This is a genomic window from Actinomadura sp. RB99 (genome assembly GCF_014706005.1).
In the GTDB taxonomy this organism is placed as follows: Bacteria; Actinomycetota; Actinomycetes; order Streptosporangiales; family Streptosporangiaceae; genus Spirillospora.
This window is the reverse complement of the sequence record NZ_JABMCA010000006.1, coordinates 1-55962: the sequence shown is the minus strand read 5'-3', so window position 1 is coordinate 55962 and position 55962 is coordinate 1. Positions and strand designations below refer to the sequence as shown.

At 74.3% G+C, this 55962-nt stretch carries 53 protein-coding genes and 1 tRNA gene (1 of these 54 only partly in view); 26 read left to right on the top strand and 28 right to left on the bottom strand.

What is annotated here, in order from left to right; all coding sequences use genetic code 11:
• The 5 genes from amrb99_RS07930 to amrb99_RS07910 form a co-directional block, all read left to right on the top strand.
• Positions 1-325, top strand: the 3' portion of a protein-coding gene (locus amrb99_RS07930) for a hypothetical protein (protein WP_190854104.1). 704 nt of this gene lie to the left of the window's left edge; only the last 325 of its 1029 coding nucleotides appear in the window; its start codon lies beyond the left edge, outside the window; it ends in the stop codon at positions 323-325.
• Positions 326-422: 97 nt separating this feature from the next.
• Positions 423-493: transfer RNA gene (locus tag amrb99_RS07925), tRNA-Asn, on the top strand.
• Between the two features lie 24 nt (positions 494-517).
• Complete coding sequence (locus amrb99_RS07920; protein ID WP_190854101.1) at positions 518-958, top strand: HNH endonuclease; 441 nt, start codon at positions 518-520, stop codon at positions 956-958.
• Between the two features lie 189 nt (positions 959-1147).
• On the top strand, positions 1148-2167 hold the full coding sequence (locus amrb99_RS07915; RefSeq protein WP_347256585.1) for a hypothetical protein: 1020 nt from the start codon (positions 1148-1150) through the stop codon (positions 2165-2167).
• A gap of 12 nt (positions 2168-2179) precedes the next feature.
• Positions 2180-3016, top strand: coding sequence for an endonuclease/exonuclease/phosphatase family protein (locus amrb99_RS07910; RefSeq protein ID WP_190854099.1), 837 nt, complete (start codon positions 2180-2182; stop codon positions 3014-3016).
• A 7-nt stretch (positions 3017-3023) separates the two neighbouring features.
• Here the strand turns inward: amrb99_RS07910 and amrb99_RS07905 are convergent, their stop codons facing one another.
• Entirely contained in the window at positions 3024-4079 is a 1056-nt protein-coding gene (locus amrb99_RS07905; RefSeq protein ID WP_190854097.1) for a Gfo/Idh/MocA family oxidoreductase, read from the bottom strand.
• A 125-nt stretch (positions 4080-4204) separates the two neighbouring features.
• On the opposite strand from amrb99_RS07905, the gene amrb99_RS52255 reads away from it, so the two are divergent.
• Positions 4205-5851 (top strand): FAD-dependent oxidoreductase, encoded by a 1647-nt coding sequence (locus tag amrb99_RS52255; protein WP_277819864.1) that lies wholly within the window; start codon positions 4205-4207, stop codon positions 5849-5851.
• A gap of 73 nt (positions 5852-5924) precedes the next feature.
• Positions 5925-7346 carry an ATP-binding protein gene (locus tag amrb99_RS07895; protein WP_190854092.1) on the top strand — a complete coding sequence of 474 codons (1422 nt, stop codon included), beginning with the start codon at positions 5925-5927 and terminating at the stop codon, positions 7344-7346.
• A 236-nt stretch (positions 7347-7582) separates the two neighbouring features.
• Here the strand turns inward: amrb99_RS07895 and amrb99_RS07890 are convergent, their stop codons facing one another.
• Positions 7583-7984, bottom strand: coding sequence for a VOC family protein (locus amrb99_RS07890; protein ID WP_190854091.1), 402 nt, complete (start codon positions 7982-7984; stop codon positions 7583-7585).
• Between the two features lie 56 nt (positions 7985-8040).
• Between amrb99_RS07890 and amrb99_RS07885 the strand changes: the two genes are divergently transcribed.
• The gene (locus amrb99_RS07885; RefSeq protein ID WP_190854089.1) at positions 8041-8499 is read left to right on the top strand and encodes a MarR family transcriptional regulator; all 459 of its coding nucleotides are present in this window, start codon (positions 8041-8043) and stop codon (positions 8497-8499) included.
• Positions 8500-8541: 42 nt separating this feature from the next.
• Here the strand turns inward: amrb99_RS07885 and amrb99_RS07880 are convergent, their stop codons facing one another.
• Positions 8542-9540: a zinc-dependent alcohol dehydrogenase family protein gene (locus amrb99_RS07880; RefSeq protein ID WP_190854087.1), complete on the bottom strand. Its 999-nt coding sequence runs from the start codon at positions 9538-9540 to the stop codon at positions 8542-8544.
• A gap of 134 nt (positions 9541-9674) precedes the next feature.
• On the opposite strand from amrb99_RS07880, the gene amrb99_RS07875 reads away from it, so the two are divergent.
• On the top strand, positions 9675-10610 hold the full coding sequence (locus amrb99_RS07875; protein ID WP_190854085.1) for an AraC family transcriptional regulator: 936 nt from the start codon (positions 9675-9677) through the stop codon (positions 10608-10610).
• Positions 10611-10631: 21 nt separating this feature from the next.
• On the opposite strand, the gene amrb99_RS07870 is transcribed toward amrb99_RS07875, so the two are convergent.
• Positions 10632-11594 carry a helix-turn-helix domain-containing protein gene (locus tag amrb99_RS07870; RefSeq protein ID WP_190854083.1) on the bottom strand — a complete coding sequence of 321 codons (963 nt, stop codon included), beginning with the start codon at positions 11592-11594 and terminating at the stop codon, positions 10632-10634.
• Between the two features lie 37 nt (positions 11595-11631).
• Here amrb99_RS07870 and amrb99_RS07865 point away from each other — a divergent pair, with 37 nt between their 5' ends.
• Positions 11632-12576 (top strand): NmrA family NAD(P)-binding protein, encoded by a 945-nt coding sequence (locus amrb99_RS07865; RefSeq protein WP_241755361.1) that lies wholly within the window; start codon positions 11632-11634, stop codon positions 12574-12576.
• A 17-nt stretch (positions 12577-12593) separates the two neighbouring features.
• On the opposite strand, the gene amrb99_RS07860 is transcribed toward amrb99_RS07865, so the two are convergent.
• Entirely contained in the window at positions 12594-13388 is a 795-nt protein-coding gene (locus amrb99_RS07860; RefSeq protein ID WP_190854081.1) for a class II aldolase/adducin family protein, read from the bottom strand.
• Positions 13389-13533: 145 nt separating this feature from the next.
• Here amrb99_RS07860 and amrb99_RS07855 point away from each other — a divergent pair, with 145 nt between their 5' ends.
• The 3 genes from amrb99_RS07855 (at position 13534) to amrb99_RS07845 (ending at position 16059) form a co-directional block, all read left to right on the top strand.
• A complete protein-coding gene (locus amrb99_RS07855; RefSeq protein ID WP_190854079.1) occupies positions 13534-14673 on the top strand; it encodes a helix-turn-helix domain-containing protein in 1140 nt (379 codons plus the stop codon).
• A gap of 76 nt (positions 14674-14749) precedes the next feature.
• Positions 14750-15610, top strand: coding sequence for an LLM class flavin-dependent oxidoreductase (locus amrb99_RS07850; protein WP_347256584.1), 861 nt, complete (start codon positions 14750-14752; stop codon positions 15608-15610).
• A gap of 119 nt (positions 15611-15729) precedes the next feature.
• Positions 15730-16059 carry a multidrug efflux SMR transporter gene (locus amrb99_RS07845; protein ID WP_190854075.1) on the top strand — a complete coding sequence of 110 codons (330 nt, stop codon included), beginning with the start codon at positions 15730-15732 and terminating at the stop codon, positions 16057-16059.
• On the opposite strand, the gene amrb99_RS07840 is transcribed toward amrb99_RS07845, so the two are convergent.
• The 4 genes from amrb99_RS07840 to amrb99_RS07825 form a co-directional block, all read right to left on the bottom strand.
• Positions 16004-16471: a DUF1232 domain-containing protein gene (locus tag amrb99_RS07840; RefSeq protein ID WP_190854073.1), complete on the bottom strand. Its 468-nt coding sequence runs from the start codon at positions 16469-16471 to the stop codon at positions 16004-16006. The two genes, amrb99_RS07845 and amrb99_RS07840, sit on opposite strands and share 56 nt — an antisense overlap.
• A 76-nt stretch (positions 16472-16547) precedes the next feature.
• Entirely contained in the window at positions 16548-17399 is an 852-nt protein-coding gene (locus tag amrb99_RS07835) for an AraC family transcriptional regulator (protein WP_190854071.1), read from the bottom strand.
• Between the two features lie 154 nt (positions 17400-17553).
• A complete protein-coding gene (locus tag amrb99_RS07830) occupies positions 17554-18303 on the bottom strand; it encodes a hypothetical protein (RefSeq protein WP_190854069.1) in 750 nt (249 codons plus the stop codon).
• A 235-nt stretch (positions 18304-18538) separates the two neighbouring features.
• Positions 18539-19948, bottom strand: coding sequence for an aldehyde dehydrogenase family protein (locus amrb99_RS07825; RefSeq protein ID WP_347256583.1), 1410 nt, complete (start codon positions 19946-19948; stop codon positions 18539-18541).
• A 114-nt stretch (positions 19949-20062) separates the two neighbouring features.
• Between amrb99_RS07825 and amrb99_RS07820 the strand changes: the two genes are divergently transcribed.
• A complete protein-coding gene (locus tag amrb99_RS07820; protein ID WP_190854067.1) occupies positions 20063-21493 on the top strand; it encodes an alpha/beta fold hydrolase in 1431 nt (476 codons plus the stop codon).
• Between the two features lie 85 nt (positions 21494-21578).
• Here amrb99_RS07820 and amrb99_RS07815 read toward each other — a convergent pair whose 3' ends face one another.
• The 3 genes from amrb99_RS07815 to amrb99_RS07805 form a co-directional block, all read right to left on the bottom strand.
• Complete coding sequence (locus amrb99_RS07815; RefSeq protein WP_190854059.1) at positions 21579-22148, bottom strand: hypothetical protein; 570 nt, start codon at positions 22146-22148, stop codon at positions 21579-21581.
• Between the two features lie 6 nt (positions 22149-22154).
• Positions 22155-22877, bottom strand: a complete 723-nt coding sequence (locus amrb99_RS07810) for a hypothetical protein (protein WP_206699862.1) — start codon at positions 22875-22877, stop codon at positions 22155-22157.
• Positions 22878-22963: 86 nt separating this feature from the next.
• Complete coding sequence (locus amrb99_RS07805) at positions 22964-25165, bottom strand: DUF6077 domain-containing protein (RefSeq protein WP_190854057.1); 2202 nt, start codon at positions 25163-25165, stop codon at positions 22964-22966.
• A gap of 287 nt (positions 25166-25452) precedes the next feature.
• Between amrb99_RS07805 and amrb99_RS07800 the strand changes: the two genes are divergently transcribed.
• Positions 25453-25926, top strand: coding sequence for a hypothetical protein (locus tag amrb99_RS07800; RefSeq protein WP_190854054.1), 474 nt, complete (start codon positions 25453-25455; stop codon positions 25924-25926).
• A gap of 112 nt (positions 25927-26038) precedes the next feature.
• Here the strand turns inward: amrb99_RS07800 and amrb99_RS07795 are convergent, their stop codons facing one another.
• From amrb99_RS07795 to amrb99_RS07785, 3 genes are read right to left on the bottom strand one after another with little or no spacing between them, the layout of a single operon-like run.
• Positions 26039-27091: an ABC transporter substrate-binding protein gene (locus amrb99_RS07795; protein WP_190854051.1), complete on the bottom strand. Its 1053-nt coding sequence runs from the start codon at positions 27089-27091 to the stop codon at positions 26039-26041.
• A 42-nt stretch (positions 27092-27133) separates the two neighbouring features.
• The gene (locus tag amrb99_RS07790) at positions 27134-28069 is read right to left on the bottom strand and encodes an ABC transporter permease (protein ID WP_241755360.1); all 936 of its coding nucleotides are present in this window, start codon (positions 28067-28069) and stop codon (positions 27134-27136) included.
• A complete protein-coding gene (locus amrb99_RS07785; RefSeq protein ID WP_190854045.1) occupies positions 28059-28916 on the bottom strand; it encodes an ABC transporter ATP-binding protein in 858 nt (285 codons plus the stop codon). Before amrb99_RS07785 ends, amrb99_RS07790 begins: the two co-directional genes overlap by 11 nt.
• A gap of 158 nt (positions 28917-29074) precedes the next feature.
• Here amrb99_RS07785 and amrb99_RS07780 point away from each other — a divergent pair, with 158 nt between their 5' ends.
• Positions 29075-30694: a sensor histidine kinase gene (locus amrb99_RS07780; protein ID WP_190854044.1), complete on the top strand. Its 1620-nt coding sequence runs from the start codon at positions 29075-29077 to the stop codon at positions 30692-30694.
• Positions 30691-31446 carry a response regulator gene (locus tag amrb99_RS07775; RefSeq protein WP_347256582.1) on the top strand — a complete coding sequence of 252 codons (756 nt, stop codon included), beginning with the start codon at positions 30691-30693 and terminating at the stop codon, positions 31444-31446. Before amrb99_RS07780 ends, amrb99_RS07775 begins: the two co-directional genes overlap by 4 nt.
• Here the strand turns inward: amrb99_RS07775 and amrb99_RS07770 are convergent.
• The 5 genes from amrb99_RS07770 to aceA form a co-directional block, all read right to left on the bottom strand.
• Positions 31395-32417 carry an ATP-binding cassette domain-containing protein gene (locus amrb99_RS07770; protein ID WP_190854043.1) on the bottom strand — a complete coding sequence of 341 codons (1023 nt, stop codon included), beginning with the start codon at positions 32415-32417 and terminating at the stop codon, positions 31395-31397. The genes amrb99_RS07775 and amrb99_RS07770 overlap by 52 nt on opposite strands.
• A gap of 5 nt (positions 32418-32422) precedes the next feature.
• Positions 32423-33208: an ABC-2 family transporter protein gene (locus amrb99_RS07765; RefSeq protein ID WP_190854430.1), complete on the bottom strand. Its 786-nt coding sequence runs from the start codon at positions 33206-33208 to the stop codon at positions 32423-32425.
• 22 nt (positions 33209-33230) lie between these two features.
• Entirely contained in the window at positions 33231-34019 is a 789-nt protein-coding gene (locus amrb99_RS07760) for an ABC-2 family transporter protein (protein ID WP_190854042.1), read from the bottom strand.
• A 112-nt stretch (positions 34020-34131) separates the two neighbouring features.
• Positions 34132-35640 (bottom strand): M1 family metallopeptidase, encoded by a 1509-nt coding sequence (locus amrb99_RS07755; protein WP_190854035.1) that lies wholly within the window; start codon positions 35638-35640, stop codon positions 34132-34134.
• A gap of 290 nt (positions 35641-35930) precedes the next feature.
• Entirely contained in the window at positions 35931-37214 is a 1284-nt protein-coding gene (gene aceA, locus amrb99_RS07750; RefSeq protein WP_190854032.1) for an isocitrate lyase, read from the bottom strand.
• A gap of 150 nt (positions 37215-37364) precedes the next feature.
• Here aceA and amrb99_RS07745 point away from each other — a divergent pair, with 150 nt between their 5' ends.
• The 3 genes from amrb99_RS07745 (at position 37365) to amrb99_RS07735 (ending at position 41272) form a co-directional block, all read left to right on the top strand.
• On the top strand, positions 37365-38801 hold the full coding sequence (locus tag amrb99_RS07745) for a helix-turn-helix domain-containing protein (RefSeq protein WP_190854029.1): 1437 nt from the start codon (positions 37365-37367) through the stop codon (positions 38799-38801).
• A gap of 136 nt (positions 38802-38937) precedes the next feature.
• Positions 38938-39921, top strand: a complete 984-nt coding sequence (locus amrb99_RS07740; RefSeq protein ID WP_190854026.1) for a glucosyl-3-phosphoglycerate synthase — start codon at positions 38938-38940, stop codon at positions 39919-39921.
• A 121-nt stretch (positions 39922-40042) separates the two neighbouring features.
• Positions 40043-41272, top strand: a complete 1230-nt coding sequence (locus tag amrb99_RS07735) for an acyl-CoA dehydrogenase family protein (RefSeq protein WP_190854024.1) — start codon at positions 40043-40045, stop codon at positions 41270-41272.
• Positions 41273-41314: 42 nt separating this feature from the next.
• On the opposite strand, the gene amrb99_RS07730 is transcribed toward amrb99_RS07735, so the two are convergent.
• Positions 41315-42682, bottom strand: a complete 1368-nt coding sequence (locus amrb99_RS07730) for a hypothetical protein (protein ID WP_206699861.1) — start codon at positions 42680-42682, stop codon at positions 41315-41317.
• 209 nt (positions 42683-42891) lie between these two features.
• On the opposite strand from amrb99_RS07730, the gene amrb99_RS07725 reads away from it, so the two are divergent.
• Positions 42892-43554, top strand: a complete 663-nt coding sequence (locus tag amrb99_RS07725; protein ID WP_190854021.1) for a TetR family transcriptional regulator — start codon at positions 42892-42894, stop codon at positions 43552-43554.
• The gene (locus amrb99_RS07720; RefSeq protein WP_347256581.1) at positions 43551-43994 is read left to right on the top strand and encodes a phosphomannose isomerase type II C-terminal cupin domain; all 444 of its coding nucleotides are present in this window, start codon (positions 43551-43553) and stop codon (positions 43992-43994) included. The genes amrb99_RS07725 and amrb99_RS07720 overlap by 4 nt, the downstream gene beginning before the upstream one ends.
• Before the next feature lie 16 nt (positions 43995-44010).
• On the opposite strand, the gene amrb99_RS07715 is transcribed toward amrb99_RS07720, so the two are convergent.
• From amrb99_RS07715 to amrb99_RS07705, 3 genes are all read right to left on the bottom strand, one after another.
• Positions 44011-44490 carry a hypothetical protein gene (locus amrb99_RS07715; RefSeq protein WP_190854019.1) on the bottom strand — a complete coding sequence of 160 codons (480 nt, stop codon included), beginning with the start codon at positions 44488-44490 and terminating at the stop codon, positions 44011-44013.
• Between the two features lie 237 nt (positions 44491-44727).
• Complete coding sequence (locus amrb99_RS07710) at positions 44728-46338, bottom strand: sodium:solute symporter (RefSeq protein ID WP_190854016.1); 1611 nt, start codon at positions 46336-46338, stop codon at positions 44728-44730.
• 3 nt (positions 46339-46341) lie between these two features.
• Positions 46342-46566, bottom strand: coding sequence for a DUF3311 domain-containing protein (locus amrb99_RS07705; RefSeq protein WP_190854014.1), 225 nt, complete (start codon positions 46564-46566; stop codon positions 46342-46344).
• A 447-nt stretch (positions 46567-47013) separates the two neighbouring features.
• Between amrb99_RS07705 and amrb99_RS07700 the strand changes: the two genes are divergently transcribed.
• From amrb99_RS07700 to amrb99_RS07690, 3 genes are all read left to right on the top strand, one after another.
• Positions 47014-49152 (top strand): anthranilate synthase component I, encoded by a 2139-nt coding sequence (locus amrb99_RS07700; RefSeq protein WP_347256601.1) that lies wholly within the window; start codon positions 47014-47016, stop codon positions 49150-49152.
• A 330-nt stretch (positions 49153-49482) separates the two neighbouring features.
• Positions 49483-49629 (top strand): GPGG-motif small membrane protein, encoded by a 147-nt coding sequence (locus amrb99_RS07695; RefSeq protein ID WP_190854010.1) that lies wholly within the window; start codon positions 49483-49485, stop codon positions 49627-49629.
• Positions 49630-49704: 75 nt separating this feature from the next.
• Positions 49705-50610: an SDR family oxidoreductase gene (locus tag amrb99_RS07690; protein WP_190854008.1), complete on the top strand. Its 906-nt coding sequence runs from the start codon at positions 49705-49707 to the stop codon at positions 50608-50610.
• Positions 50611-50670: 60 nt separating this feature from the next.
• On the opposite strand, the gene amrb99_RS07685 is transcribed toward amrb99_RS07690, so the two are convergent.
• From amrb99_RS07685 to amrb99_RS07675, 3 genes are all read right to left on the bottom strand, one after another.
• On the bottom strand, positions 50671-51150 hold the full coding sequence (locus amrb99_RS07685) for a MarR family winged helix-turn-helix transcriptional regulator (protein WP_190854006.1): 480 nt from the start codon (positions 51148-51150) through the stop codon (positions 50671-50673).
• A gap of 9 nt (positions 51151-51159) precedes the next feature.
• Positions 51160-52653, bottom strand: coding sequence for an MFS transporter (locus amrb99_RS07680; protein WP_206699860.1), 1494 nt, complete (start codon positions 52651-52653; stop codon positions 51160-51162).
• Between the two features lie 194 nt (positions 52654-52847).
• Positions 52848-53813: a YafY family protein gene (locus amrb99_RS07675; protein ID WP_190854004.1), complete on the bottom strand. Its 966-nt coding sequence runs from the start codon at positions 53811-53813 to the stop codon at positions 52848-52850.
• Positions 53814-53923: 110 nt separating this feature from the next.
• Between amrb99_RS07675 and add the strand changes: the two genes are divergently transcribed.
• The gene (add, locus tag amrb99_RS07670; protein WP_347256580.1) at positions 53924-54955 is read left to right on the top strand and encodes an adenosine deaminase; all 1032 of its coding nucleotides are present in this window, start codon (positions 53924-53926) and stop codon (positions 54953-54955) included.
• Between the two features lie 13 nt (positions 54956-54968).
• On the opposite strand, the gene amrb99_RS07665 is transcribed toward add, so the two are convergent.
• The coding region (locus tag amrb99_RS07665; protein WP_190854002.1) for a DUF1266 domain-containing protein at positions 54969-55962 on the bottom strand (994 nt) is incomplete at its 5' end.

Here is a 55962-nt window from a genome sequence, read left to right as displayed (position 1 = left end):
CGCCGACGTGCTGCGCTTCTGGGGCGCCGGGCCGCCCCGCCGCGCTCGCGGCGGCGCGGAGTCCGTCGCCGTCCGCCTCGGCTGGACCGGCACCGACTGCCCCGACTGCGCCGCCGCCATCGAGGCCGTCCCGCCCGTCCGCGTGCCGTCCGGCCTGCCGGTCTCCGGTGCGTCCGGCCCGGTCCGGTGCGCGTCGCCCCCGCACGCCGGCCCCGCCGAGGACGCATGGTGGCGCGCGGCGGCGGAGGCGATGCCGAAGATCGCCCGAGCCGCCCCCGCCCCGTCCGGCCGGCCCCGCGCCCTCCGGCACCGGCGGGCGGCCTGAAGCGGGCGGGAAAAACCGTTGCCTTTGCGGGGCGTGCGTCGGCATTCTGATGGAGGCTTCCGGGAAATGCCCGGAAACCGGAGAATTTCCGGAACATTGTCTCGTAGTTCAACGGCAGAACGCCGCACTGTTAATGCGGATATCCAGGTTCGAATCCTGGCGGGACAGCGGCCCGGGGTGGGAGGTGACCCGGTGAACGTGCTCGTCCTGAACGCGTCGTACGAGCCTTTACAAAAGGTCGACCTGCGGCACGCCATCCGCATGCTGGTCCGCGAGGTGGCGGTCGTCGAGGAGGCGGAGGAGGGCCGGACCATCGGCCGCTTCCCGGTGCCGCGGGTGCTGAGGCTCGTCCGGTACGTCGCGATGCGGTGGCGGTACGGCCGCCGGCCGCCGTGGAGCAAGCGCGGCGTCTACCTGCGCGATCGGGGCCGGTGCGGCTACTGCGGGCAGCGCGGCAACACGATCGACCACGTCCACCCGCAGTCGCGCGGCGGCGGGAACACCTGGGAGAACACCGTCCTGGCCTGCGGCCGCTGCAACAACCGCAAGGCGGACCGGACGCCCCGCGAGGCCGGGCTGCGGCTGCGCTGGGAGCCGCGGGCCCCGCGCTGGGAGGACCTCGTCGGGACCTGAGGGGAGGCCGCCGGACCCCGTCCGGCGGCACGGGGGAGGGGCCGGATCGCCTGCGGGCGGTCCGGCCCTCTTCGCCGTTGTCCGTGGTGTCCGCGTCACCCAGTGTGCTTGCCCGAATGTCGGAGGGTTTGTGGTGATTGTGGTAGCGTGCCCGCCAATCTCCGACCCTCTGTTATCCGGGAGTGATCTGTGGCGGCCTTCGGTCCCTTCGGCAGGACGGCGCGCCCGGCCGGCGGGCGCCGGGCGGCGCGGCGGCTCGCGGTGGTCGTCCTCGCGGCCGGGATGTCGGCGGCGCTCCCCCCGGCCGCCGGCGGCGCCGCCCGCGTGCCCGCCGAGCCGAAGAAGGACCTCGCGAAGGAGTACGCGAAGCTCAAGAAGCGCGCGGACACGCTGTCCAAGCAGTACCGCGGCGAGCTGGTCTCCCTCGAGGAGGCGAAGAAGGCCGCCGAGCGGGCGGGCGCCGACGCCGCCCGGGCCGACCGGGAGTACGGCGCGGCGAGGCTCTCCGTCGCCCGCATCGCCTCCACCAGCTACATGACCGGACGGCTCGACGTCATCCCGATCGTCACCTCCGGGGACCCGTCGTCGGCGCTGCGCGACGCGTCGGTGGTCGAGCACATCAGCCAGGACAACGGGCGCCGCGTCGAGAGCCTCGAGCAGCTGAACGCCAAGGCGTCGCAGTCGCACCGGGCGGCGCAGGCGAAGCTGGACGAGGTGCGCAAGGAGATCGACGACCTGGAGGGCCAGCGCGCCCGCGTCAAGAAGCTGCTCGCCAAGTACAAGCCCGAGACGCCGAAGGCCCCGGCGGGCGGCGGGAAGCCCGACGGCGTCTCCGGGAGCAAGTCGCCGATCGTGGGCAACTCCATGACCGCGCGGATGCGGACCGCCCTGCTGGCGATCGACGGGAAGTTCGGGCCGTTCCCCACCATCGGCTGCTCGCGCCCCGGCGACCCGCAGGACCACGGCTCCGGCACCGCCTGCGACTTCATGGAGAGCACCGGCGGGAAGATGCCGAGCGCGTCCGCCCAGGCGCACGGCGACCGCGTCGCCCAGTACGTGATCGACAACGCGTCCCGGCTCGGCATCAAGTACGTGATCTGGCGGCAGCGCATCTACGACATGCGCGGCAGCGGCGGATGGCGCCAGATGGAGGACCGCGGCAGCGTCACCCAGAACCACTACGACCACGTCCACGTGTCCGTGCTGTGACACGCTCACCGCATGGGCTATGACGTCGAGGAGCCGTACGGGCCGCTGATCGAGACGACGATCCGGGTCGCGACCTGGAACGTCTGGGACCGCTACGGCCCCTACCGGGAGCGCGAGGCGGCGATCGTCGCGGCCCTCCGCGAAGCGGCGCCCGACGTGCTCGTCCTCGTCGAGGCGTGGGAGGACGGGGACGACTCGCTCGCGGCGCGCCTCGGCGAGCCGCTCGGCCTCCCGCACGCGGTCTTCGGCGGATCCGGCTCCGGGGCCGTGCCGGGCGCCCGCTCGGGGGTCGCGGTCCTGTCGCGCTGGCCGCAGGAGCGGACGGGCGAGCGCCCGCTCGGCGACCCGGGCGGCACCGACGGCGGCCTCACCGTCTCGGCCGAGGTCCGGGGCCCGCGCGGTCCCGTCCACGTGTTCGGCGTCGCGCTGGGCTACAAGCTCGGGCACAGCGGGCAGCGGCAGGAGCAGGTCCGCGACCTCGCCGCGTACGTGCGCGAGACGGCGGGACGCGACGCGCCGGCGGTGGTCGCGGGCGACTTCAACGCCGACCCCGGCTCGGACGAGATCCGCATGCTCACCGGCCGCGCCGCCGTGGGCGCGCCCGGCGTCGTCTTCTACGACGCGTGGGAGACGGCGGGCGACGGAACGCCCGGCCACACCTGGAGCAACGCCAACCCCTGGACGCGGCCCGTCCTGTGGCCGGACCGCCGCATCGACCACATCTTCTCGGCGTGGCCCCGCGCGGGCGGCGCGGGCCATCCGGTGCACTGCGCGCTGCTGGGCGTCGAACCGGTGGACGGCGTCGTCGCGTCCGACCACTACGGCGTGCTGGCCGACCTCCGCTACTGACCGGCCGTCACTCCGGGCGGGTGCCGACGACGGCGCCCTCGTCGGCCGACCGGAGGGCGGCCTCGATGACCTCCAGCCCCGTGATCGCGTCGGCGAGGGTGACCGGCGGGGGCGCCTCGCCGCGCAGCGTGCGCGCCACCGCCGCGTAGAACTCGTGGTAGGCGCCGGGGGCGGTCGGCTCCGGGCGCTCGTCGCCGGGCGTGCCGACCAGGCCGTACGACTCGGGCGGCGCGATGCCGTAGCCGGGGTCCTTCGGCGTGAGGCCGGCGCGCAGCGCCTCCTCCTGCCCGTCCATCCCGCTCACCGTGTACGCGGCGCGGTCGCCGAGGACGCGGAACCGCGGCCCGAGCTGCGCGGCGGTCGCGCTCATCCAGAGGTGGGAGCGGGTCCCGCCGCGGTGCTCCAGCGCCACGAACACGTCGTCGGGCGCCGCGGCGCCGCGCCGCCGCGTGTCGATCTCGGCGTAGACCCGGTCGGGGCGGCCGAACAGCGCGACCGCCTGGTCGATCAGGTGGGAGCCGAGGTCGTAGAGGATGCCGCCGGCGTCGCGCGGGTCCGCGCTCTCCTTCCAGCCGGACCTCACCTCGGGCCGCCACCGCTCGAACCGGGACTCGAACCGCAGCAGCCCGCCGAGCGCGCCGGAGCCGGCCAGCCGCAGCACGGTCCGGTAGTCGCCGTCCCAGCGCCGGTTGTGGAACGGGATCACCGGCAGCCCCCGGACGGCGCTCAGCGCGGCGAGGGACCGGGCGTCCGCCGCCGTCGCCGCGACCGGCTTGTCCACGACGACCGGGAGCCCCGAGGTCAGCGCGGTGCGGGCGAGCGGGACGTGCTGCCGGTTCGGGGCGGCGACCACCACCAGGTCGTAGCCGCCGGCCGCCTCCCACAGCCGGTCCGGGCTGGCGAGGACGGTCGTCTCCGGGTAGCGCTCGGCGACGGCCCGCTGCCGCTCCGGGTTCCCCGTGACGACCGCGGCGAGCCGCATCCCCGGCACCGAGGAGATCAGGGGAGCGTGGAACACCGAGCCCCCGGTGCCGTATCCGATCAGCGCTGCACGCAGGTCCATGCGACGATCATTGCCGATGCGGTCCCGGCCGCGGGGCGCCGGGGTGCCGGCCGGCCGGTGCGGGCGGGACGCGGCCGGGCCACGTAGGCTTTTGCCCGGGGATGTCATGGGATGAGGGGGACGCGTTGTCCAAACCAGTGCTGCTGACCGTCGACGACGATCCGGGCGTGTCCCGGGCGGTCGCGCGGGACCTGCGCCGCCGGTACGCCGAGTCGTACCGGATCGTCCGCGCCGAGTCGGGGCGGCAGGCCCTGGAGGCGCTGAGCGAGCTGCGGCTGCGCGGCGACGACACGGCGGTCCTGCTCGCCGACCACCGGATGCCCGAGATGAACGGCGTGGAGTTCCTCGAGCGCGCCATGGACCTGTTCCCGTACGCGCGCCGGGTCCTGCTGACCGCCTACGCCGACACCGACGCCGCGATCCGCGCGATCAACGTCGTCGACCTCGACCACTACCTGCTGAAGCCGTGGAACCCGCCGGAGGAGAAGTTCTACCCGGTGATCGACGCGCAGCTGGACGCGTGGCGGCGCACCGACCGGTCCCGGCCCGCCGAGCTGCGGGTCGTCGGGCACCGCTGGTCGGCCCGCTGCTACGAGGTCCGCGACTTCCTGGCCCGCCACCAGGCGCCCTACACCTGGCTGATGGACACCGACCCGGAGGGCGCGGAGCTGATCGCGGCGGCGGGGTCGCCGGAGCTGCCGCTGGTGGTGACGGCCGGCGGAGAGACGCTGTGCGCGCCGTCGGACGCGGAGCTGGCGTCGGTGATCGGGCTGCCGAGCACCCCGTCCACCGGGTTCTACGACCTGATCGTGGTGGGCGGCGGGCCGTCCGGGCTCGGCGCCGCGGTGTACGGGGCGTCCGAGGGGCTGAAGACCGTCGTGGTGGAGCGGCGGGCGCTCGGCGGGCAGGCCGGGCAGAGCTCCCGGATCGAGAACTACCTCGGCTTCCCCGACGGGGTGACCGGCCAGCAGCTCGCCGACCGGGCGCGCCGGCAGGCCGACCGGTTCGGCGCCGAGCTGCTGCAGGCGGGGGAGGTCGTCGGGCTGGAGGCGCGCGGCACGGCCCGGGTGGCGCGGCTGGCCGACGGCACGGAGATCGCGGCGCACGCCGTCATCCTCGCCAGCGGCGTGTCGTACCGGCGGCTGAACGCCGAGGGCGTGGACGACTTCGTCGGGCGCGGCGTGTACTACGGCGCGGCGCTCACCGAGGCGCCGTCGTGCGCGGACGAGGAGGTCGCCGTCGTCGGCGGCGCCAACTCCGCCGGCCAGGCGGCCGTGCACCTGGCCAAGTACGCCAAGACGGTGCACATCATCGTCCGGGCCGACGGCCTGGAGAAGTCGATGTCGCACTACCTGATCGAGCAGATCGAGCAGACGCCCAACATCGAGGTCCACACCGGCAAGACGGTCTGCGCCGCCGAGGGCACCGACCGGCTCGAGCGCCTCACGTTCGCGTGGCCGGGCGGGAAGAAGACGATCGACGCCCACTGGCTGTTCGTGTTCATCGGCGCCGAGCCGGGCACGGACTGGCTGGACGGCTTCGTCGAGCGCGACGCGCGCGGGTACGTCGTCACCGGCCCCGACTTGGTCGCCGGCGGGCGCCGCCCGGCCGGGTGGCCGCTGGCCCGCCAGCCGTACCACCTGGAGACCAGCGTCCCCGGCGTGTTCGCGGCGGGGGACGTCCGCTCGGAGTCGATGAAGCGCGTGGCGTCCGCCGTGGGCGACGGCGCCATGGCCGTGGCGCTCGTCCACCGCTATCTGGAACAGGCATGAGCGAAGCGAACCGGGGGGTGCGGGGGGTCGTCCCCCCGCAAGTGACAGGCGTGAGCCCTCGGAGGAGGCAGGCATGACCATGACCGCATCGCCGGAGGAGCTCCGGTCGCTGTTCCTCTTCGAGGACCTCGACGACGAGAAGCTCGAATGGCTGTCGGCCTGCGGCACCGTCGCCGAGATCCCCGCCGACGGGGTGATCTGCGCGCAGGGAGATCCGGCCGAGTTCCTGTACGTGCTGCTGGACGGCGAGATGGTGATGAGCCAGCTCGTCCGGGACCACAGCGTCGAGACGAGCCGGACGTCGCGTCCCGGCACCTACGGCGGCGCCGTCCAGGCGTACCTGGACGACCAGATCGAGCAGAAGTACCAGCACACGCTCCGGGCGACGCGCCCGTCGCGGGTGTTCGTGCTGCCGGCCCGCAAGTTCAGCAAGGCCGTCCGCAAGTGGTTCCCGATGGCCACGCACCTGCTGGCCGGGATCTTCTTCGGGATGACGAACCTGCGGCGGTCCGTCGACCAGCGGGAGCGGCTCACCGCGCTCGGCACGATCACCGCGGGCCTCACCCACGAGCTGAACAACCCGGCGGCGGCCGCTGCGCGGGCCAGCGCCGAGCTCGGCGACCGGCTGCTCGCGGCGCAGAAGAGCCTCGCCGACCTCGCCGCGCAGGGCGCCGACTGCACGCGGCTGGCGGCGCTCGTGGCGCTGCGGCCCACGCTGCCCGCGGCGCCGGGCGCGCGGCGCAGCCCGCTGGAGGTCAGCGACGCCGAGGACGAGCTGGGCGACTGGCTGGAGGAGCACGGCGTCGCGGACGCCTGGGACCTGGCGCCCGGCCTCGTGTCCGCCGGGGTCGGGGTGGAGCAGGCCGAGGAGGTCGCGGAGGCGGCCGGCGAGCACCTGCCCTCGGCGATCCGGTGGCTGGCGGAGGTGATGGAGGTCGGGCAGCTCCAGGCGGAGATCTCCGAGGCGATGGACCGGATCACCGCGCTGCTGGACTCCGCGCGCCAGTACTCGCAGCTGGACCGGGCCGCCTACCAGCGGGTCGACCTGCGCGAGCTGCTGAACAGCACGCTGACGATGCTCAAGCGCAAGTTCGGGCCGGGGGTGACGGTCAAGACCGTCTACGACGAGTCGCTGCCGCCCGTCCCGGTGTACGCGGCGGAGCTGAACCAGGTATGGACGAACCTGATCGTGAACGCGCTGTACGCGATGGACGGCTCGGGCACGCTCACCATCCGGACGTCCCGGGTGAACGACCAGGCGATGGTGGAGATCGCCGACACCGGCTGCGGGATCCCCGAGGAGGACATCGACCGGATCTTCACGCCGTTCTTCACCACCAAGCCGGTGGGGCAGGGGACGGGCCTCGGGCTCGACATCTCCTGGCGGATCGTCGCCGACCGGCACGGCGGCGACATCAAGGTGGAGTCGCTGCCGGGCGACACCCGCTTCCAGGTGCTGCTGCCGCTGGCCGAGGCGTCCCGCAACGGGGACTGACGCCGCGCGTCCAGTCACATTCCGGCGGGGTGGCGCGCTCCTTTTCGTCGATGAGGGACAAGCGTCCGCCTCCCCTCGGGTGATGTGATCGGTGTACGGGCTCACACCGGGGTCGGCCCGGCGGACCCTCCCTCCGCCGGGCCGAACGCCCCCGTACCGCGGTGCCCTCTCGCGGTGCCCGTCCCGCGACGCCCGTGCCGGCACCCGCTCCCGCGCTGATCCCTTTCGGGGGCGGGTCAGTACGACTGGAGTTCGAGCAGGTTGCCGCCGGGGTCGCGCAGGTGCGCGGTCCGCAGCCCGGGCCCCCACTCCGGACGGTCCGCCGGCGCGGCCACCACCCGCCCGCCGAGCCCGGCCAGGGCGGCGGCGGCCTTCTCGACGTCGTCGACGCGGAACACCAGCATCGAGCCGTCCTGCCCGGACGGGGCGGGCAGGTCCGCGGTGCCCACCGCCTCGGCCATGCGGGCGCGCCCCATCAGGACCAGGACGCACTCGTCCTCGTGATCCCAGTTGGCGTACTGCGCGGCGGGGAGCATCTTGACGGGCCGGATGCCGAGCAGCTCGTCCAGCGCCGCGGTGTAGAACCGGGCGCAGGCGTCGAAGTCGTCCACCAGCAGGCGCGGGTAGAGCGCGTCCATGCCGCCTCCAATTCATGGGTGTTCACCAATGATGGGGGTAACCCTACAATAGGGGGATGGACGACACCGCGGGCCCGCTGCCGCCCCGCCTGCTCGCGATCACCACGTTCGTGCTGGCCCAGGTGGGCCGGGCCGGCCGGGTCCGGATGGGCCGGATGATGGACGAGCACGGCCTCGGCCTGTGGCACTTCGCCGTGCTGTCCGCGCTGGACGACGCGGCCCCGGCCTCCCAGCGGGAGCTGGGCGCGCGGCTGCGCATCGACCCGAGCGACCTGGTGGAGGTGGTCGGCCGGCTGGAGGCGGCCGGGTTCGTCCGGCGCGAGCGCGACCCGTCCGACCGGCGCCGCTACGTGGTCGAGCCGACCGCCGAGGGCCGGGCGGAGCTGGACGCGATCGGCCGCCGCGCCGTCGAGCTGGACGCCGACCTCCTGGCCCCGCTGCCCGCCGCGGACCGGGCCGAGTTCGCGCGCATGGCGCGCGTGCTGCTGGCCCACCACGACCCGAGGGCCCGCTGACGCCCGGCGCCGCGGGGCCGCGGCGCCGGGCGAGGGAGCGCGCTAGTGCTCGACCGTGAGGACGATCTTGCCGAACTGGGTGTTGGACTCCAGATGGCGGTGGGCCGCGACGACGTCGGTCAGGTCGAAGGTGCGGTCGATCACGGGGGAGAGGGAGCCGGAGCGCAGGCCCGCGTTGATGAAGTGCTTCGCGCGGCGCAGCCGGGGCTCGCTGTCGACGGTGAGCTCGGTGAAGGCGTAGGTCCGGATGGTGCGGCCCCGGAAGTCGGGGGCGATGGGCATCGGCGCGGGCGTGGGGTCCAGCCAGCCGTAGAACAGGAGGGTGCCGTCCGGGGCGACCGCCTGGACGAGGGTGTCGACCGCCGGGCCCATGACGGCGTCGATGGCCAGATCCACTCCCCGGCCGCCGGTGGCGGCGTCGATCTCCTTGAGGAGGTCCTGCTCCTGGACCGCGATGACGTGGGCGGCGCCCGCGTCCAGCAGCCGCCGCCTCTTGGCGCCGGTGCGGGTGGTGGCGATGGGGATGGCGCCGAGGTGGTTGGCGACCTGGATGGCGGCGAGGCCGACGCTGCTGGAGGCCGCGTTGACGAGCACGGTGTCGCCGGGCTGGGTTCCGCCGTATTCGACCAGGAGGCCGTAGGCGGTGGTGTAGGCCATCCAGGTGGCGGCCCCGGTCACCGCGTCGACGCCGGCGGGCCGGTGCACCAGTGCGTGCGCCGGGAGGACGGCCGACTCCCCGTAGGTCCCGTACTCGGTCATGAGGAAGGTGGGCACGGCGCTGACGGCGTCGCCGGGCGCGAAGCCGTCGACGCCTTCGCCGACGGCCTCCACGACGCCGGCCGCCTCGTAGCCGATCCCGGACCCGGGAAGGTTCGGCTGGTAGACATAGGTGCCGGACCGGAAATTGGCCTCTGCCCGGTTCAGGCCGATCGCGTCGACGCGGACGCGGGCCTCGCCCTTTCCGGGTTCGCCGGGCGCCACCTCCCGCAGCCGGAGCACCTCCGGGCCGCCGAGCTCGTCGAAGAACACTGCCTTGGTCATCACGGATCCCCCTGGTCGGGCCGGCCGCGCCGATGCGAGCCGGGTCATGCCACCGTAGGAGCCCGCGTCCGAGACCTTCAATAAGTGATCGTCCGGCAGGACCCAGCGATCGTCTCGGCATCTAGACTTCCGCCATGGACGTCCTCAGCGACACGATCACCGCCATGCACGCCGGACGGCCGCACGCCAACCGCCACGAGCTGCGCGCGCCGTGGGGCATGCGCTTCACCGCCGACAGCGGTGGCGCGTTCCACGTCGTGCTGGAGGGGTCCTGCTGGCTGCTGCCTCCGGACGGCGCCCCGCCGATCCGGCTCGGCGTCGGGGACGTGGCGTTCCTGCACGGGGCCGGCACGCACGGACTGGCCGACCACCCCGGAAGCCCGCTGGTGGACTTCGACATGCGGAGCCCGCAGGCCGGGCCGGAAGGCACCGGCGCTCCCACGATCGTGCTGTGCGGCGCCTACCTGCTGGACGGCAGCAGGGCGCATCCCCTGCTGGCGGAGGTCCCGCCCGTCGTCCACCTGCCCGCCCGGATCGGACGCCATCCCTCGCTGCGCGCGGCCGTCGACCTGCTCGGCGACGAGATGGGGCGGCCGCGCCCCGGAGCGGGGGCCATCGTGCCGGCGCTGCTCGACACGCTGCTGCTCTACATCCTGCGGGCCTGGTTCGAGGAGCGGACCGAGGACCCGGCCGCCACCGGCTGGACGGTGGCGCTCACCGACCCGGCGATCGCCGCGGCCCTCACCGCCATCCACGACGCGCCCGACCGGCCCTGGACGGTGGCCGAACTCGGCGCGCGGGCGGGGCTGTCCCGCGCCGCCTTCGCCAACCGGTTCACCGCCCTGGTCGGGCAGCCGCCCCTGACCTACCTGACCTGGTGGCGCATGACGATCGCGGCGCGGCTGCTGCACCGGTCCGGCACGCCGCTGCGCGTGGTGGCGCGGCGGGCCGGCTACTCCTCGGACGTCGCCTTCGCCGCCGCGTTCAAGCGCGAGTACGGCATCACCCCCGGCCGCTACCGGACCATGAACGCGCGCCCGCGAGACGGCCGGACCACGGGCGGAGCGTAGGGGCCGCCGGGCCGCCGGTGGTCACCGTGCGGCGGGCCGGCTCCGGGAGAAGGTGCGGCGGTAGGTGCGGGGCGGGACGCCGCGGCGCAGCGCGAACTGCTCGCGCAGCACGGCCGCGTCGCGGTAGCCGACCCGGCGGGCGACCTCCCGGACCGGCAGGTCCGTCGTCTCCAGCAGTTCCTCGGCCAGGTCGAGCCGCTGCGCGCGCAGCCACGCGTGGGGCGTCGCGCCGGTCGCGGCCTTGAACCGGCGCGCGAACGACCGGCGGCTCATCAGCGCCCGCGCCGCCAGCTCGTCCACCGGCAGCCGCCGGTCCAGGTTGCCGCGCGCCCACGCGATCACGTCGGCCAGCCGCCGGTCGTCCCCGTCGGACGGGACGGGCGCGTCGATGTACTGGGCCTGGCCGCCGTCCCGGTGCGGGGGCGTCACGAGGTCGCGGGCCACCCGGTTGGCGAGGGCCGCGCCGTGGTCCCGGCGCAGCAGGTGGAGGCAGAGGTCCAGGCCCGCCGCCGCCCCGGCCCCGGTCGCGACCGCGCCGTGGTCGATGTAGAGCGCGTCCGGGCGGACGGTGACCCGCGGGTGCGCCGCCGCGAGTCCGGCGGCGTGGCGCCAGTGCGTCGTGACGTCGAGGCCGTCCGCGAGCCCGGCCGCCGCGAGCAGGAACGTCCCGACGCAGTGGGCCGCGATGGTCGCGCCTCTTCCGCGGGCCTCCCGGAGCGCCTCCACGACGTCCGGGGGCGCGTCGCGGAACCCCGCGCCGGGCAGCAGCAGGACGAGGTCGGCCGAGGCGATCAGCTCGGGTCCGTGGCCGATGTGCGCCTCGAGGCCGAGTTCGGTGCGCAGCGGGCCCGGCCGCTCGGCGCAGAGCCCGAGATCGAACGGCGGGACGCCGTCGCGGGGACCGAACACCGAGTTCGCGATCCCGAGGCTCAGCGCGGTGACCCCCTTCGGGGCGTAGGCGGCGATGCGCTGGAACGGGGGCATGCCGCCAGGATGGCACGAAACCCGCGATGGGTGGCAGATGGGCCACTTCTCCGAGCCGAGGGCGCGGGACAGGCTGGTCGTCATGATCGAGCAGAGCAGTGAGCGGAGCGGCGGCCGCGTCCGGCGCGACGACGGGATCATTCTGGTGACGGGGGCCACGGGGAAGCAGGGCGGCGCGGCCGTCCGGCACCTCCTCGCGGCAGGCCGGCGCGTCCGCGCCCTGACCCGCGACGTGCGCGGCGCCGCCGCCCGCGCGCTCGCCGCGGCCGGCGCCGAGGTCGTCGCCGGCGACCTGGACGACCGCGCGTCGCTCGACGCCGCGGCGGCCGGCGTCCACGGCGTCTTCAGCGTGCAGGCGGGCCTGCTGGGCTCGCCGCCCGTCCCGTTCGACGACGAGGTCCGGCGCGGCATCGCCGTCGCGGACGCCGCCGGCGCGGCGCACCTGGTCTACTCGTCCGTCGCCGGGGCCGAGCGCTCGGCGGGGGTGCCCGCCTTCGAGGCCAAGCTCCGGATCGAGGAGCACATCCGCCGGAAGGGGATCCCGGCGACCGTGCTGCGGCCCGTGTCGTTCATGGAGAACTACCTCGGCGCCGAGGCGATCGCGACGCCGTTCTCCCCGGACGTCCCCGAGCAGCTGATCGCGGTGGACGACATCGGCGCGTTCGCCGCGGCCGCCTTCGCCGACCCCGCCCGGTACCTGGGGGAGACGCTCGCGATCGCGGGCGACGAGCGGACGCCCGGCCGGCTCGCGGCCGCGTTCAGCGAGGCCGCCGGCCGCGAGATCCCGTACGTTCCGGTACCCCTCGACGCGCTGCCGCGGGAGACGGCCGCCGCCGTCGCCCACCTCGACTCGCAAGGCGGTTACGGAGCCGACATCGCCGCCACCCGGGCCCTGCGCCCCGAGACGAAGGACCTGGCCACCTGGCTGAAGACCGTCGGACGGCGGGCGGCGGCCGCCGACCGCGGTCCCAGCCGGCCTTGACCGCCGCCACGGGCGTCCTAGTCGAACAGGTCGGGCTGCTCCCGGGTGATCTGGTCGTAGAGCGGCTGGTAGTTGATCCAGCCGACGAGGTCGTTGCCGATCTGCTCGTGGGTGAGGACGGCGTTGTCGTGCTCGATCGGGACGACCTGCCCGGCGGCCTTCGCCAGCAGCTGCACCTGGCACGAGCGTTCCATCGTGATGAACCACCAGGCGGCGGCGTCGACCGTGTCGCCGACGGTGAGCAGGCCGTGGTTGCGCAGGATGACGGCCTTGTGGCCGCCGAGGGCGGCGGCGATCCGCTTGCCCTCCTCCAGGTCGGTGACGACGCCGGTGTAGTCGTCGAACAGGCCGTGGTCCTGGTAGAAGGCGCACACGTCCTGCGTGATCGGCTCCAGCTTCTGGCCGAGGGCGGAGATCGCGCGGCCGTACGTGGAGTGGCTGTGCGCGGCGGCGACGACGTCCGGGCGGGCCTGGTGCACCTGGGAGTGGATCGCGAACGCGGCCTCGTTCACCGGGTAGCGGCCCTCGACGACCTGGCCCTGGTGGTTGACGAGGATGAGGTCGCTGACCTTGATGTGCTTGAAGGACATCCCGAACGGGTTGACCCAGAAGTGGTCGGTGCGCTCGGGGTCGCGGGCCGTGATGTGCCCGGCGACGCCCTCCTCGAAGCCGAACTTGCCGAAGATCCGCAGCGCGGCCGCCAGCCGCTCCTTGCGGTGCCGGCGCTCGTCCTCGACGCTGTCGAAGGTCGGCGGCAGCCGGAAGATCAGGTCGGTGGGCAGCTTCTCCAGGAACTGCTCGTCGTCGGACATCGGCGAACTCCTCGGGCTCTGGGCGGGACACCGCCGGGCACTACCGCCAGCGAACACCAGGCGGCGGGCGCCCCGCTAGGGGAGCCGGCCCAAGCGCCGCCCGGCTCGTTGTCCGGACGGGACAACGGCGGGGGACAATGGCGGGATGGAGTCGAGCGAGGGCGACCGGTTCCTGCGGCTGGTGCGCGAGCGCGGCGACGACCCGCGGCTGCTGGAGGGCGCGGTGCGGGCGGCGCGCGGCCGGTCGGAGATGGTGGCGGCGCTGCCCGAGGAGGAGACGCGGCGGCACACCCGCGCGCTGCTGCGCGGCGTCCTCGCCGCGCTGGCGGACGGCGCGCCCGGCGAGGAGCTGCTGGACGCCGCCGGGCGGCTCGGCTCGGACCGGGCCCGGCAGGGCGTGCCGGTCGCGGCGTTCCTGGACGGCTTCCAGGCCGGCCGCGCCCACCTCGTCCGCACGCTCATCGAGGACGGCCGCCGCCAGGGCGTGCCGGACGCGCTGCTGCTGGACGGCGTCAGCCGCATCGACGAGATCAACACCGCGCTCGTCCACCGGATGGTGCACGCCCACCGGGTCGCCGAACTGGAGATGGCCCGGACGACGCGGGAGGGCCGCGTCCAGATGCTGCGGCAGCTCCTGCACGGCGAGGCCGTCCCCGTCCTCGCCCCCCTCGACCCGGAAACCGAGTACCACTGCGTCGTGTCCGACGTCAGCGACCCGGCGGTGGCGGCGGAGCTGGAGGCGCGCCTCGTCGCGGCGGGCCCCGGCCTGTGCGGGCTGGTGGACGGGCGGTTCGCCGCGCTGGTGGCGCGGCTGCCCGCGCCGGGGCCCGTCCGCTCCGGGCCGCTGCTCGTCGCGGCGCCGCCCGCGCGGCCCGGCGGCGTCGCCCCGCTGTACGACCTCGGCCGCCGCGCCCTGCGCGCCGGATCCGCGGCGGGCCTCACCGGTCTGCGGGAGCTGGCCGGCCTCGCGCTGCTCACCGTCACCGAGGCGGAGCCCGAGCTCGGCGGGCTGCTCGCGGACGGGTTGCTCGGCGGCCTCGACCGCGACGACCCGTTCCACCGGGAGCTCGCCGGGACAGCGCTCGCCTACCTCGACCACGGCGGCCGGATCGAGCCGACCGCCGCGGCCCTGCACGTCCACGGCAACACGGTGAAGTACCGGGTGCGGCGGTTCCAGGAGCTGACCGGCCGCGCGCTGCTCGACCCGTCCGGCGGCGCGGCGGTGGAGCGGACGGCGCACTGGTGGTGGGCGCTGCGCCGCTGGCTCGCGGCGCCGGGCGCGTGACCGGCCGTCGGTGCCGGGTGATGGGATGGACGCGGCGCCCCGGGGCGGGGCGTCCCGGAGACAGAACGGGGGAGCAGTGACCGCACCGCGGATCAGCACGGTGATGTGGCCGATGCAGTCCTGGCCGGAGGCCGGCGAGCTGTGGCGGCGCGCCGAGGAGCTCGGGTTCCACCACGCCTGGGTCTACGACCACCTGGCCTGGCGCGGGACGACGCCCTGGTACGACGCCTACACCACGATGGCCGCCGCGGCGGCCATCACCTCGCGGGTCCGGCTCGGCACGCTGGTCACCTCGCCGAACTTCCGGCACCCGGTGCCGACCGCGCACGCGATCCGGACGATCGACCACGTCAGCGGCGGCCGGCTCACCGTCGGGATCGGCTCCGGCGGGACGAACCGGCGGTCCGACGCCGGCGTCCTCGGCGGCGGCGACTGGACGCCGCGCGAGCGCGCGGACCGGTTCGCCGAATGGGTGGACCTGCTCGACCGGCTGCTGCGCGGCCCCGAGACCACCGGCGAGGGCGCCTACTACAGCGCGCTGGACGTGGTGTCGGACCCCGGCTGCGTCCAGCGGCCCCGGGTCCCGTTCGTGATCGCCGGCGACGGGCCGCGCGGCATGCGGCTCGCCGCCCGGTACGGCTCGGGCTGGGTGACCAGCCCGCACGGCGACGGACGCGAGCCGCTGGACGTGGTCCGCGAGCGGCTGGCCGGGTTCGGCGAGGCGTGCGAGGCGGAGGGCCGCGCCCCGGCCGACCGGATCCTGCTGACCGGGTTCAGCGGCGAGCCGTGGCTCGCGTCGGCCGACGCGTTCGAAGACCTCGCGGGCCGGTACGCCGAGCTCGGCATCACCGAGATCGCGCTGCACTGGCCGCGTCCGGGCACCCCGTGGGACGCCGACATGAAGGTGTTCGAGGAGGTCGCCGCGCAGGGCCGGTGAGTCGGGGGCGCCGGGCTCGAACGGGGCAGGAGAACGAGCGGGAACGGGGCCGGGCAACGGGCGGGGACGCGGGCCGGGCCGCCGGGCCCGGCCCGGAAGCGCCCGGTTAGACTCCTGCGATGCCGTACGTCCTGCTGGCCCTCGCGATCGCCTTCGAGGTCACCGCCACGCTCGCGATGCGCGCCTCGGAGGGGATGACCAGGCTCGGGCCGTCCGTGCTGGTGGTCGCCGGCTACCTGATCTCGTTCGCGTTCATGGCCAAGGCGCTCACCTCGCTGAACGTCGGGCCGGTCTACGCGATCTGGTCGGCGCTCGGCACCATCGGGGCCTTCGCCGGCGGCGTCGTGCTGTTCGGCGAGCAGGTCAGGCCGCTGACGATCGCCGGCGCGGTCATCATCGTCCTCGGCGTCGTCGTGATGAACCTCGGCGGCGGAGTGAGCCGGGGCTAGGCTCCGGCGCGCGCTCCGGGCCCGCGGCGACCGCGCGCCGCGCACCGGAACGGCGGGTGTACTCCTGGCCGAGCGCGAACAGCAGCCAGGTCAGCGCGGTGGCGTCGTCCACGATCCCGACCGGCAGGAACACGTCCGGGATCAGGTCGACCGGCGACACGATGTACACCACCGCGAGGACCATCGCGACGATCTTGCCGGTGGACGTCCGGTAGTACGCCTGCGCGCCGCCGGCCACCGGGCCGAGGCGCCGCCTGCGGCGCAGCCGCAGGATCCCCGCGACCAGCAGCACCGCTCCGGCGGACAGCGCGACGGCGCCCGCGAGCGTCAGGTCGACGCCGGCGAGGCGTCCGCCGGCGGTGAGGACGGTGATGCCGCCCGCGACGAGCAGCACCGCTCCGAACCAGGCCATCGTGCACCTCCGGGGGGAGTCGTCTGCGGTATTGCCGTTCAGGCGCGTTCCATTCGCCGGGACGCGCGGGCGCGGGTCAGGCGGGCTCGGCGGCGGTGGTGGTCCGCTGTTCCTCCAGCATGCCGCCGAGCAGCTGCGACGGCGTGCAGCCCGCCAGCGCGCGGAACTCCCGGTTCAGGTGCGCCTGGTCGTAGTAGCCGCAGGCCGCCGCGGCCTCGGCCGGTCCGAGGCCGCCGTTCGACAGCAGCCCGATGGCGCGCCGGAACCGCAGGACCCGGCCCATCACCTTCGGCGGCAGCCCGGCCTGCTCGGTGAACCGCTGGGTGAGGTGCCGGCGGCTCCAGCCCACCTCCTCGGCGAGCCGCGCGACCCCGACCGCGCCGCCGGTGCCGTCGAGCAGCCGCCACGCCCGCGCGACCTCCGGGGCCGGGACGGGGCCGATCTCCAGCCGGCGCAGCAGGAACGCGTCCATCAGGTCGAACCGGGCCGCCCAGGACGGCGTCTCCGCGAGCCGCTCGACGAGCTCCGCCGCGCCCGCCCCGAGCACGTCCGGCAGCTCGGCGGCCGCGTTGGTGATCCGGGCCATCGGCACGCCGAGCAGCGTGTACGCGCCGAGCGGCGTGACGTCGAGCTGGATGCCGTGCTGCCCGCCCGGGGTGGTGTACTCCCCGTGGCCGTCGTGCAGGCCCGCGACGAACGACCCGTACTCGGTGGCGGCGTCGGACGGCGTCGCCAGCCGCATCGGCGGGCCGAGGTTGACGATGACGACGGCGCCGCGGGTCGGGAGCGTCCGCATCCGGGCCGGGACGGCCACGGGCTCGAAGTACCCCTGGTAGGCGCGCAGCAGGGGGCGCAGCGCGCGGTGCGGTGGCCCGCTCGCCTCCAGCCAGCCTCCCCGGTCGCGGATCACGACCGGCCTGTCGACCATGCCCCCACTACTACCACCGGCCTCCGACATAGCGCCGACGCCCGGCGAGATCGCGACAGCGCCCGGGGGCATCGCGACGGCGCCCGGGGACGTCGCGACAGCGCCCGAGGGCATCGCGACGGCGCGGGGACATCGCCACCGCGCCCGGGCGGGGTCACTCGTACATCTGCCCGCACACCGCGATCCGGGCGAGGTCGCCCCAGGTCATCGTGGTGATCTCGCGGACGTAGGAGCGGGCGGGGGGCTCGCCGGCCGGGGTGGGCACCGGCACCCGCGCGCCGTCCGCCGCGTCCCAGCCGCCGAGGCTCCCGGCGACCGCGCACTCCAGGTACGTCGCCGGGTCGAAGTTGTACCAGCGGGCCGGGGTCGCGCGGGCGCCCGAGCCGGCCGGGCGGGGCGCGTCGACGCCGAACCGCGCCTGCGGCCCCGGCGGGCTGGCGAGGAAGTCCTCCAGGTCGGCGACCTGGGACAGCACGACCCGCTCCCAGTCGGCGTACCCGTCCGGCTCGTCACCGGGCAGCGACAGGTCCTTGGCGCTCCACGCCGGGTCGTAGGGGGCGGGCGGCGTGGTGGACGCGGCGGCGAACATCGCGGCGACGTCGTCGGGTCCGAGGCGCTCGTTGTCGCGCAGCGGAGCCGACACCTTCCACAGCGCGCGCAGGAACGCCGACAGCGACCACGAGGCCGCGCGGGCCTCCTGGCCGAGGTGCAGGAAGATCAGGTAGAGGTCGCGGTTGGTCCGGACGGACGGGCCGGGCGGCCCCTCCACCCAGTACGCCTGCTTGTGCGGGACGCCGCACTCCAGGGCCAGGACCTGCGCGAGCGCCGAGACCCGGGAGTCGTGCGCGGCCACATGGAACTTGTTGCCGAGGTCGTCCTGGCGGATGACGTCCCATGTCTGCATCCGGCTCCTCCACGGTCGGCGGTGCGGTACCGAGGGCCCCCGCTCAGAAAGTGTCCCATTCCGGGACCGGACCGCCAGTAGTGGTGATGTCACTTTCCGGACTCGAAGTCGTGACTTTCCGCACATGTCGATCGGGGGCGGGAACGCCAAGGGAAGACCGCCGGAGAGGGCCTTCGGGAGGACGCCGGACGAGGGGGCCGGCGGGCGTTCCCGCGGGCCCCCTCGCGCCGTCGGCTCAGTGCTTCGAGCGGTGGATCACCTGCATCTCGGTGAAGCCGTACAGGCCCCACGGGCCGTTCTCGACGCCGACGCCGCTCCACTTGAAGCCGCCGAACGGCTGGTGGGGCGCGAGCGCGAGGTGGGTGTTCACCCAGGCGGTGCCGCACTCCAGCTCCGCCGCGACCTCCGCGGCGCGGTCGGCGTCGGCGCTCCACACCGAGCCGGACAGCCCGAAGTGCGTGCCGTTCGCGCGGGCGAGCGCCTCGTCCAGGTCGGTGTACTTGATGATCGGCAGCGCGGGGCCGAACTGCTCCTCGTCCACGATCCGGGCGCCGTCGGCGATGTCGGCGAGGATCGTCGGCTCGAAGAAGTAGCCGGGGCCGTCGATCGGCCGGCCGCCGGCCGCCGCGCGGGCGCCGCCGGCGAGGGCGTCCGCGACCAGCTCGCTGACCCGCTCGTACTGCGGCCTGTTGTTGATGGGCCCGTACTGGACGCCCTCCTCCATGCCGTCGCCGACCTTGGCGGCCTTCGCCTGCTCGGCCAGCGCGTCCACCACGTCGCCGTACAGCGCCTCCGGCACGTACACCCGCTTGATCGCCGAGCAGACCTGGCCGTTGTTCTGGAACGCGCCGCCGAACAGCTTCGGCGCGACCGCCGCCGGGTCGGCGTCGTCCAGCAGGATCGCCGGGTCGTTGCCGCCGAGCTCCAGGGTGACCCGCTTGAGGTCCGGGGCGGCGGCCGCGGCGACCCGCTTGCCGGTGGCCACGCTGCCGGTGAAGCTGATCTTGCGGGGCACCTCGTGCGCGGTCATCCAGGCGCCCAGCTCGTCGCCGCCGGTGACGACGTTGAGCACGCCGGGCGGCAGCACGTCGCGCAGCACCTCGCCGAGCTTCAGGCTGGACAGCGGCGTGAAGGGGGACGGCTTGAGCACCATCGTGTTGCCCGCCAGCAGCGCGGGCGCGATCTTCCACACGGCCAGCAGCAGCGGGAAGTTCCACGGGGTGATGGCGGCGACGACGCCCATCGGGCGGCGGACGACCTCGACCACGGCGTTGTCGTCGTCCTGGATGACCTCGCGGGGCAGGTCCAGCTCGGCGAAGTACTTCAGCCACACCCCGGCGCCGACGACCTCCATCGTCGCGTCGGCGAGCGGCTTGCCCTGCTCGAGGGTGAGGATGCGGCCGATCTCCTCGGAGCGGGCGAACATGACGTCGGCCGCGGCCAGCAGCGCCTTGCGCCGGGCCGACTCGTCGCGGCGCCACGCGGGGTAGGCGGCCTGGGCGGCGGCCATCGCCGCGTCCAGCTGCTCGCGGGAGGCGTCGGGCGCCCGCTCGGCCACCTCGCCGGTCGCCGGGTTGATCACTCCGAAGGTGGCGGGCGCGTCCACCGCCGCGCCGTCGATGGTCATCGCGAAGTTCTCGGGCACCGTTGCTCCTCCGCTCGGGTGGGGTGTAACCGAATGACGTTCAGTATTCACCGTGGACCGCCCTCTTGACGAGCGCCCTCTTGACGGGCGCCGCCCGCGGCGGATGATCGGCTCATGCGATCACGTCTCACCGCGGTGTTCGCCCTGAGCCTCGCCCTCGCCGCGTCCGGCGGGGCGCCGGCGGCCGCCGCCACCGCGCACGCGACCACCTCCGCCCGAGCGCCCGGGCTGGAGGATCCCCATCCGTGCGCGGGCCAGCCGGGGTACACCTGCTCGACGCTGACCGTCCCGCTCGACCACCGGGATCCCGCCAGGGGAACGCTCAAGCTCCAGGTGGCCACCGGGGACAACGTGGCCGCGCCCAAGGGAGTCCTGCTGTTCCTGACCGGCGGGCCGGGGCAGCCCGGCGTGCCGTTCATCTCCCGCATGGCCGAGCAGAGGCTCCCGGAACTGGCGAAGAACTACCGCTTCGTCACCATCGACCAGCGCGGCACCGGCGAGTACGGCGCCATCGACTGCCCGAAGCTCCAGGCGGAGGTCGGCAGCAGCGACATCGAGCCGCCCAGCCCCGGCGCCGTCCGCGAATGCGCCTCCGTCCTCGGCGACCGGCGCAGCTACTACACGACCGAGCAGACCGTGGGCGACCTCGACCTGCTGCGCCGCGCGCTCGGCGCCCGCACGATGGTCCTGGACGGCGTCTCCTACGGCACCATGACCGCCGCCAGCTACGCCGTCGCGCACCCGCACAACGTGGGCAAGGTCGTCCTCGACTCGGTGCTGCCGCACGTCGACCCGCAGAACGACGACATGCTGTACCTCACCGGCCTGCGCGCGACGGCGCGCGTGCTCCGCGACGCCTGCGAGACGGCACCGGCCTGCGGTTTCGACCCCGCGCAGGACCTCGCCTGGCTCGCCCGGCACCGCTCCGACCACGTCCTGATCTGGGACATGCTCGTCAGCTACGAGTTCCTCGACCCCACCTACCGGGACCCCGACCCGGGCGGCCTCCCCGCCGGGTCCGGCGACGTCGTCACCGCACTCCACCAGGCCCGGCACGGCGACCCGGCACGGCTCGACGCGCTGCTCCGGATGATGGACTCGGGCGGCGACCCGGTCACCGGGTACAGCTCCGGGCTGCACATCGCCACCATCTGCGGCGACGGCCACTTCCCGTGGGGCACCTCCGAGGCGCCGCAGGCCGGGCGCGAGGCCGCCCTGCAGCGCGTCCGCCGGACCCTGCCCGCCTCCGCCACCTGGCCGTTCACCGCGGACACCGCCGTGGGCGACGGGTTCGTCCAGGAGTGCCGGAACTGGCCGTGGGCCCGCCACACCGCCGAGCCCGCGCAGGACCGGCTCCCCGCCGTCCCGATCCTGCTCCTGAACGGCGACCGCGACCTGTCGACGCCGCTGGAGTGGGCCCGAGAGGAACTCCGCCGCGCCCCGCTCGGCCGGCTCGTCGTGGTGAAGGGGGCCTCGCACTCCATCCAGAACCGCGAGCGCGGGACGCAGGGCCGCGAGGCCGTTTACCGGTTCCTCAACGGCTGACCACCGATTCCTCAAGAGCCGACCGGCGCCCCGTTCTCCGAGGCGCCGGTCGGTGTTCTCGTCGCGGGAAGGCCCCGCCCTCCGGTCAGGCGGCGAAGATCCGCTCCAGCAGGTCGCGGTACCCGCGCAGCGCCAAGCGGAGCCGCTCGGTGTCCGGGGTCTCGTGCCGGCCGACCTCCTCCGAGAGCGCGCGGCGGTGCGTCCCGACCGAGCGGCTCAGCGCCTCGACCGCGTCGGAGGCCAGGGCGTCGGCCGCGCGGACGGACTCCGCGGGGTCGTCGATGAAGCCGGCCTGCACCTCGTGCCAGCGCTCCCGGAACCGCTCGGCGTCCGCCGGGTCGAACAGCCGCTCCGGGACGCCGCCGAGCCCGGCGGGCGTCGGGTGGAGGCCGGGCTTCGCCCCGCCGGGGCCGGGGCTCGGGAAGCCGGTCGCCACCTCCTCCTCGCCCAGCTCCGCGGCCGGGACGGGATCGGGCGAGGTGTCCTCGGCGGACACGGTGTTCTCGGCGGAAACGGAGTCCGCCGTGGGCGGCGGTCCGGCGACGTGGACGTCACCGGCCATGCCCGGGTCCGCCGTCCCGGCGGCGCGGGCCCGCTCGTCCTCGGTGCTCCCGCCGGCGGGGGGCGCCGCCTGCTCCTGCTGCCTGTGCTGCATCGGCGCTCAGCTCCTCGTGGTCCGCTCGTCGTCCCGGCCGGTGCGCCCGTCGTCGGGCTCGCCGGCGCGCGGACCGGGCACCCGGACCTCCTCGCCGCGGGCGGCGCGCCGCTCGTCAGGAGCGGTGCCCTGCTGGTCGGGGGCGGTGCCCCGCTGGTCGGGGGCGGTGCTCCGCGCTTCCGGGGCGGTGCGCTGGACGGGGACCGAGAGCAGCTCCTCGAACAGGGCGCGGTAGTGCACCATGGCCTGCCGCAGATCCTCGGTGGACGCCTTCCCGTCGGCGGCGCGGCCGCCGATGGCGTGGGCGCGCCGGTAGTGGTCGAGGGTGCGGCCGTGCTCCACCGACAGGTGGGCGGCCTTCTCCTCGAACCCGCTCGTGGGGTAGCCGCGCTCTCCCATGACGACGGTGACCAGGCCGTCCGCCTGCTCGACCGCCGACTCCGGCGCGTCCACGAAGCGCTCCTGGACGGCCACCCACTGCTCGCGGTACTGCTCGCGGCGCCGGGGGTCGAGGTCGCGCAGCTCCAGGTCCCGGTGGCGCCGCTCGCGGTCGAGCAGCTCCCGCTCGGCGGCGGCGCGGCCGCCGTGCTGCTCGACGGCCCGGTCGTACTCGGGGCCGAAGCGCTTGCGCAGCCGCCGCGTCCGCGCCTGCTTCCAAGCGAGGAACGCGACCGCGGCGACGGCGGCGATGATGATCACTGCGATGACGACCATGACGGCGGTCGACATTGTCTGTCCTCCAACGTGCGTCGGATCGAATGGATCGCCGATGCCCAGACAGACGCGGTCGAAACAGACCTAAAGGCGAAACTGCCCTAAGGGGTGCGGGGCCCATGGCCGGCGAAGAGGCACACCAGCTGGCCGACCCGCCGGCGCCCCGACAGCCCGGCCTGCTCCAGAAGCGAGAGTCCCCGCAGGTCGCGCGGATGCGCGCACGCCACGACGACACCGACCCGATGCAGCGCGCCCTCGATGTCGGCCAGTGCGGGCTTCCATCCGCCCGGCCGGCGCACCGCCGCGGTCAGCACGCGCCGGTCGTCGACGAACCGCGCCGGAACCGGCAGGTTCCCGAGGTAGTGGGTGTTGGGATCGGCGGCGTGGACGCGCGCGGTCAGCAGCGGCACCGCCCGCATGTAGCCCTGAGGCATCACCACCACGCCCCCGGTGCGGGCCAGGTCGACGACCGCGCGGGCCGTCCCCACCTGCTCCGCGGGGAGCTTCCACGACGGACGCGAGGCGACGAGCGAGCCGTTCTCCGCCGACCAGAGGGGCGTCCCGCCCACGATCATGGTGACCGCCAGCGCGGCGGCCGGCAGCGCCGCGGCGACGGCGCCGAGCACCCCCGTCCCGCCGGAGCGCGCGGCCGCGGGCAGGGGGAGGCGCACCGTCGCGAGCAGCCCGATCAGGACGGGCGCGGGCACGATCCACATCGTCCGCCACAGGACCTGGCCCGCCCCCGTGACGTCCGCCGCGAGGTGCAGGACGCCCGGCAGCAGGAGGAGCGTGGTCACCGCGGCCACTCCCGCGCCGGCGAGCGCGGGGACGCCGCGCCGCGCCGTCCACGGGGCCAGCCACAGCGCGCACCCAGCGAGGACTCCCGGCGCGGAGTGCAGCAGGACCCACCGGAAGTCGTCGGACGCGTCACCGACGAACCCCGTGACGGTGGTGTCGTGGTCCTGCAGCGTCACCACCAGGCCCGCGGCGACCGGGTAGGCCAGCGCGGCGCAGGCGGCGAGGCCGGTCCGGACCCGGCCGGACGCGATCAGCGGGATCGCGGCGGCGCCGACGGCCAGCGGCAGGACGAACGCGGCCGAGGAGGTCAGGCCGGTCGCGGCGACCCCGCAGGCGGCGAGCATCGCCAGGTCGCGCCGCGTCCGCCGCTCCGCCCAGCGCGTGAGGTGGACGTACAGCAGCGGGACGAGCGCCGACACCATGACGGCCTTCCCCTGCCACATCCGCAGCAGGTGGAACGAGCCGAGCGACGCGGGACCGAGCCCGGACCACAGCAGGTACACCGCCGCGACCGCGAAGCACGCCGCCGCGCGGCGCGGCGCCCACGCGCGCGACAGCCGCCACGCGGCCCACACGGCGATGAACGTCACCACCGGCAGCAGCACGTAGTACACGAAGGACGCCGCCGGGACGCCCGCGACCCGCGCGAGGCTCCCGGCGAGGACCTCGATCGACGAGACCGGCGGCTCGCCCGCGATGGGACCGGTCGCGCCCGAGGTGAAGATGGTGTCCTTGAACGGGATGCGGCCGAGCGCGGCCGTCGCGACGGACCGCGAGACGAAGTAGGCGTCGTCGCCGTCGGAGTTCACGATGAACAGGGAGGCGACCGAGAACCCGGCGGCGGTGGCGAGCGCGAGCGGCGTGCCCCACCGGCTCGCGGACGGTCCGGCCTCGACCGGCCCACCGGGCTCGGCGAGTGCGCGCGCGGGGGGCTCGTGCGGGGAGTTCTCGCGGGAAGAGGACTCGTGTGCGGAGGACTCGTGTGCGGAGGACTCGTGTGCGGAGGGCTCGTCCTGGGCGGACGGGCCGCCGGCGGGGGAGCGGCGGAGCAGCAGGCAGGCGGCGGACGCGGAGGCGGAGACCAGCCCGAACGCCCAGGCGCACCACCACGGGGCGCCGGACGTCTGCAGGCCGGCGCAGAAGCCCGCGACGATCCCCGCCAGGACGGCGACCAGGGCGAGGGCGCGCGGGAAAGCGGGGGAGCGCGTCACGGCGGGCTCCGGCCACAGCGGTCCGTCCCCCCGACCGTCCCGCCGCCTGCGCAGCGCCCACGCGGCGGCGCCCGCCGCGGACGCGCCGAGCCAGCAGGCGAGCAGCGCCCAGGTCGGCGGCCGCAGCAGGAGGCCGAGGTGGTAGACGACCGTCCACACCGCGAAGAGCAGGACGGCCGCGTCCACCGCCGTGTCCAGCGCCGCGTCCACGGCCCGTCCCGTGCGCCCGGCGCGGCCCGTACCGGGCGCCGCGCCGCCGGGGCCGCCGGCGGCGGGCAGCCTCAATCTGATCATGCTTCCCCCGAAAGCGATGGTGTGCTGTCCTTGCCTCTTTCTTCGCCGCGCGGGCGGAACGCGTTCGCGGCGCCGCAGGATCGATCTTGTTCGGTAGGACGTCCCGCCTTCCTGGGCGGTTGGCCGTCCCCGGCCGATTCCTGGAGGTTCGCTGAAGATCGGCTGGATGCTCTGCCGGTCATCGCACCGCGAGGGGCAATAAGTCCGGATTTACTGCGCTGTGCATGCCGCGCGTGTTCTGATGGACCGGTACCAAAGGACGCGCGTTCGATGGGATGTGATGCGCGGTGCGCCACGCGTTCGGCTTCGTCCTCGGCGTCCTGCTGACCCCCGCGCTCGCGTACGGCGCCGCCTGGGGCTACGTGCAGGGCGGGCAGTCCTTCGACGGGACCGGCCAGGAGATCACCGACCGCACCCGCATCTACGGGGCCTTCGCGCTGCTGGCGGCGGTGGGCCTGGTGACCGGCGTGATCATCGTGGCGCGCTGGGCGTCGCCGCTCGTCTCGCTCGTGCCCGCGCTGGCGCTGCTCGGCTTCTCGGTCGCCTTCCTCATCGACCCCGGCCGCGTCCTGGACCTGCCCTCCAAGGTGCCGCCGTCGGGCGACATGGACGACGGGCTGCGGACGCTGCTCGGCTCCGGGATGTACGCGATGATGGGCTTCGCGCTGCTGGTGCCGTCCTGGGCGCCGCGCCGCTGGGGCTCGGGCCGCCACGAGGACGAGGCCGCCGACGTGGACGTCTACTCCGCCGCGCGCCGCTGACGGCCGCCGCCCGCGCCGTCCGCCCCCGGACCCGGAGAGTCCCCGCAACGCGAGCGGGCCGGACCTCCAGGAGGTCCGGCCCGCCTTCACCGCGCCCCGCGGGCGCCGTCCGTCAGGACTGCTTCGCCTTGGTGACGAACTGGGTCGTGTAGGTCTTCGACAGGTCCACCTGGTCCTTCTTGCCCTGCACGTTGGGCGAGAACTGGGCCAGCACCTCCAGCACGTTCTTCGCGCCCTCGTCGGGCATGACGCCGTCGCCGTTGAACATGCTGATCGAGTCGGTGATGGCCTTCTCGTACAGCGCCGGGTCGCCGCCCGCGTAGTCGGCCGGCATCTTCGCCGCGATCTCCGCCGGCTTGTGCTGCTTGATCCAGCCGAGCGTCTTGACGAACGCGTTGGCGAGCTTCTGCACCGTCTCGCCGTGCGACTTCACGTAGGAGCAGTCCATGTACAGGGAGCTGGACGGGTACAGCCCGCCGAGCGCCTTGCGGGTGCCGTCCTCGGTCCGCATCTCCACCATGACCTTCGCCTTGCCGGTGCTGACGAGCTTGGCGATGGTCGGGTCGGTGGTCATGCCGGCGTCGATGCCGCCGTTGTCGAGCGTCGAGATGAACGTCGGGCCGGCGCCCGCCTTCACCGTGGTGTAGTCGGAGGTCTTCACGCCGTTGCGGACCGCGAGCGCCCGGGTGATGAAGTCGGTGGACGAGCCGGGGCTGGTCACACCCAGCTTCTTGCCCTTGAACGCGGCGGGCGACGCCAGCGCGGACGCCTTCTTCGCGGCGACCATCTCCGCCTCGCCGGGCACGTCGGCCATCTGCACGACGCTCTGCACGCACTTGCCCTTGGTCTGCAGGTCGATGGTGTGGTCGTAGAACCCGACGACGCCCTGCACGTCGCCGGAGATCAGCACGTTCTCGGCCTGCGCGCCGGCCGGCTCGGTGAGCAGCTGGACGTCGAGGCCCTGCTCCTTGAAGTAGCCGAGCTGCTCGGTCAGCTTGGCCGGCAGGTAGATGACCTTGTCGATGCCGCCGACCATGATCTTGACGGTGCCGCCGTCCTTGCCGCCGCCGTCCCCGCCGCCGCGCGAGTCGCGGCAGGCCGAGACGGACAGGGCGGTGAGGGCGGCGACCGCGGCGGCGGTGACGCGGATCGGGGTGGTGCGCATGGTGGTTCTCCTGGTCGTGCGAAGGGGGTGGGACGGGGCCGGTCAGATCTGCGGGTCGGCCCCGGCGGCCGGCGGGCGCCAGCGCAGCAGCCGGCCCTCGACCGCGGTGAGCAGCCACTCGGCGAGCAGCGCCAGCACCGTGATGATGATCATTCCGGCGTAGATGCCGGCCGAGTCGAAGGTGCCCTGGGAGTGGTTGATGAGCAGGCCGAGGCCCTTGTCGGCGCCGCTGTACTCACCGACGATCGCGCCGATGATCGCGAACCCGAACGCCGAGTGCAGCGAGGCGAGGATCCACGAGGTGGCGCTCGGCACCACGATCGTCCACAGCACCTGCATCCGGCCGGCGCCGAGGATCCGGGCGTTGTTCACCAGGTTCCGGTCGACCTCGCGGGCGCCCTGGAAGGCGTTGAAGAACACCGCGAAGAACACCAGCACGAACGCGGTCGCGATCTTGGACTCCATGCCGAGCCCGAACCAGATCACGAAGAGCGAGGCCAGGATGATCCGCGGGATCGCGTTGACGGCCTTGATGAACGGCGCGCACACGTCGGACAGGTAGCGGCTGCGGCCGAGCACGATGCCGAGCACCACGCCGCCCGCGGCGCCGAGCACGAAGCCCGCCACCGCCTCCTGCAGGGTGTAGGAGATCTGCTCCCAGATCGAGCCCTGCGAGGTCCCGTCGGTGAACCAGCCGGCCAGCCGGCTCCAGATCTTCGACGGCATCGAGTAGTAGAACGGGTCGATCCAGTTGCGGGCGGCCAGCTCCCACGAGCCCAGCCACGCCGCGACCAGCAGGACGCGGACGCCGTTGACGCCGAGCCGGCGGCGCAGCCCGGCCGAGCGCATCCGCGCGATCGCGGCGGACTCGTCCGCCCCGCCGGGCGGCCCGGCCGGGGCCGCCGCTCCCGCGCTCAGTACGTCCTGTCCGGCCCGCGCCTTCTCGGCGGCCTGCACGGTCTCCGACTCACGCGGCATTGCCGGTGCCCCTTTCCCTGGTGATCTGGACCTCTTCGCGCAGCGAGTCCCAGACCTCCCGGTAGATGTCCAGGAACCCGGAGGTGAGCCGGACCTCCTCGGCGTCCCGGGGCCGCTCCAGCGGCACCGTGAACACGCCCTTGATCGTCGCCGGGCCGGCCGTCATCACCACGACCCGGTCGGCGAGGACGAGCGCCTCCTCCAGGTCGTGGGTGACGAACACGACCGCCGCGCCCGAGCCCGACCACAGCCGCAGCAGCTCGTCCTGCATGAGCCCGCGGGTCTGCACGTCCAGGGCCGAGAACGGCTCGTCCATCAGCAGCACCGACGGCTCGTTCACCAGGGTCTGGGCGAGCGCGACGCGCTTGCGCATGCCGCCGGACAGCTGGTGCGGGTAGTAGCCCTCGAAGCCGGCGAGGCCGACCCGGGCGACCCAGTCGCGGGCGCGCTCGCGCGCCGCGCGCTTGCCCGCCCCCCGGTAGCGGGGGCCGGTCGCGACGTTGTCCAGGACGGTCCGCCACGGCAGCACCGCGTCGTTCTGGAACATGTAGCCGACGCCGTCGGGGATGCCCTCGACGGGCCTGCCGTGCACGAGGGCGCTGCCCTCCGACGCCGGCTCCAGGCCGGACACCAGGGACAGGGTGGTGGACTTCCCGCAGCCGGTCGGTCCGACCACGGCGACGAACTCGCCGGCCCGGACGGTCATGTTCAGGTCGCGGACCGCGGTGTGCACGCCGCCGCCGGACGAGCGGAAGCGCTTGGTCGCGCCGCGCAGCTCGATGACGGGATCGCCCGTGCTCACGCGGCCGTCGTCCGCGTTCTCGGGGGTGGTTGCTCGCTTGGGCATGGCGGAACCGTAGGGATGTGGCCCGCGTCACCGGAACCCTTGCCCGCGATGTGCTCGCAAGCCGCGAATCCCCACGTTGAGCGCGTATTCCACACTTCTGCTCTTTTTGCTCGCCGGGGTCTGGGCGGCGGGGCCCGGCGTGACGTACGGTGCGGGTCATGTCCGTCCGGCCCCGCATCCCCTTCGCCCGGCAGGTGCTGATCCTGCAGGTGGGCGTGGTCGTCGTCGTCGCCTGCCTCGGCTACGGGCTGGTCGCCTGGATGCTGGACGGCGAGCTGCGCGACCAGTACGGGCAGCGGGCCCTCACCGTCGCGCGCGCCGTCGCCGTCGACCCGCAGATCGACGCCGCGGTCGCGGCGGGCGACCCCGGCCACGTCGTGCAGGAGCGCGCCGAGCGCGTCCGGATCCGCACCGGCGCGCTGTTCGTGGTGGTGACCGACCGGCGCGGCATCCGGTACTCGCATCCGACGCTGGGCGAGGTCGGCCGGCGGGTCAGCACCGACCCGTCGGAGGCGCTCGCCGGGCACGAGGTCGTCAACATCGAGCGCGGCACGCTCGGCCTGTCGGCGCGCGGCAAGGTCCCGCTGTACGGGCCGCAGGGCGGCGTCCTCGGCGAGGTCAGCGTCGGGTTCGACGCCGGCGCGATCGACCGGGAGCTCGACCACCTGCTGCGCGACCTCACGCTGTTCATCGCCGGCGCCGTGCTGCTCGGCGTGCTGGCCTCCGCCGCGATCGGCCGCCGGCTGAAGCGCCAGACGCTCGGCCTGGAGCCCTACGAGCTGGCCGAGCTGGTGCAGGAGCGGGAGGCCGTCCTGCACGGCGTCGGGGAGGGCGTGGTCGCGGTCGACACCGCGGGCCGGATCGCGGTCTGCAACGACGAGGCGTCCCGGCTCCTCGGCGTCGCCCCCGAGCGCGGCGCGGCCGCCGCCGGGCTCGCGGCGGAGGGCGCGCTGCGGGACGTGCTGACCGGCGCCCGCGAGGCGGCCAACCTGTTCGTCACCGCCGGCGAGCGAGTGCTGGTGGTGAACCGGCGGGAGGTCCGCCGGGACGGCCGCGACCTCGGCGCCGTGGTCACCCTGCGCGACCGCACCGACCTGGAGACCCTCGCCCGCGAGCTGGACTCGGTCAGCACGCTGTTCGACGCGCTGCGCGCGCAGCGGCACGAGTACGCCAACCGGCTGCACACGCTGTCCGGGCTGCTCCAGCTCGGGCACGCCGAGGAGGCCGCCGGCTACCTCGGCGCGCTGATGGACGACGAGGTGGGCCGGCTGCCCGCCGCGGAGGAGCTGCCCGACCCGCTCACTGACCCCTACCTGCGGGCGTTCCTGGCCGCCAAGTCGGCCGTCGCCGCGGAGAAGGGCGTCCGGCTGGACATCGGCTCCACGAGCTACGTGCCGGGCCGGGTCGCCGAGCCGCTGGACGTGACGACGGTCGTCGGCAACCTCGTCGACAACGCCGTCGAGGCGGCCCGGCTGGGCCGGCGGCGGCCCGCCCGGGTCGAGGTCGAGCTGCTCGGCGACGGCCGCGACCTGCACGTCACCGTCGCCGACTCCGGCGACGGGCTGCCGGAGGGGCTGCGCGAGGCCGTCTTCGACGACGGGGTGTCCACCCGGGACGCGGCCGGCGGCCGCTCGCGCGGCCTCGGGCTGGGGCTCGCCCGCCGCACCGCCCGCGCCCGCGACGGCGACGTCGCGTTCGTCGACCCCGGCGGGGACGGGACGGGCGCGGTCGCGGTGGCCCGGCTGCCCGGCGTCCTCGGCGCGGAGGCGGTCCGGTGAGCGGGCACGGAGACGGTCGGGCGACCGGGCGCGGGACCGGCGCGGAGAGCCGGGCCGGCGGCGCGGCGGTGGAACGGGGAGGCGGCGCGCTGATCGGCGTGCTGGTGGTGGACGACGACTTCCGGGTGGCGCAGGTGCACGCCGGATTCGTGGCGGGCCTGCCCGGCTTCGCCGTCACGGGCCTCGCGCACACCGCCGCCGAGGCCCGCTCGATGGCCGCCGAGCTGGCGCCCGACCTGGTCCTGCTGGACGTCTACCTCCCGGACGAGCCGGGCCTAGCGCTGCTGCCCGAGCTGTCCGCGGACGTGATCATGGCGACCGCGGCGGCGGACCCCGGCGTCGTCCGCGAGGCGCTCGCGGGCGGCGCGCTGCACTACCTGATCAAGCCGTTCACCGCCGCCGCGCTCGGCGAACGGCTCACCGCGTACGCGCGCTACCGGGCGGCGCTGTCCGGCGGCGAGCTGTCGCAGGCGGCGCTCGACGACGCGCTGCGCACCCTGTACGCGCCGCTGCACGCCCAGCCCGCCGCGCCGAAGGGGCAGTCGCCGGTGACGGCCCGGCTGATCGCCGAGGCGCTGCGGGCGGCGGACGAGCCGCGCTCGGCGGCCGAGGTCGCCGACCTGGTCGGGATCTCCCGCGCCACCGCGCAGCGCTACCTCGCCGGGCTCGCCGAGGCCGGCCGGGTCGTGGTGACGCTGCGCTACGGCGCGACGGGCCGCCCCGAGCACCAGTACGCGTGGTCGCCGCGGTAGAGCCCGGCGAGGACGTCCTCGATGCCGGCCTCGCGCAGCGAGATGTCGCGGACCTCGTGGCGCTGCGCGAGCGCCGCCACCAGCGCCGCGGCGTTCTCCTCGCGCGGGACCCGCAGCCACTGCCGCGCCCCCTCGACCCGCTCGGCCCGGATCTCCCCGAGCACGATCGGCGGCGCCGGCTCGGCCAGCTCGACCACCAGGGTCCGGTCGGCGTCGACGGTGCGGCGCAACTCGTCCAGCCCGCCGTCGTAGGCGAGCCGGCCGCGGTCGATGATCAGCACGCGCCGGCAGAGCCGCTCGATGTCGCCGAGGTCGTGCGTGGTCAGCAGGATCGTGGTGCCGCGCTCGGCGTTGGTCCGCTCCAGGAAGTCCCGGACGGTCGTCTTGCTCACCACGTCCAGCCCGATCGTCGGCTCGTCGAGCACCAGCAGCTCCGGGTCGTGCAGCAGCGCGGCGGCGAGGTCGCCGCGCATCCGCTGGCCGAGGCTGAGCTGCCGGACCGGCGTGTGCAGGAACGGTTCCAGCTCCAGCAGCGCGGTCAGCTCCGCCAGCCGCTCCCGGTGCGCCGCCGCGTCCACCCGGTACAGCCGCCGGACGAGGGCGAGGCTGTCGCGCAGCGGCAGGTCCCACCAGAGGGTCGTGCGCTGCCCGAAGACGACGCCGATCCGGCGGGCGAGGGCCGTCCGGCGGCGCGAGGGGTCCAGGCCGCACACCCGCAGCGTGCCGGACGAGGCGGTCAGGATCCCGGTGAGCATCTTGATGGTCGTCGACTTGCCGGCGCCGTTCGGCCCGAGGTAGCCGACGAACTCGCCGGGCGCGACCGTGAACGACACCCCGTCGACGGCGCGCAGGGCCGCCCGGGCGCGCCGCCGGCCGCCCGCGCGCCCGCGGACCGTGAACGACTTGACGACGTCCGCCGCCCGGATCACCGGCTCGGCCCCGGACCCCGCACCGGTCCCCGCCTCCCGCATCGGCCTCAGCTCCCCGTCGATCGGTAGTGCCGGATCCCCGCCCGCCACGCCAGCGCCGCCGCCCCGCACAGCACCGCCGCGACGGCGGGCGAGGCGAACCGCGCCGCCGCCGGCAGCCCTAGCGGGTCCGGCCGGTCCAGGATGTACAGCGCGGGCTGCCAGTTGACGAACGCGAGCGGTACGACGAAGGTCACCCCGCGCACGAAGTCGCGGCCGAACATCGTCATCGGGTACTGCGTCAAGTACGCGCCGCCGTAGGTGAGCGACTTCGTGGCGCCGTGGCTGTCGACCATGACGAACTGCACGGCCGCCGTCAGCACCCACAGCCCCGCGAAGATCGCTGTCCCGGACGCGACCATCAGCGGGAGCGCGGCGGCCCGGCCCGGCGTCCACGGCACGTCCAGCCGCGGCAGCACGAGCGCCAGGACGGCGACCGCCGGGACGAGCTTGCCGAGCCGGCGGGGCGAGAACTGCTCGGTCGCGATCTGGACCAGCGGGCTGACCGGCCGCACCAGCACCGCGTCCAGGGTGCCCAGCCGGACGCGCTCGCCGAGCTGCTCGGTCGTGCCGAGCAAAACATCGGAGATCGCGAACGAGAGCGCGCTCGTCCCGTACAGGAACAGCACCTCCGCCGCGGTGAAGCCGGCGATGCGGGGCGCGCGGGAGAACAGCACCAGGACGGCCACCGCGTCGAGCCCGCCGACGACCGCGGTCGCCAGCGACAGCAGCACCATGGACACCGGGAACCGGCCCGCCGCCCGCAGCCACGTCCACGCCAGCAGCCCGTACATCCGCACCGGCCGCGCGCCGCCGTCAGCCACCGTGGATCACCAGCCTCCGCCGTGCGGCGCGGGTCAGCAGCCATCCGGCGGCGAGCAGCGCGGCGGCCCACCCGGCCTGGAACGCGAGCGCGCCGAGCAGGCCGGCGCCGGAGCGGCGGCCGAGGAACACGTCCGCCGGCACCTGGATCTGCGCCGACCACGGCAGCGCCCGCGCGACGTCCCCGAGCCGGCCGGGGAAGACCACCAGCGGCAGGATCATCCCGGAGAAGAACAGCGACATCACCAGCGCGACCGCGTTCAGGCCCCGGTCGTCGTGCAGCCAGAACATCCCGAGCGCCACCAGGTAGCGGATCGCGAAGCCGACCAGCGCGCCCAGCAGCACCGCCGCCGCGAACGCCGCCAGGCCCGCCGGGCCCGGCGCGCGGAAGGGGAACGCCAGCGCGCCCGCGACCAGCGGCGGCCCGGCGCGCAGCACCAGCGACCCGGCGGCGCGGCCGAGGTCCTCGGCCAGCCACCAGCCCAGCAGCCCGACCGGCCGGTGCAGGTCGATCGCGATGTCGCCGTTGCGGATCCGCTCGGTGAGGTCCATCCCGCCGAAGATCTGCACGGGGCCGATCAGCGCCTGGGTGATGAAGCAGAAGGTGACGGCGTCGGCCGCGGCGTAGCCGCCGAGCGCGGGACGCGCGTGCCAGAGCGCGAGCAGCACGTAGGCGCGGATGAAGCCGAAGGCGGTGTTGGTCAGCGACTCGGCGAGGGAGCCGAGCGGGTAGGCGGTGTGGCGCCGGAAGCCGTACCACCACACCCACGGAAGGACGCCCACTCGCCGAGAGCCTAGACAAGGCACGGCCCGGCGACCACGTAATTTCGCACAGTGGCCGCCGGGCCGTTGACCCGGGTGATGCTCGCCGCGGGTCGGCGAGGGCTTCGGGCCGTCAGCCCTGCGGGAGGTCCGGCTTGATCGGGGAGTACAGCCAGTCCTTGAAGAACTGCGTCAGGTCCTGGCCGGAGACCTTCTGGGCCAGGGCGGTGAACTGCTCGGTGGTGCCGTTGCCGTACTTGTGCTGGGCGTACCAGGTGCGCAGCACCGTGAAGAACTTGTCGTCGCCGATCTTCTCGCGGAGGAACTCCAGCGCCATCCCGCCGCCGCTGTAGACCCGCTGGTTGAACATGGTGTCGCGCTGCGGGTCGGCGGTCACGACCGACCAGAAGGGACGGCCCGCCGGGTCCGGGAAGGGGCGCGAGTTGTAGGTGGTGCGGGCCCGGTCGTGGACGGTCGCGCCGCCGTGCTTCTCGCCCCAGTACCACTCGGCGAAGGTCGCGAAGCTCTCGTTCAGCCACACGTCCTTCCAGCGCTCCGGGGACACCGCGTCGCCGAACCATTGGTGCGCCAGCTCGTGCGCGATCGTGGAGGTGCTGCGGACGGCGGAGTAGACCGGCTTGCTCTGCGTCTCCAGGGAGAAGCCGAGGGGGTCGCCGTTGTAGCGGGCGTCGTCGGCGATGGCGCCGGTCGTCTCGAACGCGTACTTGCCGAACAGCGACGACCACAGGTCGGTGGCCTCGCTCGTGGTGTCGAAGAAGAAGTTCACCGCGTCCGGCTGGTTCTGGAGCAGCACCGGGTCCACGGCGGTGTAGTTGCCGACGCCGCCGGGCGACTCGCCCTGCTTGACGTCCCACTTGCCGATGTCGATGGTCGCGAGGTAGCTGGCCATCGGGTACCGCTCGCGCCACTTGTACGTGCTGGCGGCGGTCGCGGCGGAGCGGCGGCTGAACGCCGCGTTCCCGCTGTGCTGCCCGTCGGGCAGCCCGTTGGCGACCACGGTCAGCCCCTTCGGCACCGTGACCTCGAAGTCGTAGGTGGCCTTGTCGCTCGGGTGGTCGTTGACCGGGAACCAGGTGGACGCGCCGTTGGGCTCGTCGCCGACGAACGCGCCGTCCGGGGTGTGCAGGAACCCGTAGGGGGAGCCGAACACGATCGGGGAGCCCACGATCGTCTGGGGGACGCCGCCGTAGGTGATGACGGTGGTGAACGTCCTGCCCTTGCGCAGGCCCTTGTGCGGTGTGATGACGAGTTCCTGGCCGCGCCGCTTGAAGTCGGCCTTGTGCCGGTCGACCTTGACGCGCTGGACGTCCATGCCGGACAGGTCCAGGTCGAAGCTCGACAGGTCCTGGGTCGCGCGCGCCGTCATGGTGACGACGCCGTCGAGCTGGTCGTAGTCGGGGTCGTAGGTGAGGTCCAGGGAGTAGTTCTGCGCGTCGTAGCCGCCGTTGCCCTCGAGCGGGAAGTAGGCGTCGCCGACGCCCTCGGCGCCGGGCGTGTAGCGGTGCTGCGCGGCGGACGCCGAGGGGGCGAGCGCGACCACGCAGAGGGCGGCGACGGCGATCGGGAGCGTGCGCCCGGGGGTCGCCCGGAACGGATGGAGGCGGGGGTGGCGCTGCGCCATCGGAAGGATCCTCTCCCTTGAGTGATCACAAGCGTGCTTACGATGCCCTCAATAGCGCCACATGTCGAGACTTCCTCCCCATTTGGCCGATCTTGGTCCGGGCGCCGGCGGCCCTCCGCCCCGGCCCGGCCCCGGCCCGGTCCCGGCCCGGTCCCGGCCTCGTTCCGGCGCTGGCCCCGGACCTCGTGCGGACATCAGAAGGCCCCCGCGGGTGTAGGGACGCGGGGGCCTTCTGCTGGGGATCAGACCTGGGGCGACAGGTCTGGATCAGCTCACTGGTCGGGACCGGCTCAGTGGAACTGGCCCTCCTCGGTGGAGCCCTTCAGCGCCGTGGTGGACGAGTCCGGCGCGATCGCGGTGCTCACCATGTCGAAGTAGCCGGTGCCGGCCTCGCGCTGGTGCTTGACCGCGGTGAAGCCCTTCTCGGCCGCCGCGAACTCGCGCTCCTGCAGCTCGACGTAGGCCGTCATGCCCTCGCGGGCGTAGCCGTGCGCCAGGTCGAACATGCCGTAGTTGAGGGCGTGGAAGCCGGCCAGCGTGATGAACTGGAACTTGAAGCCCATGTGGCCGAGCTCGCGCTGGAACTTGGCGATGGTCGCGTCGTCCAGGTGCGCCTTCCAGTTGAAGGACGGCGAGCAGTTGTAGGCCAGCATCTGGTCCGGGTACTCGGCCTTGACCGCCTCGGCGAACTTGCGCGCCTGCTCCAGGTCCGGGGTGCCGGTCTCCATCCAGATGAGGTCGGAGTACGGCGCGTAGGCCTTGGCGCGGGCGATGCAGGGCTCGATGCCGTTGCGGACGCGGTAGAAGCCCTCGGCGGTGCGCTCGCCGGTGATGAACTCGCGGTCGCGCTCGTCCACGTCCGTCGTGATCAGGGTCGCGGCCTCGGCGTCGGTCCGCGCGATGATCAGGGACGGCACGTTGGAGATGTCCGCCGCGAGGCGGGCGGTGTTGAGGGTCTTGATGTGCTGCGAGGTCGGGATGAGGACCTTGCCGCCGAGGTGGCCGCACTTCTTCTCGGAGGCCAGCTGGTCCTCCCAGTGCACGCCCGCGGCGCCCGCGGCGATCATGCCCTTCATCAGCTCGAAGGCGTTCAGCACGCCGCCGAAGCCGGCCTCGGCGTCGGCCACGATCGGGGCGAGGAAGTGCGTGTCGCCCTCACCCTCGGCCCACTGGACCTGGTCGGCGCGCAGCAGCGCGTTGTTGATGCGGCGCACGACGGCCGGGACCGAGTTCGCCGGGTAGATGCTCTGGTCCGGGTAGGTCTGGCCCGCCAGGTTGGCGTCCGCCGCGACCTGCCAGCCGGACAGGTAGATGGCCTTGAGGCCGGCCTTCACCTGCTGGACGGCCTGGAGCCCGGTGAGCGCGCCGAGGGAGTGGACGTAGTCCTCCTCGTGCAGGAGCTTCCAGAGCCGCTCGGCGCCGAGGCGCGCGAGGGTGTGCTCCTCCTGGACCGAGCCGCGGATGCGGACGACGTCCTCGGCGGAGTAGGTCCGCTCGATGCCCTTCCAGCGCTCGTCGGTCTCCCACTGCCGCTGCAGCTCCTCGGCTGCGCCCTTGAGGCGACTGTCGCTCATCGTCTTGCCCTTCCGTGTCGTCCCCTGGGTGCTTGGACATGACTATGCCCGGACTTCAACCCCTTAATGAACTCGTGAGTAACAGAAGAACTGCGAAATTTCCGCTACGATGAAGCCGTGACGACCTTGCGGCCAGAAGAACCCCTCAACTTGACGAGCGATGTAGACCTCGTCACCTTCGGGCAGCGGCTCCGCCACCTGCGGCGCAGCCGCGGCATGACGCTGTCGGACCTCGGCGAGCGCGTCGGGCGCGCCCCGTCCCAGCTCTCGCTGCTGGAGAACGGCCGGCGCGAGCCCAAGCTGTCGCTGCTGCAGTCCCTCGCCGCCGCGCTGGAGTGCCCGGTGGAGGAGCTGCTGCGCCGCCAGCCGCCGAGCCGCCGCGCGCAGCTGGAGATCCAGCTGGAGGAGGCGCAGCGCGACCCGCTGTACCGCACCCTCGGGCTGTCGCACCTCAAGGTCGGCAAGCGGATGCCGAACGAGGTGATCGAGCACATCCTCGCCCTTTACGGGGAGCTGAAGCGCAGCCGCACCAAGCCGACCGCCAGCCCCGAGGAGGCGCGCAAGGCCAACGCCGAGCTGCGCCGCCAGATGCACGAGCGCGGCAACCACTTCCCCGACATCGAGAGGGTCGCGGCGCAGACCCTCGACGCCGTCGGCTACCGGGGCGGCGCGGTCTCCCAGGGCATGCTGATGACCCTGGTCGGCCACTTCGGCTTCAGCCTGCAGTACGTCCAGGACCTGCCGCGCTCCGTCCGGTCCGTCACCGACCTGCGCAACCGGCGGATCTACCTGGAGCGCGAGCAGCTCGGCATGCACACGCCCCGGACGATCCTGCTGCAGACGCTCGGGCACATCGCGCTCGACCACGACCAGCCCCGCGACTTCGCCGACTTCCTGCGCCAGCGCGTCGAGGCCAACTACTTCGGCGCCGCGATCCTGATGCCCGAGCGCAGCGTCGTGCCGTTCCTGCAGGAGGCCAAGGCCGCGCGCGAGCTGTCGGTGGAGGACCTCGCCGACGTGTTCTCGGTGTCCTACGAGATGGCCGCGCACCGCTTCACCAACGTCGCCACCCACCATCTCGGGCTGCAGTTGCACTTCACCAAGAACGACGAGAACGGCACGATCTACAAGGCGTACGCCAACGACGGCCTGGCGTTCCCGCAGGACGAGGACGGCGCGATCGAGGGCCAGCGGATGTGCCGCGAGTGGGCCGGCCGGCACGTGTTCGGCGCGGAGGACCGCTTCTCCGTCTACTACCAGTACACCGACACCCCCCACGGGACCTACTGGTGCCTGTCGCACATCGACCCGAGCCACGAGCGCGACTTCGCGATCACGCTCGGCGTCCGGTTCGAGGACTCGCGCTGGTTCCGCGGCCGGGAGACCACCCGCCGGGTCAAGTCGGCGTGCCCGGACGGGGACTGCTGCCAGCGCCCGCCCAAGGAGCTGGCCGAACGGTGGGAGGGCATGGCCTGGCCGTCGGCCCGCGCGCACTCGCACGTGCTGTCGGTGCTGCCGCCCGGAGCCTTCCCCGGCGTGGACGACGCCGACGTCTACGAGTTCCTGGACAAGCACGCCGCCGAATGACGGGTGTGTTGCGCCGGTGTCAACTCTTCGGGTCGGCTGCCCGTTCGCCGCGCGGACGGTGAATGATCTGGACGTATCCGGTGTTCACTCAAGGTGAGGGCCGGTCACGGGACCGTCCGCACGGGAGGGGGAGCGCGTGCTGCCAGAGGTCGCTTCATGGTTGCGGCGCCGTACGAGCACGGCCGAGGACTGGCCGGCGCACGTCCTGCTGGACGCCAAGGACGGCACCGGGATCAGCGTCGTGCTGCCCGCGCGCGACGAGGAGGCGACCGTCGGCGCGATCGTCGCCGCCGTCCGCACCGACCTGATGGAGCGGGTCCCGCTGGTCGACGAGATCGTCGTGGTGGACTCCCGCTCCACCGACCGGACCGCCGCCGTGGCCGCCGCGGCGGGCGCGGAGGTCGTCGCGCAGGACGAGGTGCTGCCCGGGGAGGGCCGGATGTCCGGCAAGGGTGAGGCGCTGTGGAAGTCGCTCGCCGCCACCACCGGCGACCTGATCGTGTTCGTGGACGCCGACCTGCGCGGCTTCACCTCGTCCTACGTCACCGGGCTGCTCGGCCCGCTGCTGACCGACCCGTCCGTCGGCTACGTGAAGGGCTGCTACGACCGCCCGCTGATGGAGGGGGAGCGGCGCGTCGAGGGCGGTGGCGGACGGGTCACCGAGCTGGTCGCCCGCCCGCTGATCAACATGCACTGGCCGCTGCTGGCCGGGGTGATGCAGCCGCTCGGCGGCGAGTACGCGGGCCGCCGCGCGCTGCTGGAGCGGCTGCCGTTCGTGACCGGCTACGGCGTGGAGCTCGGCCTGCTGCTGGACGTCTACCAGGACGCCGGGCTGGACGCGATCGCGCAGGTCGACCTCGGCCGCCGGGTGCACGCGCACCAGTCCACCGAGGCGCTCGGTGCGATGTCCGGCCAGATCATGCTGACCGCCTGGTCGCGGCTGGAGCGGCACGGCCGGATGATCCCGCTGGGCGCGCCCGCGACCGCGCTGACCCAGTTCCGCCGGTCCGCCGCCGGGCACGACGCCCGGACCAGCGACGTCGCCGTGGGGGAGCGCCCGCCGATGATCGAGGTGCCCGGCTACGCCGCCGCGCGCTCCTTCTCTCCCGGCCGCGGCTGACCCGCCGCCCCCCGCCTCCGCGCCCCTTTCCCGGCTGTGACTCCGGCCACCTGTTACCCGCGGTAGCACGCAATGCTGCTACCGTTGGTAACAGGCGATATTGGAGAAAGGGTCAATAATCATGACGAGCGCGGAGTCCACGCCGTTCTCGCTGGAGCTCAGCGAGGACGTGCGCGAGGTCAGGGACTGGGTGCACGAGTTCGCCAAGGACGTCATCCGCCCGGCCGCCGAGGAGTGGGACGAGCGGGAGGAGACCCCCTGGCCGCTCATCCAGGAGGCGTCCAAGGTCGGGATCTACTCGCTGGACTTCTTCGCCACCCAGTGGCTGGAGCCGACCGGCCTCGGCATCCCGGTGGCGTTCGAGGAGCTGTTCTGGGGCGACGCCGGCATCGCGCTGTCGATCGTCGGCACCGGCCTCGCCGCCGCGTCCGTGGCCGCCGTCGGCACCCCCGAGCAGGTCACCGAGTGGGTGCCGCAGATGTTCGGCACCACCGACGACGTCAAGCTCGGCGCGTTCTGCGCCTCCGAGCCCGACGCGGGCAGCGACGTGGGCTCCATCCGGACCCGCGCCGTCTTCGACGAGGCCAAGGACGAGTGGGTGCTGAACGGCACCAAGACCTGGGCGACCAACGGCGGCATCGCCGACGTCCACGTCGTCGTCGCCTCGGTGTACCCCGAGCTCGGCAGCCGCGGCCAGGCCAGCTTCATCGTCCCGCCGAACACCCCCGGTCTCCGGCAGGGGCAGAAGTTCAAGAAGCACGGCATCCGCGCCTCCCACACCGCCGAGGTCGTCCTCGACGACGTGCGCGTCCCGAGCCACCACATCGTCGGCGGCAAGGAGAAGTTCGACGAGCGCATCGCCCGGACCCGCGAGGGCAAGAGTTCCAAGGGCCAGGCCGCGCTGAAGACGTTCGAGACCACCCGGCCGTCCGTCGGCGCGATGGCCCTCGGCGTCGGCCGGGCCGCCTACGACTACGCGCTGCAGTACGCGCGGGAGCGCGAGCAGTTCGGCAAGAAGATCGGCGACTTCCAGGCCATCGCCTTCAAGCTGGCCGACATGAAGACCCGCCTGGACGCCGCCCGCCTGATGGTGTGGCGGGCCGCCTGGATGGCGCGCAACGGCAAGGACTTCGAGAACGCCGAGGGCTCGATGGCCAAGCTCATCGCCAGCGAGATGTCGGTGTACGTCACCGAGGAGGCGATCCAGATCCTCGGCGGCAACGGCTACACCCGCGAGTACCCGGTGGAGCGGATGCACCGCGACTCCAAGATCTTCACGATCTTCGAGGGCACCAGCGAGATCCAGCGCCTGGTCATCGGCCGCACCGTCACCGGCCTGCCGGTCCGCTAGCGGACCCCTCGCCGGCGGCGCGGTCGCGGGATCGCGGCGCCGCTACAGGATCGCGGCGTCGTACAGGATCCGCTTCATCGCCGGCACGGGCAGGCCGGGATTGCGCGCCGCGCTCCCGGCCGCGTCCGGGTCGTCGAGCAGCTCCAGCAGCCGGGCCTCCGGCAGCCGGGCGTCGCGCGCCGCCGCGGCGCGCACGCCCGGCTCCTCGTCCCGGCTGAGCCGCTCGACGGCCGGCGCCGGCAGCTCCGGGTCGCGCAGCGCCAGCGTCCGCGCGACCGGGTCGTCCGACTCCGCGAGGCGGGCGAGGCCCGCGCACGGGAAGTTCGGATGCCCGGTGCGGTCCAGCCGGGTGATGAACGGCGACTCCAGCGCGACCGACAGCAGCAGCTCACCGGGCGGATCGGGATGCTTCTCCGACAGCAGCAGCCGGACGACGAAGTCCTCGTCGCCCGCCAGCCGCGCGACCAGGTCGGGCGGCAGGTGCGGGCTGTACGCCGCGAACCGGCGCAGCCCGGTGTGCGCGGAGGTGGCGTACCGCCGCATCAGGTCGAGGTCGTCCAGCCGGTCCCAGAACCATCCCGGAGGGCGGAGATGATCCTCGGGCCCCACGCGGTAGTCGATCGCCGCGCGCTGCTCCTCGGTCAGCTCGGGGCGCAGCGACACCGCGAGCCGCACCTCGTGCTCGGGGTCGCCCGCCAGCTCGGCGACGAGGTCGGGCGGCAGGCTCAGGTTCGCCGCGACGGCCTTCCGGACGGCGCTCCGCCCGTCCCGGCACAGCGCGGCCGCCTGCCCCGGATCCAGCGGGACGCGCGCCACGACGTCGGGGTCCCCGGCGGCGAGCAGCGGCGCGGCCACGTCGGGACGGCGCCGGGCGGCGAGCGCGACGGCCGCGCGCCGGACCTCCGGATCGGGGTCGCCCAGCGCCGCGTCGACGATCTCCTCCGGCGGCTCCGGCCAGGTGCGCAGGACGCCGCGCCGGACCCGGGCGTCCGGATCCGCCGCGAGCGCCGCGCGGACGCCGTCGGGGAGGTCGCGGTCGAGGACGGCGTCGCGGACGCGCGGGTCCGGGTCGGCGGCAAGCCGCAGGACGACGTCCGCGGGCAGGGGCTTGCGGGGCTGCCGGTACTCGGGGATCGCGGCGAGCGACCGGCGCACGTCCGGGTCGGGATCGTCGGCGAGCAGCGCGCGGATCTCCGCCGGCGCGTGGCCCGACACGGCGACCAGCCGCCGGGCGTGCGGGTCCGGATGCCGGACGGCGGCCTCGTACACCGCGTCCGGTACGTCCGCGCGGCGCAGCAGGGCGTGCCGCATGCGCGGTTCCGCGCGTTCCAGGATCAGCAGCAGGTACTCGACCGGGGCGGCGGGGTTCGTCGCCACGCCCTCCAGCCGCACCGAGTAGAGCGTCCGCACCCCCGCGACCTCCTCACGCCGGCCACCGATCACGGTAGCCGCTGCGGCCGCCCGCCGGGAAGGGCGCGAGGCGGCGGACAACCCCCAGGCCAGGCGGTGTTGTCACCGGGTAACACCCGCGGATACCGTTCGGTGTATGCCCGCCTGCCCAGCGCTCACCCCGCCCCACGCGCGTCCCGCGCGCACCGCCCGGCTACGGTGATCGCACCATGAGGGGCGAAGCGGGCGGGAGGGCACCGGGATCCAGGCGCGATCCCGGCCGCCGGCGCGCCCTGCTGGAGGCGGCGGACCGGGTCATCCAGCGCGAGGGCCCCGAGGCGTCGATGGCCGCGATCGCCGCCGAGGCGGGCATCAGCAAGCCGATCCTGTACCGCCACTTCGGTGACAAGAGCGGCCTCTACCAGGCGCTCGCCGAGCGGCACACGCGCAAGCTGATCGAGGGCATCCGGGAGGAGTTCTCCCGGGACGACTCGATCCGCGCGCGCACCCGGTCCACCATCGACACCTACCTGGCGACGATCTCCAAGAACCTCAACCTCTACCGCTTCCTGATGCACCGGGCGAGCGCGGAGGACACCGCCACGCACAGCGCGATGAGCACGATGATCCGCGACGTGAGCCGGGAGCTGGCCGAGGTGATGATCGCCGAGGGGGAGATGGCGGACCGCACCCGCGCCTACGTGTGGGGCCACGCGATCGTCGGCATGGTGCAGACCGCCGGCGACTGGTGGCTCGACCAGGCCGACGAGGTGCCCCGCGAGGCCGTCGTGGACGGCCTCGCCGACCTCGTCCTCGGCGGGCTGCCGGCCGCCGCCTCCGCGTCCGGCGCCCGCGTCCCGCAGATGTTCCCCGACCCGCGATTCCCGAGGTGACCGTGCAGACCGACGTGCCCGTGCCGACCGACGCCCGCGCGCAGACCGGCGTGCCCGCGCAGCCCGACGCTCCCGCGCCGGAGGGCGTGCGGCCGGAGCCGGACGTGCTGACCGAGCGGCGGCCCTGGGGCGCCTTCGAGCAGTTCACGCTGAACGAGCCGTCCACCGTGAAGATCATCTACGTGGAGCCGGGGCAGCGGCTCAGCCTGCAGCGGCACCGCGACCGCGACGAGCTGTGGGTCGCGCTGGACCCCGGCGCGGTGTTCGAGGTGGCCGGCCGCCGGACGCTGCCGGAGGTGGGGGAGCGGGTCCTGATCCGGGCGGGGCAGACGCACCGGCTGGGCTCCGACGGCCCCGCGGTCCGGGTCATGGAGATCGCGTTCGGGAACTTCGACGAGGACGACATCGAACGGCTCGAGGACTCCTACGGCCGGGCCTGACCCTCCGGGGCGCCGGTCAGCCGCGCGTCCGGCGGAACCGGGACCGCACCAGCACCGTCGCGCCGGTCCCGGCCGCGCCCGCCATGAGCACCATCGCCACCGAGGTCCACGGCACCTGGAACCCGTCCCCGCCGCCCATGGCCCAGCCGTGCGGGCGGGGACGGCGCGGCCGGCGCACCTCCAGGGGCGCCTGCGCGGCCCGTCCCGACGGGACGCAGGCGACCTCCACGGGCCGGCGGCCCGTCTCCCTGGCCGCCCTGGCCTCGACGCGGAACCGGCCGTCCCGCACCGCGCCCTCGCCGGTCGCGGCGCCGGAGACCCGGACGCTCCGGTCCGCGGCCGGGCAGGTCCCCGACACCACCACGGTCTCGCCGGGACGGGCGCGTCCCGGTGTGACGACGGGCCCGGCGGCCCTCGCGGCGGGCGCGGCGCCGCACACGATCGCGCCGCACACGACGGCGCCCGGCAGCAGCCCGGCGCGCACGATGGCTCTCACATCGCGGATGATGCCCGTGCGGGCGCCCGCTCAAGGCACGGCACCCGCCGACTTTGCCGACTCTTGCCGTCTTCCCTCCGGCGCACCCGCCGTGTCCGGACCGTCCGGAAGGCGCTCGTCCGGGCCGGAAGGCGCCCGTCCGGGGAGGCGCTGCTCCGGGAGAGCGGCCCCGCACGGAACCGGCCCGCGGCGCGCGTGGACGCGCCGCGGGCCGGGACGGTGCCGGTGCGGACCGGATCAAGTGCTGCTGCTGAGCTCCAGGTCCTTCACCTTCGGGTCGCCCTCGTCGGCCAGGTAGTCGGCCTCGCGGGTGGCGTCCTCGCCGTCCTTGAGCCTGGCCGCCCGGAAGACCAGGGTCGCCGCCACGGCGACGACCAGGTTCACGGCCAGCGCGAGCATGCCCACGTAGACGGTCTTCTCGGTGTCGAGGCCGAGGTCGCTCAGCTTGAACGCCGAGCCGCCGAAGTGCTCCTTGTGCTTGGCGGGGTTCGGGATGTCGTACAGCATCCACAGCCCGGCGATCATGCCCGCGGCCCAGCCGGCGATCAGCGCGGCGCGGTGGAACCAGCGGGTGACCAGGCCCAGCGCCACCGACGGCAGCGTCTGCAGGATGATGACGCCGCCGATCAGCTGCAGGTCGATCGAGAACTGCGGGTCCAGCACCAGGATGCACAGCACGGCGCCGACCTTGACGACCAGCGACACCAGCTTGCTGACCAGCGCCTCCTGCTTCTCGGTCGCGCCCTTGTGCAGGTACTCCTTGTAGATGTTGCGGGTGAACAGGTTCGCCGCCGCGATCGACATGATCGCCGCCGGGACGAGCGCGCCGATGCCGACGGCGGCGTAGGCGACGCCCGCGAACCAGTCCGGGAACATGTGGTCGAAGAGCAGCGGGACGACCGTGTTGGTGTCCGGGCTGCCGTCGGTGACGACCGGCTTGACGCCCGCGGCGATCGCCATGAAGCCGAGCAGCGCGATCAGCCCCAGCACGAAGCTGTAGGCCGGCAGCGCCGCCATGTTCCGCTTGATCACATTGCGGTTCTTGCTGGCCAGCACGCCGGTGACGCTGTGCGGGTAGAGGAACAGCGCCAGCGCCGAGCCGAGCGCGAGCATGGCGTAATTGAGCTGGTTGCCGCCGTTGAGCAGGATGCCGTCGCTCGGCACCGGGGTCTTGGCGAACTTGGCCTGGGCCGCGTCGAACACGTGCCCCCAGCCGCCCAGCTTGGACGGGATGTAGAGCACCGCGACGATGATCACCAGGTAGATCAGCAGGTCCTTGACGAAGGCGATCAGCGCCGGGGCGCGCAGCCCGGACTGGTAGGTGTAGGCCGCCAGCACGAGGAACGCGATGATCAGCGGCCAGTGCCCGTTCACGCCCATCGTCTTCAGCACGGCCTGGATGCCGACGAGCTGCAGCGCGATGTACGGCATCGTGGCGACGATGCCGGTGATCGCGATGACCAGCGCCAGCGTCGGGGAGCCGAACCGGGCCCGGACGAAGTCCGCGGGCGTGACGAACCCGTGCACGTGCGACACCGACCAGAGCCGGATCAGCACGAGGAACACCAGCGGGTAGACGACGATCGTGTAGGGGACGGCGTAGAAGCCCGCGGCGCCCGCCCCGAACACCAGGGCCGGGACGGCGACGAACGTGTAGGCGGTGTAGAGGTCGCCGCCGATCAGGAACCAGGTGATCCAGCTGCCGAAGCTGCGGCCGCCGAGGCCCCATTCGTCGAGCGAGTGCATGCTGTCGGGCCTGCGCCACCGGGCGGCGACGAAGCCCAGCCCGCTGACCAGCAGGAACAGCACCACGAAGACGACCATCTCGGTCGTGTGCCCGTGCGCCATGGCTCAGTCCCTCTTCCGCGTCATGAGGTACACGATCACGGTGCAGGCGACGCCCAGCGGAATGAAGGCGAGCTGCATCCAGTAGAAGGCCGGGAAGCCGGCGAGGCGCGGTCCGTCGCTGTTGAACAGGAAGGTCAGCAGCGGGACGACGACGGGAACCAGCAGGAGCCAGTTCCACGGGCTGCGGTCGGAGCGCCGGGCCGGCTCCGGCGGGTCTTGCGAGGCCAAAGGGATCCTCCTCGTGCGTGCGGCACGCGGTCCGCCCGGATCGCGAGACGGACCCTGCCAGGGGTGGAGCCGGGAAAGGCTATCCGCCTGCGATAACGGCTCGATATCGACCGCGGCACGAGTTGGCTGGATCGTTCCAACCCGTGGACGCGCAGCTCAGCCCACCGGACGGGACCGGCCCCCGGCGGCGCGGGGCGCGCCCGGTCCGCGGGGTCGCCGCCCCCGGGCGGACACTGGTAGCCTCGCCGTATGCGAACCGCGTCCCGCCGGTGGTGGTGGCGCCGCTGAGGCGGCGCCGGTTCGTGCATGTCCTAGACCAGGCGACCGCCCTCATCGGCGGTCGTTTCCCGTTGTCCGCCGGTGCAGGGCCCGAAACGAGGGGCCACCGCGGTGGAGACCGTCTCACAGCACGCCGACTCACAGCACGCCGACATCGGTCGGGCGGGGATCGGCGAGTTCGTCACCGCCGGGGGCGTACGGGTCACCCGTACCGCCGTCCCGGTCGACTCCGAGCGCAAGTCCGACGTGCTGAACGCCCTCGTCGCCGCCGTGGGGGAGCGGCGCGGCGGCGTGCTCAGCTCGGGCATGGAGTATCCCGGCCGCTACAGCCGCTGGCACATGGCCTACGTCGACCCGTGCCTGGAGATCGTCGCGCGGGGCCGGAACGTGTCCGTCCGCGCGCTGAACGGCCGGGGGCGCGTGGTCCTTCCGGCGGTGGCGGGGGCGCTGCGCCCCGTCGGCGAGGTCCGCGCGGACGGGCCGGCGGAGTTCGAGGTCTTCGTCCCGCCGACGGAGGAGTTCTTCGCCGAGGAGGACCGCAGCCGCCAGCCGACCGTCTTCACGGCGCTGCGCGCGGTGATCGACCTGTTCCGCTGCGACGACCCGCACCTCGGCCTGTACGGGGCGTTCGGGTACGACCTGTCGCTGCAGTTCGAGCCGTTGCGGACGCGCCTGGAGCGGCCCGCCGACCAGCGCGACCTCGTCCTCCACCTCGCCGACGAGATGGTCGTGGTGGACCGCAAGCGCGAGACCTCGCACCGCATGTCCTACGAGTTCGAGGTGGGCGGCGCGAGCACGGCCGGGATCCCGCGCGCCACCGAGCCGACGCCCGTCCCGTCGCGGGGTGAGTTGCCGCCGCAGCCCGTGCCCGGCGTGTACGCGCGGATGGTGCGGGACGCCAAGGAGAAGTTCGTGCGCGGCGACCTGTTCGAGGTGACGCCGGGCCACGCCATGTACGGGCGCTGCGACGCGCCCGCCGTCTTCTTCGAGCGGCTCCGCGAGACGAACCCCGCGCCGTACGAGTTCATGTTCAATCTCGGCGACGGGGAGTACCTGGTCGGCGCGTCGCCGGAGATGTTCGTCCGGGTCACCGGCGACCGGGTGGAGACCTGCCCGATCGCCGGGACGATCAGGCGCGGCGGCGACGCGCTGGAGGACGCCGACCAGATCCGCGCGATCCTGTCGTCGGCCAAGGACGAGTCCGAGCTGACGATGTGCACCGACGTCGACCGCAACGACAAGTCGCGGGTCTGCGTGCCGGGCAGCGTGCGGGTGCTCGGCCGCCGGCAGATCGAGCTGTACTCGCGGCTGATCCACACCGTCGACCACATCGAGGGCCGGCTGCGCCCCGGCTTCGACGCGCTCGACGCGTTCCTGACCCACATGTGGGCGGTGACGGTGACGGGCGCGCCGAAGGCGTGGGCGATGCAGTTCATCGAGGACCACGAGGACTCGCCGCGCCGCTGGTACGGCGGTGCGGTCGGCTGCGTCGGGTTCGACGGGTCGATGAACACCGGGCTGACGCTGCGCACCGCGCAGATCCGCGACGGGATCGCGACGGTGCGGGCCGGCGCGACGCTGCTGTACGACTCGGACCCGGACGAGGAGGAGCGCGAGACGCACCTGAAGGCCAGCGCGCTGCTCGGCGCGCTGGAGGCGTCGCGGCGGCCGTCCGCCGCGGCGGCGGCCGAGGAGCCGGCGCCGCTGCCGGACCTGCCCGGCGAGGGGCTGAAGGTGCTGCTCGTCGACCACGAGGACTCGTTCGTCAACACGCTCGCCGACTACTTCCGGCAGCAGGGCGCCGAGGTGGTCACGCTGCGGCACGGGTTCCCCGTGCGGATGCTGGACGACCACGCGCCGGACCTGGTGGTGCTGTCGCCCGGCCCGGGCCGTCCGGAGGACTTCGCGACCCGGGGGCTGCTGGACGCCCTCGACAAGCGGGACCTGCCGGTCTTCGGGGTGTGCCTCGGCCTGCAGGCGATGGTCGAGCACGCGGGCGGGGAGCTGACCCTGCTGCCCGAGCCGTCGCACGGCAAGCCCGGCCAGGTGAAGGTGGTCGGGGGCGCGCTGTTCGAGGGCCTCGCCGACGAGTTCACCGCGGCCCGCTACCACTCGCTGCACGCCACCCCGGACCGGGTGAAGGGCTTCGAGGTGACGGCGCTGACCGGGGACGTCGTGATGGCGATCGAGGACGCGGGCCGGCGGCGGTGGGCGGTGCAGTTCCATCCGGAGTCGATCCTCACCGCGGCGGGCGGCGCGGGGCACCGGATCGTGGCGAACGTGCTGCGCCTCTGCCGCGCCCGGTGACGCCCGTCGCCCCCGCTCGTCCGGGACGGCCTTGGCCGCAGGGGCCGCCGGGCTCGTTCGGGGCCAAATGTCAACCCGCCGGACGCAGGAGCCGGTCCTCGTCCTGAAGCATCATCGCGGACGTCCGGAAATGGTCCCGTGGTTCCTGGACCGGTCCGGGCGGGCGCGGAAGACTCGGTTTCCGGCCACGGCGCCGTGTCGCGCGGCGCGCGTGATCGCCGTTATCCCGGCGGAGGGGGGAGCGATCCCCCCTCCGCCCGAAACCAAGATTCGGGTTGACCGAATCGAGGTGGTGGTTTTGTCGGTTTCATACCGGGGATCCCGCTCGCCATGATGACAATCCTGTGGCTCATCGCCGTGATCCTGGTGATCTCCGGCATCTACGTGATCCTCGCCCGGCGCGAGCTGATCTGGGGCATCGTCCTCATCGTCGTCGGGCTGCTCGTCGGCCCCGGCGGCGTGAGCATCTTCACCTGAGTGTGGTGAACCCCGGCCGGGGACGTGGCGGAACACTGACGCGGGCTGTCAGGTTTCCGCGCCAGCATCGTCCCCATGAGCCGAGAACTGAAAGGCACGATCGCACTGGTCGCGGGCGGCACCCGCGGCGCCGGCCGCGGCATCGCCGCCGAGCTGGGCGCCGCGGGGGCCACCGTGTACGTCACGGGGCGCACCACCCGGTCGCAACGGTCCGAGATGGGCCGCCCCGAGACCATCGAGGAGACCGCCGAGCTGGTGACCGCGGCGGGCGGCGAGGGCATCGCCGTCCAGGTCGACCATCTCGACCCCGCGCAGGTCACCGCGCTCGTCCGGCGCATCGACGAGGAGCACGGGCGGCTGGACGTCCTGGTCAACGACGTCTGGGGCTCCGACCACCTGTTCCGGTTCGGTGAGCCGCTGTGGGAGCAGTCGCTGGAGGACGGGCTCCGGCTGCTCCGGCTGGCCATCGACACCCACGCCGTCACCAGCCACCGGGCGCTGCCGCTGCTGATCCGCGAGCCTGGCGGGCTCGTCGTCGAGATGACCGACGGGACCGCCGAGTACAACGCCCGCTACCGCGAGGACGTCGGGTTCTTCTACGACCTCGCGAAGAGCGCCGTCATCCGGATGGCGCTCGCCCAGTCCGTGGAGATCGCGCCGCACGGCGGCACCGCCGTCGCGCTCACGCCGGGCTGGTTGCGGTCGGAGGCGATGCTGGAGAACTTCGGCGTCACCGAGGAGACCTGGCGGGACGGCATCGCCGCGAACCCCGGCTTCGCCATCTCCGAGTCGCCCGCCTTCGTCGGGCGGGCCGTCGCCGCGCTCGCCGCCGACCCGGACCGGGCCCGCTGGAACGGCGCGTCGCTGTCCAGCGGCGGCCTCGCGCGGGTCTACGGCTTCACCGACGCCGACGGCAGCCGCCCCGACTGCTGGCGCTACCTCACCGACGGGCGGCCCGCCGACCTCACCGGCTACCGCTAGTCCCGGCCCCCGGCGCCGATCCGCGGGCGCTCCGCGGATCGGCGCCGGTGCTGGCGCGGGTCAGACCAGGCCGTCGAGCCGGTCGGTGAGCCGGGCGAGCGCGGGCAGCGCGGCCACGATGGCGGCGCGGTCCGCCTCGTCCAGGCCCTCCAGCGCCGTGTTCAGCCGCCGCTCGTGCGCCCGCGCCCACGCGGCGAGCTGCTCGCGGCCGGCGTCGGTGAGGGTGACCGCGGACGCCCGCCGGTCGGCGGGGTCGACGGCCCGCGCCACCAGCCCCGCGCCGATCATCTGGCCGACCAGCCCGCTGACGGTGCTGGTCGCGAGGCGCTGCCGCGCGGCGAGGTCGCCGATCCGCGCGGGCGACCGCTCGGCGAGCACCTGCAGCAGCTCGACCTGCGCCATCGGCAGCGTCTCCCACGGGTACTCGGTGCGGATCGAGGCGCGCAGCGCCCGCCGCAGCCGGGTCACGGTCTCGGTGAGCAGGCGCGTGTCCGCCGCGCGCGCGGGCGTGCCGGTCTCGGGGGGCGGCTGCTGGGACATGGCGCAACCTTAGCCCGGCCCGCCGGCCTCGCCGCCCGTCCGCCCGCACCGGTCCGGCTCCCCGTCGGCGGGGTTCCGGGCGCCGGTCGCCGCCCAGGCGGCGGCGACCGTGACCGCCGACGCCGCGAGCAGCACGGCGATCGCCCAGCGCGTCCCGTCGAAGCGCCCGCCGTCCGGTCCGAGGTGCAGCGCGAGAGCGACGAGCGCGACGCCGAGCGCCGTCCCGAGGCTGCGGGCCATGTTGACCAGGCCGCCGCCCGTGCCCGACCAGCGCGCCGGTATGGCCTTCATGATGAGCGCGTTGTTGGCGGGGGTGAACACGCCCAGCCCGAGCCCGAGGACGGCCGCCTGCGCGACCAGCCAGCCGGGGGACAGGGGGAGGAACAGCATCCCCGCCAGGGCCGCCGCCGCCGTCCCCGCGCCGAGCACCCCGCGGGCCCGGTCGGTCGTCCCCCGCAGCAGCGGCTCGCCGCCGACCGCGGCGGCCCCGAACCCGGCGGGCAGCGCCGTCAGCACCAGCCCCGCCAGCAGCTCCGACGAGCCGCGGCCGGTCAGCACGATCGGGACCAGCACCAGCGGTCCGAACAGCACCAGGTACGCGCCGAGCGCCCCGGCGAGCCCCGCCGACACCGCGCGCACCCGCAGCAGGTCCAGGTCGAGCAGGGGAGAGGGCGCCCTGCGCTGCCGGGCGACGAACGCCCAGCCGCCCGCGGCCGCCACGGCGAACAGCGCCGCGACGCCCCATCCCGGCACCGGCAGCCCGGACGCCGCCGAGACGCCGAGCAGCCCCGCGGTCGTCGCGACCGCCAGCAGCACCGCGCCGGGGCGGTCCAACTCGCGGGCGTCGTTGCGCTCCCGGGTCCTCGGCAGCAGGTAGTGGCCCGCGACCAGGGCGACGATCCCGACCGGCACGTTGATGCCGAACACCCAGCGCCAGCCCAGCGTGGACACCAGCGCCCCGCCCACCGTGGGCCCGAGCGCCAGCCCGAGCGCCTGCGCGGCGGCCTGCACGCCCAGCGCCCCGCGCGTCCGCCCGTCCGGCGCGCTGGTCACCACCAGCGCCACGCTGTTGGCCTGCATCATCGCCGCGCCGGCGGCCTGCACGACCCGGAACGCGATCAGCGTCCCGAGCGACGGCGCCAGCCCGCACGCCGCCGACGCGACCACGAAGACCCCGAACCCGTGCAAGTAGAGCAGCTTGCGGCCGCGCGCGTCGGCGAACCGCCCGACGGGGATGAGCAGCGCCGCCAGGGTGAGCAGGTAGGCCAGCGACACCCATTCCACGGCGGCCAGCGAGGTCCCGAACTCCGCGCCCAGGCCGCCGTAGGCGAGCGTGACGACGCTGGCGTCGAGCTGCCCCATGAACGCGCCGAAGCACACCGTGGCGACCGCGAGCCACCAGGCGCGCGGGTGCTCGCGGACCCGGTCCGGCCGCGGCCGCTCCTCGACCAGCACGGCGGGCAGCCTCCGCAGGACCGGCCGCTCCGTCACTTCACCGCTCACGTCACCTCCGCCGCGGCCGCCCCGGGCGCCGCGGCACGTCTCACCGTCCCCGCCGCACAAGATACATCGGTTACCGAAATGTTCGGTTACCGACCGATGTGTCCGAGGTCACAGCGGATAGGGCGGAACGCGCTGGTCAGGGCGAGGGCGGGCGGAACGCGCCGGTCAGGGAGAGGACGGGTGGATCGCTCCGGTCAGACGGCGTAGAGGGCGGCGAGGCGGGCCGCCGCCTCGGCCATGCGCTCCCGCAGCGCCGGCGGGCCGAGCACCTCGACCTCGGCCCCCAGCCGCATGAGCTGGGACGCCGCCACCTCCACCGACTCGACCGGCAGCACGGCGGCGCGCCAGCCCCGGTCGTCGGGCTCGCCGGCGCTCTCGGCGGCCCGCTCCGCGGCGTACGGCTCGACCGCGAACCGCAGCAGCCGCATCCCGGCCGGGCTGAGCCGCACGGCGGCCTCCTCGCGCAGCATCGACCGGACGAACGCCGCCGCCTGCTCGTCCCAGTGCCCGGCGAGGTCGAACGCCTCGTCCCGCTCGAACACCGCGCCGGTCTCCTCGACGGCGGTGACGCGGTCGACGCGGTACGTGCGGGGCTGCCCGCCGACCCGTCCGACGAGGTACCAGGTGCCGTTCTTCAGCACGAGCCCGTACGGGTCGACCGTCCGGGTCACCTCGCGGCCCTTGCGGTAGCGCAGGACGACCGTCTCGTCCCGCCACACCGCGCGCGCGAGGTCGCGCAGCAGCGGCGGCGTCTCGGCGTCGCCGAACCAGCCGGGCGCGTCGAGATGGAACCGCTGCCCGGCCCGCGCCGGAGCGTCCCGCAGCGAGGCGGGCAGCGCCGCGAGGACCTTCAGCTCGGCGGCCGCGACCGCGTCCCCGAGCCCCATCTCCCCGGCCGGGCCGGGCAGCCCGGACAGGAACAGCGCCTCGGCCTCCTCGCGGCTCAGCCCGGTCAGCCGCGTCCGGTACCCGCCGACGAGCCGGTACCCGCCGTTGCGGCCCTGGTCGGCGTACACCGGGACCCCGGCCGCCGACAGCGCCTCCACGTCCCGGTAGACGGTCCGCTCCGACACCTCCAGCTCCCGGGCCAGCTCGCCGGCCGTCATCGCCCCCCGCGACTGCAGGAGCAGGACGAGCGAGATCAACCGGGCGGCGCGCATGCCCCCATTCTCGCCGGACCGGCGGCCACTCCGGCCGTTCCTGACAATCTTGTGGCAGGTACCCCGGATTTCCCTGTCCCCGCCGGTCGGACGGCTGTTAGCTTCGCGGCGTGCTGACCGACACGTCCCCCATCGAGGCGTTCATCGACGCCCTCCCGAAGGTCGAACTCCACGTCCACCTCGTGGGCTCCGCCTCCGTCCCCACCGTCCTCGAACTGGCCCGCCGCCACCCCGACGGCCCCGTCCCCGCGGACGAGCGCGAGCTGCGCGCCTTCTACGAGTTCCGCGACTTCCCCCACTTCGCCGAGGTGTACGAGGCGGTGTCGAGCCTCGTCCGGACCCCCGAGGACGTCGGGACCCTCGTGCTCGGCACGGCCCGCGACCTCGCCGCGCAGAACGTCCGGTACGTCGAGCTGACCGTCACCCCCTACACCCACCAGCGCGCCGGCATGCCGATGCCCGCGATCACCGAGGCGCTCGACCACGCCGTCCGCGAGGCCCGCGCCCGGCACGGGATCCGCGTCGCCTACATCTTCGACATCCCCGGCGAGTTCGGCGCCGAGGGCGCCCGCGGCACCCTCGACCACGCGCTCGCCCACCCGCCCGAGGCGCTCGTCGGGTTCGGCCTGGGCGGCATCGAGCAGTGCCGCCCGCCGCACCGGGACGCGTTCCGCGACGCCTTCCGCGCCGCGCGCGCCGCGGGCCTGCGCAGCCTCCCGCACGCCGGCGAGATGACCGGGCCCGAGACGATCTGGGAGGCCCTCGACGGGCTCGGCGCCGAGCGCATCGGCCACGGCACCAGCTGCCTGGACGACCCGCGCCTGGTCGCGCACCTGCGCGAGACGCGGATCCCGCTGGAGGTGTGCCCCACCTCCAACCTGAGGACCGGGCAGGTCGCCTCGCTCGCCGGGCATCCGCTGCCGCGCATGCTGGAGGAGGGGCTGTTCGTCACGCTGAACAGCGACGACCCGCCCATGTTCGACACCACGCTGACCGGCGAGTACCGCGTCGCCGCCGAGGTGTTCGGGCTCGGCCGCGCCGAGCTGGCCGCGCTCGCCCGCAACGCCGTCGCCGCCTCGTCGCTCGACGACGCCGGGCGCCGCGGGGTCACCGCCGAGATCGACGCCCTGACGGCCGGCTAGCCTCGACGGACGCCTAGCCCCAGGCCATGCGGCGCCAGGGGCTCGCCGGGTCGTCGGCGAGGATGCGGTGGCCGGCCAGCGACCGCTCGTACCACTCGCCGAACTCGCCGTCGTCGAACCGGAGCATCCGGCCGAGGACGTACCCCGACGAGAACGACGTCCACGACCCGTACACCTGGTTGGCGCGGTGCCCGGCGACCAGGACGCACTTCTCGGCCTCCTCGGCGTCGCAGTAGCCCGCGTTCAGGCCCCAGCGCGCCATGTTCACCGCGCGGCCGAAGTCGTAGCCGTACACGCTCTCGACCCGGCCGTCCGGCGCCAGCAGCCCGTCCGCGCGGAACCGCGCCTCGTACCGGCGGATCAGCTCCGACAGCGCGACGACGTGCTCGATGGTCTCGTCGGAGATGTCGCGTTCGCGGCACCAGGCGACGATCGCCGCCCGCCAGGCGTGCGGCTCGGTGCCCCGGTCGCGCCGGTCGAGCACCATCTGGATGGCCGGGTCGCTGTTCTCGGCGTCCAGCAACCGGTCGATCTGCTCGCGCCAGCCCGCCGCGTCGGTGATGCCCCAGTCGCGTTCGAGCAGGATCCGGTCCTCGCGGGCGCCGTCCGGGGTGGACAGCGAGTTCCACGGCACCGCGTTCCCGACCGCCAGGTGCGCGCCGACCGCGAGCGCCGCGGCGAGCCGTCCCCACGAGGCGCTTTCCGGGTCCGTGACCAGGACGTCGTAGTCGCGGTCGGGGCGGCGCTCGGCGTCGGCGAGCAGCGCCGCCACCTGCCGGTGCCCGTCGCCGCCCGGTGGCATCCGCCCCAGCAGGTCCCGCAGCGGGCCGAGCGCGGCGCGCGGCCCCGCGTCCTTCACGATCAGCCGCGCGGCGTGCACGCCCGCGACGTCGGCGCGCTTGTGGTCCTGGGCGGACCGGAAGGCCGCCATCGCGCCCCACGCCCGGCGTGCCGCGTCGCCCGTCCGCCCGGCCGCGGCCAGGACGTGCGCGGCCTGCCCGTCCAGC

Coding starts and splice junctions, on each gene's coding strand:
- amrb99_RS07810 (WP_206699862.1), bottom strand. CDS start 22,877: ATGTCGACCGCCGTCATGGTCGTCATCGCAGTGATCATCATCGCCGCC.
- amrb99_RS07785 (WP_190854045.1), bottom strand. CDS start 28,916: ATGCCCAAGCGAGCAACCACCCCCGAGAACGCGGACGACGGCCGCGTG.
- amrb99_RS07795 (WP_190854051.1), bottom strand. CDS start 27,091: ATGCGCACCACCCCGATCCGCGTCACCGCCGCCGCGGTCGCCGCCCTC.
- amrb99_RS07690 (WP_190854008.1), top strand. CDS start 49,705: ATGAGCCGAGAACTGAAAGGCACGATCGCACTGGTCGCGGGCGGCACC.
- amrb99_RS07815 (WP_190854059.1), bottom strand. CDS start 22,148: ATGCAGCACAGGCAGCAGGAGCAGGCGGCGCCCCCCGCCGGCGGGAGC.
- amrb99_RS07885 (WP_190854089.1), top strand. CDS start 8,041: ATGGACGACACCGCGGGCCCGCTGCCGCCCCGCCTGCTCGCGATCACC.
- amrb99_RS07755 (WP_190854035.1), bottom strand. CDS start 35,640: ATGGCGCAGCGCCACCCCCGCCTCCATCCGTTCCGGGCGACCCCCGGG.
- amrb99_RS07695 (WP_190854010.1), top strand. CDS start 49,483: ATGATGACAATCCTGTGGCTCATCGCCGTGATCCTGGTGATCTCCGGC.
- amrb99_RS07805 (WP_190854057.1), bottom strand. CDS start 25,165: ATGATCAGATTGAGGCTGCCCGCCGCCGGCGGCCCCGGCGGCGCGGCG.
- amrb99_RS07845 (WP_190854075.1), top strand. CDS start 15,730: ATGCCGTACGTCCTGCTGGCCCTCGCGATCGCCTTCGAGGTCACCGCC.
- amrb99_RS07855 (WP_190854079.1), top strand. CDS start 13,534: ATGGAGTCGAGCGAGGGCGACCGGTTCCTGCGGCTGGTGCGCGAGCGC.
- amrb99_RS07835 (WP_190854071.1), bottom strand. CDS start 17,399: ATGGTCGACAGGCCGGTCGTGATCCGCGACCGGGGAGGCTGGCTGGAG.
- amrb99_RS07860 (WP_190854081.1), bottom strand. CDS start 13,388: ATGTCCGACGACGAGCAGTTCCTGGAGAAGCTGCCCACCGACCTGATC.
- amrb99_RS07765 (WP_190854430.1), bottom strand. CDS start 33,208: ATGTACGGGCTGCTGGCGTGGACGTGGCTGCGGGCGGCGGGCCGGTTC.
- amrb99_RS07830 (WP_190854069.1), bottom strand. CDS start 18,303: ATGCAGACATGGGACGTCATCCGCCAGGACGACCTCGGCAACAAGTTC.
- amrb99_RS07905 (WP_190854097.1), bottom strand. CDS start 4,079: ATGGACCTGCGTGCAGCGCTGATCGGATACGGCACCGGGGGCTCGGTG.
- amrb99_RS07735 (WP_190854024.1), top strand. CDS start 40,043: ATGACGAGCGCGGAGTCCACGCCGTTCTCGCTGGAGCTCAGCGAGGAC.
- amrb99_RS07685 (WP_190854006.1), bottom strand. CDS start 51,150: ATGTCCCAGCAGCCGCCCCCCGAGACCGGCACGCCCGCGCGCGCGGCG.
- amrb99_RS07895 (WP_190854092.1), top strand. CDS start 5,925: ATGACCATGACCGCATCGCCGGAGGAGCTCCGGTCGCTGTTCCTCTTC.
- amrb99_RS07820 (WP_190854067.1), top strand. CDS start 20,063: ATGCGATCACGTCTCACCGCGGTGTTCGCCCTGAGCCTCGCCCTCGCC.
- amrb99_RS07770 (WP_190854043.1), bottom strand. CDS start 32,417: ATGCGGGAGGCGGGGACCGGTGCGGGGTCCGGGGCCGAGCCGGTGATC.
- amrb99_RS07870 (WP_190854083.1), bottom strand. CDS start 11,594: ATGCCCCCGTTCCAGCGCATCGCCGCCTACGCCCCGAAGGGGGTCACC.
- amrb99_RS07875 (WP_190854085.1), top strand. CDS start 9,675: ATGGACGTCCTCAGCGACACGATCACCGCCATGCACGCCGGACGGCCG.
- amrb99_RS07890 (WP_190854091.1), bottom strand. CDS start 7,984: ATGGACGCGCTCTACCCGCGCCTGCTGGTGGACGACTTCGACGCCTGC.
- amrb99_RS07780 (WP_190854044.1), top strand. CDS start 29,075: ATGTCCGTCCGGCCCCGCATCCCCTTCGCCCGGCAGGTGCTGATCCTG.
- amrb99_RS07880 (WP_190854087.1), bottom strand. CDS start 9,540: ATGACCAAGGCAGTGTTCTTCGACGAGCTCGGCGGCCCGGAGGTGCTC.
- amrb99_RS07790 (WP_241755360.1), bottom strand. CDS start 28,069: ATGCCGCGTGAGTCGGAGACCGTGCAGGCCGCCGAGAAGGCGCGGGCC.
- amrb99_RS07865 (WP_241755361.1), top strand. CDS start 11,632: ATGGGCCACTTCTCCGAGCCGAGGGCGCGGGACAGGCTGGTCGTCATG.
- amrb99_RS07840 (WP_190854073.1), bottom strand. CDS start 16,471: ATGGCCTGGTTCGGAGCGGTGCTGCTCGTCGCGGGCGGCATCACCGTC.
- aceA (WP_190854032.1), bottom strand. CDS start 37,214: ATGAGCGACAGTCGCCTCAAGGGCGCAGCCGAGGAGCTGCAGCGGCAG.
- amrb99_RS07910 (WP_190854099.1), top strand. CDS start 2,180: ATGGGCTATGACGTCGAGGAGCCGTACGGGCCGCTGATCGAGACGACG.
- amrb99_RS07725 (WP_190854021.1), top strand. CDS start 42,892: ATGAGGGGCGAAGCGGGCGGGAGGGCACCGGGATCCAGGCGCGATCCC.
- amrb99_RS07675 (WP_190854004.1), bottom strand. CDS start 53,813: ATGCGCGCCGCCCGGTTGATCTCGCTCGTCCTGCTCCTGCAGTCGCGG.
- amrb99_RS07710 (WP_190854016.1), bottom strand. CDS start 46,338: ATGGCGCACGGGCACACGACCGAGATGGTCGTCTTCGTGGTGCTGTTC.